Here is a 41,953-nt window from a genome sequence, read left to right as displayed (position 1 = left end):
TCGCGCGTCTCAGCGCGCACGTTATGCGTTACGTTAGGTCCTTGACCGCATGAAGAAGGCTGGGATCACACCGCCCATTGCAGAAGGAGGCGACATGGGCAAGCATATTTCTGTCGCGCAGATCGTTGGACAATATCGGGCTCGATTGGAGGCGATCTTGGGTGACGACTTGGAATCCGTCGTTCTGTATGGCTCCCAGGCGCGCGGCGAGGCCGAGGAAGGCTCTGATATTGACGTGCTCTGCGTGGTGAAGACCCCCTTCGACTACGGCGATCTGATCGAGCGGACTTCGAAGGCCGCCGCGCAACTCAGCCTCGAGTATGATGTAGTCATCTCCACTGCGTTCGTTCGGTCCGAGGATTATCGGACACGGAGTACCCCATTTCTTATGAACGTCCGCAGGGAAGGCGTGGCGGTATGAGCGAGGTCGAGGCCTTGATCCAGAAGGCCAAGGAGAGCCTGGACGCGGCGCGAAGTCTCCTGCGGGATGGTTACCCTGATTTCGCGGCTTCCCGAGCATACTACGCCATGTTCTATGTAGCTGAGGCTTTGCTGGCGATCATGGGCCAATCCTACCGCAAGCATTCCGCCGTGATCACCGCTTTCGGTCTGGAATATGCCAAGCAGGCCAAGCTCGACGCCAAGTTTCATCAGTATCTGATTGCCGCGCAGAACTACCGCAATGTGGGCGATTATGGAATTGAGGCACACGTGTCGAAAGCCGATGCCGAATCAGTATGCGCCTGGGCGGAAGCATTCATCCGGGTTGCCGAGCCCCTTCTTTCCGCGCCGGAAGGTCAATCATGACGGATCTCAAGGGAAAGATGTCAAAAAGATACGGCAACAAGGCAACGGATACGAAACGGGGGCTCACCCGTCTACTCCATTAGCTGATGCTGCCGATGTCGTGAATTCGAGTCACGAGCAGCTTCTCTCTCAAGGGCCGCCAACGAAAACCGGCCCACCTTTACACCGCTTGGCGCTGCCGAAGAGATCGCTTGGGACTACCGGCGCACGGATCACAGCCCCAGGGGTCACCCCCTCGCGCCGTTGCGGAAGGCGCTGAAAGCCCAAGGGCTCTTGGATGCTCGCACGATCACTTCGATGCGCCATGGCTCGCGCGTCCGCTACGCCGGCCTGGTCATCTGTCGCCAGCGGCCCGGCACCGCAGGGGGAGTCACATTCATGACCCTGGAGGACGAGACCGGCTTCGTCAACATCGTCCTCTGGCCCAAGGTCTTCGCACGGTACGCTACCCTGGCCAAGACGGCTACCTTCCTGGGCGTCACCGGGATCCTCCAAGCTGACCAGGGTATCGTCCATCTCATCGCCGAGCGCCTCTGGCAGCCGCAACTCCAGCATGACCTCGCCACCGCCCCCAGCCGCGACTTTCACTAACCAATCCCGCATGCCTCGGAGGCACGGCTTATGAGTATGACAGCCCCCCCAGTTCCCCTCGCCCCCCGGGTACCCTCTGGGTGCGGGAGAGGGTGCGGGTGAGGGGGAAGCTTCAAGACAATGCAAACGAAAAGGAGGTCTACATGCAAACTTCCAACGTAAGACGCCTGATTGATTACACGCCCAACGCAACACGTCGGAATCTACAACCACCCCGTCGGCGCCACCCTCACTCCCGAAGCACCAAAACCCAGGTTGCTCGACCAAGTCCGCTTGGCAATTCGCACGCGGCACTACAGCGTCAAAACCGAGGAGGCGTATGTCGGCTGGATCAAGCGGTTCATCTTCTTCCATAACAAGCGCCATCCCGCAGAGATGGCAGAAGCCGAGATCGGTCAGTTTCTCTCTACCCTCGCCCGCGACGCTCACGTGAGCGCCTCTACGCAGAACCAAGCCCTGAATGCGCTCCTGTTCCTCTACCGCGACGTCTTGCACAAGGAGATCGGCTACGTGAACGGCGTTGTCCGAGCCAAACGGCCACGAAAGTTACCTGTGGTACTTACAAGAGAGGAGGTGAAAAGAGTCCTTCGCAATTTAAAGGGTACGCCGTGGTTAATGGCGGATGCTCCTGTACGGAGCCGGCCTGCGTGTGATGGAGTGCTGCCGTCTAAGATTCCACCCGCGCCGACTTTCTCCTTGACAGCCCTCTCCTCTGCTCCTACCCTTGGCGTACAGGTACTTTTCCGACGCTCCGTCCCTGTGTCGTGGGCTCCCCGATTGGGGAGACGGGGGGGCCGCTTAGGGCTTCTATGATTCCCATGCTCAAAGGAGGGTGCCATGAAACGAAGGATTAGCACGAGGAACGGTGTAGCGGTACTCCTTTTCCTTACCTTGGTCGGCTTCCTATGGAGCTCGTCCGCCTTCGCCCCCACCGCGGTGGAGTACGCCGCGGGCCCATTCCCCGTCAAGGCTGGGCAGACGGTTCGCGTCAGCCTCTTTAACGCCACGAATGCTTCAGAACTCGTGGTCATCGCCCTTGTGGACATCACTGACGGCCCCCTTGCGGGGGCCAGCAAGAGTCTGACCGTTGAGCCGCACAAGGGGGCGACGGTGGATTTCCTGATGGAGGAAGAGGGGATTTTCATCGGGATCCTGCGCGCGGTCCAGCCGCCTCAGCGGGGTGGCCGCGAACTGTATCCCGGGGCGATGCTGCACGTGATCGACGGTGATAGCATCTTCCCGGACAAATATGGATTCTTGAAGATTGAGTAAGTAACGTAACGCACCTATACGCGCACGGGCCTGATTTTCTGGGAGATTCCAAGAAGGGCCGCGTTGCATTCATTTTGCAAGGGTCAATCATCCGCACGAACGTCACAGGGTAATGCTCGGCGACCATACCCCTGGAGGACGAGACCGGCTTCGTGAACCTCGTCCTCTGGCCCAAGGTCTTCGCACGGTACGCGACCCTGGCCAAGACGGCTACCTTCCTGGGCGTCACCGGAACTTTGCAAGCTGACCAGGGTATCGTCCATCTCATCGCCGAGCGCCTCTGGCAGCCACACCTGCACGCCGACTTCGTCACCGCCCCCAGCCGCGACTTTCACTAACCTGTCGTAGGGAACTGGTACACCCATGGAAACCCAAGTGTGCTATCGGGCACCGGCCGTCATTGCGAGCGACCAACGGGAGCGCGGCAATGTCGTCTCGGTCGACCCAATCTACGAGTTCGGTACCGCGCAGATTCGGAAGCGCATTTCCGAAACCTATGAAACCGTGATGGATCAGATGCGCAAGAACCAGACCGACTACGTTTGGAAGGCCATCCCTTCCATTGAAGATCTCGGTCATGTGCGCATGTCCGCGATGAACTCATTCCTATCGGATTTCGAGACAGGAAAGCGCGAGGAAAGATATGTCGCCGGAGAGCTCCCGTCGCTTCCCTTCAATGACGGAGAATTCGAGATCGCCTTATCGTCGCATTTTCTGTTTCTGTATAGCGCCCACCTGTCGGCAGAATTCCATCTTCGCGCTATTCAGGAAATGCTGCGCGTGGCCCGCGAGGTACGGATATTCCCCTTGCTCACTCTCGACGGCAAACCTTCTCCGCATCACGACTTCGTTGCGAGGCGCTTGGCCGATCACGGTTTCAACATTGTAACTAAGCACGTTGCATATGAATTTCAGCGGGGTGGCAACGAAATGCTGCTCATCGGGAAAAGCCCGGCGGCTGGAGCGACATGATGCCCAACCCTGCGGTCAACCGGACCTTGCGCATAAAGCCGCGCAAGGCCGGTTACCTTGAACGTTAGCCAGTGACCGAATCCATTCACACCCGTAAGGAGATTTTCTGCATTGGATATTCCGTGGATCTTCAACATCACCGAAAGTGCTCATCGGATCCATAACCCGTTCACACCCGAGAAGCTCGCCACTCTCGGCGCGGCGCTGAGTCTGGAAACGGGAACCCGAATACTCGACCTCGGCAGCGGTTCGGGGGAGATGCTGTGCACCTGGGCACGCGATTACGGAGTCATCGGCACCGGCATCGACATGAGCCAGTTGTTCACCGAACAAGCGAAACTCCGCGCTGACGAACTCGGTGTCGCCGATCAAGTCGAGTTCATCCATGGCGACGCTGCCGGCTACGTCTCTGACGAGAAGGCCGGTGTGGCAGCCTGCCTTGGTGCTACGTGGATCGGTGGGGGAGTCGTCGGCACCATCGAGCTTCTGGCGCAGAGCCTCCGCCCGGGAGGGATCATCCTCATCGGCGAACCCTACTGGCGGCAGTTACCGCCGACGGAAGATGTTGCCCGGGGGTGTCTTGCCGGCTCAATCTCCGACTTTCTCCTGCTTCCAGAACTTCTCGCGTCGTTCGGCCACCTCGGCTACGACGTCGTCGAAATGGTTTTGGCAGACCAAGACAGTTGGGACAGATACGAGGCGGCCAAGTGGCTCACCATGCGCCGATGGCTTGAAGCCAATCCCGACGACGAGTTCGCGAAAGATGTTCGAGCCAAACTAACCTCGGAACCCGAGCGCTACGCCGCTTACACGCGTGAATACCTGGGCTGGGGCGTGTTCGCGCTGATGACGCGGTGATGAGGGGATTACCGGGCGACTCAGAAAGTGGGGACAATCCAATCATGGCTAATAAGCGCATCGAGCCCGGCCTTCGCAAGCGGGCTTTGCCCGCCTGCTCGGCGGCTCATGCGCGGCGTTAGCTTGCCAAATATGAATATCTTGGGGCTTGCCGCCATCTCGTCCAACTCAGAGCGTGACATACGAGATTAGCATAGATATAGTGTGTGTATAACGTATAATGAATCGATAGGTGATCCGTGGGACAAGTGACGATCTCGCCACAGTTCCAAGTGGTGATTCCAAAAGAAATACGCGAAAAGCTCGGACTTGAACCGGGGCAGAAGGTTGAGGCGTTGATGTACGACGACCGGATCGAGCTCATCCCCGTTCGGCCTACGCGTCAGATGCGGGGCTTTCTCAAGGGCATTGACACCACCGTGGAGCGTGAGGCCGATCGGGTATGAACGTCGTCGACTCGAGCGCCTGGCTTGAATACTTTGCCAACGGACCGAATGCGAGCGTCTTCGCGAAACCCATCGAGGACGCGCAGTGGCTCGTCGTCCCCACTTTGGCGATTGTCGAGGTATTGAAGCGGGTGTTGCAGCAGCGCACGGAAGGAGATGCTCTGCAGGTCGTTGCTGTCATGAGGCAAGGAATCGTGATCGACTTGGACACATCAATCGCGCTGCGGGCCGCGAAGCTGAGTGTAGACCACCGCCTGCCGATGGCAGATAGCGTGATTCTGGCGACGGCCCGCGCCTACGACGCGACGTTATGGACCCAGGATGCCGACTTCAAGGACCTGCCGGGGGTGCAGTACCGTGTCCAGCGATCGTAACCGATGGCCGCGAACGACCTGGTTCGCAACGGTCAGGTCCCTCAGGTCGTCCACACACCCCTTTTGAAAACCTTCTCAGTCGAGTCCGGGCGCCGTCGACCTCGCCACCGCCCCCAGCCGCGACTTTCATTGCTGTTTGACAGCCCTTTGCTGCGCATCTTCTCACACATGGTGCTCGGCAGGTCTAGAGGCGGCCATTGACACGTTTGGGAAGTGCAGGACAATTCCGCACACCGCAAGGATCCTTGGGTTGATGGTATTATGGACCTGTAGAATCGTCAGGCGGACAAGGGTCATCGATGACCGAGACTGAACGATCCCATGCGCCGATCCGTATCGGCATTTCCGCGTGCCTGTTGGGGGAACCGGTGCGCCACGACGGCGGCCACAAACATGATCGGTTCCTCACCGATACGCTCGGCCGGTTTTTCGAGTGGGTCTCGATCTGCCCCGAGGTCGAGGTGGGCATGGGTACGCCGCGCGAGGCGATCCATTTATTGCGGAATGGCAGTCAGATCCGGCTGGTCGGTACGCGGACCCGGACGGATCATACGGATACGATGCGGAAGTACGCGCGCCATCGGATCAGACAACTCTCCGCCCTCGATCTCAGCGGATTCATTCTCAAGAAGAATTCACCGAGTTGCGGGCTTGAGCGGGTCCGAGTTCATGATGACAAAGGGCCGGTGACGCAAACGGGCCGCGGCCTGTTCGCCGCGGAGCTCGCCGATCAGCTTCCGAACCTGCCGATCGAAGAGGAGGGTCGTCTCTGCGAGCCGCGACTGCGGGAGAATTGGATCGAGCGAGTCTTCGCATATCACCGCTTGCAGGCGCTGTGGGCGGCGCGATGGCGGATCGGCGACCTGATCGCATTGCACACATCGCATAAGCTCCTGTTGCTCGCACACTCGCCCCGCGCCTACCAGGAACTCGGCCGGCTTGTCGCTGCCGCAAAACCGCCACCGCGCCGCGACCTGCGCGAGCAGTACGAACGCGAGTTCATGGCAGCGCTGACGACACCGGCTACGCGCGGGCGACATGCCAACGTCCTGCAACACATGGTCGGCCATTTCCGCCGGCAACTCGACGACGCGTCACGCCGTGAGTTGGCCAACGCCATCGACGATTACCGTCGCGGCCTCATGCCGCTGATCGTCCCGATCACGCTCATCGCCCATTACGCTCGCCTGTATGATGTGACGTACCTCAAGGGGCAAGCGTATCTGAACCCGCATCCGAAGGAGCTGGCACTGCGACACCACGTGTGACGCGGCTCGCCGCCATAGTGCTGAAATACCCCTTACCGTGCCATACCAGCTTCTTGCTGATATCATCCTCCTCGTGCACTTCGGCGTTGTGGTATTCGTCGTCGGCGGGCTCGTAGTGATATTGGTCGGAAACCGGCTGTCCTGGCGGTGGGTTAATGATCGGCGGTTCAGACTGGCGCACGTGGCAGCTATCGCGTTTGTCGTCCTGCAGACGTGGCTGGGGCAGCTCTGCCCGCTTACAACGTTGGAATCCTGGCTGCGGGTCCAGGCCGGCTCACCCGCCTACACCAAGAGCTTTGTCGAGCATTGGGTCCAACGGCTCATCTTCTACGAGGCTCCCTTCTGGGTGTTCACGCTGGTGTACACTATATTCGGGGTGCTGGTTCTGGCCGCTTGGTGGTACTGTCCGCCGCACCACAGCCATCACAACCATCGCTCCGACTGACCGATCGCTGGAGCGCGCACAGCCTCAGCCAGGTATTCTGTCCGAAATCGTCCGGCTACACTCAACTCATAGCCGAGATCTTCACAATATCGCTCTTGTCACATCCATTTCAGTAATGCATACTAGTGCGCATCGATCAAAGAGGGAACCGCTTAAGGACAATGTTGACCGCTGAGGATGAATCGGTCGACGGGCGTGAAGGCTTACGGGGATCAAGGACACGTCTTCACGAGATGATAGCCACCGTAGATTTCGATCGCTGAAGTATGCGAATTCACAACCTCTTTACCAACACAGAGCCTCCTTATGAGGGAGAGTGCTTCGATACGCTCCTCCGTCATAAGAACCTGGTCGTTGAGCGAATCGTCAGCTCTTCGATCATCACGCCCCGTGAGTACGTTCAGCCGCAAGATGAATGGGTACTCCTCGTCAAGGGTGAAGCCGCCCTTCGCGTCGCCGACGAGTCGCTCACACTCACACCCGGCGATCACCTGTTCCTGCCGGCCGGTGTCCCGCATACGGTGGAGCGTACCTCCCACGGCGCGATCTGGCTGGCCATTCACCTGTATCCTGAGCACCTGGCAACGCCCGATATGACATCACATGTGGAAACCCCTGGCGCGCATCGGCGACGGTGAGCGGTGACATACGGCGAGACGGATAGGCGAGGCTTTCGGACGTGCACTACACTTGGACAAAAAACAGCATCCTTTATTGCTGAGATAGGGATGGTATTGTCGGTCTGATGGAACAGTCATTCGATCGTCCTCAAGGCAACTCACCGGAAGAATACCGGGTATTTCCCGAGCCGCCTGATCCGGCTGCTCTGGTCCAAGGGCCACTAAGTTGGAGGAACGTTGGGGCATGGGGATGCCTCGCATGGATGATTATTTACTTTTTTTTCGGCTTCCTCTTTGTCACCGTCTTGCTGGGCACAGGTCTCACCGACAGCCCAACGGGCCGCCGTATGCTCGATTGGTGGATTGTGCCTTCGGGGATCCTTGCCTTTACCGCAACTATCGTAGTGAAGCTATGGAGACGCAGGGGCGAACGACGCGAACTGCAACAGCAAGCGCTTGAAGCTCGCCAATCCGCAGAAAAGGAGGCCAAGGCGCTTACAGCAGATTTGTTGCAGATCAGGGAGACCTCCCAGCAACTGATTGGACAAATCCCTCACGACTTGGACACCGCCGGTACGTGGCTGCGATCTGCCGAAGACCACCTTTCCAATAACGCCCCGGCGCCGTTTTGGGATGCGGTGCAGACCAGTGCGGCGTACCTGGCGCGATGTTGCAACACCTCACAAGAACTCACACGTCGCGTCGATCGCTACGCCAGCGCCCTAAGAGGTCGCCAACACACATTTCCACCGCTGCCGTTTCAGCCAACAGAACTCCCTCAACCAGGATCGTTGATAGCAAAGCTGCAATCTATTGTGGGTCGTGGGCAGACAAATACGTCGTGTGCAACGCTGTGGGAGGAATACAAAACTCACAAAATGACGCCGTACGGGTTCTCGACGCTGGAACAGGCCATCACCGACCTCCCGAAGGCGGTCAAGGCGGCGACGACCGACCTGGAGAAAGCGACTTCGATCGATACGGACACAGGCTGACTGATCGGTCCTCCACCACCAGCGAGCTGTCGTCATTCACAAGCAGGCGCGCTCGGCCGCGTGAGGGAATGAGCGATGCCACAGATAGAGTCGCCAGTTGAACCCACCTCGTCTATATCGGAAGCCCGTATCTCCGCCGGCGAGCAGCTATTCGAAACCTGGCGAAAACGGCTGGGCGCAATCCTTGCCCTCCCCGCGTTTGTCCTGACCTATCTTCTGTGCAGCGGCCTCAGGCCGGAAGGCCGGACGCTGGCAGCGATTCTTACGACCGTGACAGTGTTGTGGATCAGCGAGACCATCCCGCTCCCGGTAACGGCATTACTCGGTACGGTGCTGTGTGTCGTGCTAGGGGCGGTGCCGGCGGAGTCCGGCAAGTCGCCCGCCACCATGGTGTTGGCCCACTTCGGCGATCCGATCATCTTCGTATTCATCGGCGGGTTCATGATCGCGCGGGCAATGACGGTCCACGGACTTGACCGCCGTATCGCGTTGGGTGTCCTGTCGATCCCATCGGTCGGATCGTCTCCGATGAAAACCATGGTGGGCCTCGGATTAGTGACGGCCGTCATCTCTATGTGGGTCAGCAACAGCGCCACCACCGCCATGATGCTTCCGATTGCCTTGGGCATCCTGCGCGCGCTGCACGACGTACGCGTCGCCCGAGGGTTGGCGCAGGGTTCGATGGAGACGAGTCACTGGCCGTTCGCCACGGGCATGATGCTGATGGTGGCGTTCGGCGCGTCGATCGGCGGCATCGGAACCCCTGTCGGGTCGCCACCCAATCTGATCGGCATCGGGCTCATCCGTTCGGCACTAGGCATCGACATCGGTTTTTTCCGATGGATGACGTTAGCCGTCCCATTGCTCCTGGTGATGGGCGTGACGTTGTTTACGGTACTGTATCTGCTCCACCCTCCGGATCAGGACGCCGATCGGACAGCGTCCAATCGAGAAGGTCGCACAGCGTCCATCACCCAAGGCATCTCAACTACCGATCCTGGCACTCATTTGCTGGATTACATCAGTTCCGAACGTCGCAAACTCGGATCGTGGACGCGTGGGCAGGTCAACACGGTTATCGGATTCAGCGTGGCGGTGACACTGTGGGTCATGCCGGGCATCCTGCAACTACCCTGGTTTGCAGGAATCGGATGGGGCCGTTGGATGGGCGCGCACCTGCCGGAGTCGGTCGTCGCGCTCGGTGCTGCAATCCTCCTGTTCCTGCTTCCAGTCAATCTGTCGCGCTGGGAGTTCACGTTAAGCTGGCCTGAGGCGGTCAAGATCGACTGGGGTACCATCCTGCTGTTCGGCGGAGGGCTGGCGCTCGGCTCATTAATGTTTAAAACCGGCGTGGCCGAGGCGTTGGGCAATACCCTTACCGGATTACTCGGCGTGACGTCGCTCTGGGGGCTGACCGGTTTATCGATCGCGCTGGCGATTGTGATCTCCGAGGCCGCCAGCAACACCGCATCGGCGAATATGATTATCCCCGTCGTCATCGCGATCGCGCAGGCCGCCGGCATCAATCCGCTGCCGCCCGCTCTGGGGGCATGCCTCGGCGCCAGCTTTGGGTTCATGCTCCCCGTCTCGACCCCCCCCAACGCCATCGTATACGGCTCGGGTCTCGTCGCCCTGCCGAAGATGGTGCGCGCCGGTGTCCTGTTCGATATCGCAGGCTTCTTCATTATCTGGGGCAGCCTGTACCTGCTGCATGGCGTGCTGGGACTGCTGTGACCGTGCAGGTGCGCCTTGTCGACGCGATCGACGCTTCCCAAATAAACATACCCCGCGGCCGTCACCGCGAGGCACCAATCACCCTTCCCCTCTTTTCGTCTCGTCAGTCGGTCACAGCGCCCTCCTCCGGACACTCGAAGACGGGAGACTTCGGCGTCGACGGTCGAAGCGCGCCGATCATCCGCCCGCCTCGACGCATCAGCGCTTGCCACAGGAATCCACGCATCGCCGAACTGCGCCAGAGCGCCACAATGATCTGTTTATGCCAGTTAAAGGAGGCGTAGTCGCGGATCAGGCGAGCCAGCGGCTCTCCCGCCACCAAGTGAAACGCCTCGTCGATCTGCGCGTCGGAAAGCTGCGAGGCAAAGCTCCGGAATAGCGTACCCGTCCGAATCTCCGAGCCGATAACGGTCCGCCAGGCCCTCTGATACCGACTCAGGCATCGGGCGGAGCCGTCGCCCGAGTCCAGCGCCTCGCCAAGGGTCGCTGCCGCCAACTCGGCACTCAATAAGCTGTAATAGACCCCGCCGCCGGTGGTCGGTTTAGCCAGGCCGGCGGCATCGCCGATCGCCAGAACACGGTCGGTAAAGGTCGCCGACAGCGGCCAGACCGGGATCGGGCGGCGCAGGTACGGCCTGCTGCGACCCGGTCGGACCCTGGACGCTACCGGGGGCGACTGCAGAAAACGGGTTAGATATCGGGGAGCCTCCCTGGACGCCAGGACCCCGATCTTGGCCATCGCCGTCCCGTTTCGCGTGAACGGGACGATCCAGGCAAACGATTGCGGCGCGACCTCATTGCCGAAGCACACGTCCACCTCGGCCGCCTCCTCGAACGCCACCTCGACCTGCGCGCCATAGACAAACCGAGTGGGCACCGGCAACCCGAGCCCGCGATGCAGGCCATACGAGGCCCCGGTCGCCAGGATCCCCAGCCGCCCGCTGACCAGCCGTCCTCCTCCGTTGTGGGTTGAGGTCCGGACGACCAGGCTGCGTCGTAGACGACGCAGCCCTTCCACCCGGTGGCCAGGAAAAAGATCCGCGCCGGAAGCGAGGGCCTGCTCCGCCAGTGCCCGGTCGAATGTCGATCGGTCCAGGACAACGGTTTCGTCCTTGTCCGAGGCGACGGCCAGGACGAGCCCGCCCGGCGAATGAAACCGTGCGCGTCGAAGCGACGCCTGGTTCGCCTGCGTGGGCAGGTCGAACCGCGAGAAACACTCCGAGGCCACCAGCCCCGTACAATGCATGGGGCTACCGATCTCCGGATGCTCCTCGAAGAGCGCCACGCGGCGTCCGGCCTTGGCCAGACAATAGGCCGCATACAGCCCCGCCGGCCCACCCCCAACGATTAATACGTCATACATTGAACGTTGAACCTTGAACGTCTCTAAAACTTCGTCCCCCGCATTTCCCAACGCCCCCGAAACGTGACCCAGAACGAGATCGCCACCAGCCGGAGGTCCAGCCAGAAGCTTTGTCGCCGGATGTAGAGGAGGTCATAGCGGAACTTCTGACGGCTGGGGATGTCCCGATCGGCAAAGATCTGCGCGATCCCCGTCAGCCCCGGCGGCACCAGATGTCGCTGCCAATACCCCGGTACCTGTTCCAGCGCCGTCACCTCCCTCGTTGAACGTTGAACGGTACACATTGGACTTTTTACCTCTATCTCCTCCGGTCGCAGCGCCCGCGGTCCAACGACACTCATCTCGCCCAGGAAAATATTCCAGAGCTGGGGTAACTCATCCATCGCCGTGGCCCGCAGTATCCGGCCCACCCGCGTCACGCGCGGATCATCCTCAGTTGCCTGACGGGGCCCGAACAGACGATCGGCCTCCGATACCATAGTCCGGAATTTCAGCGCTGTAAAGCACTGGCCACCCTGTCCCACCCGGCGATCCCGAAAAAAGACCGGCCCGCGATCCTCCCATTTGATGGCTGCGGCGACCACCCCCCACAGCGGCAGTGAGGCCAATAGTCCAACGCCGGACACCGTCAGATCGAACAGGCGCTTGACCCCGTTTCCGCTCAGGACCTGCCCCGGCCCCGTTCCCACGGCATCGATCTCGATGTCCAGCAGTCGTCCGGATCGACCGGGAATGAAGGTCTGTCGCCATCGTTTCATCTGCTCTTCCTTACCCGCCAGCCTCTCCTGTACCCCACGTCTCCCCGCGTCGAACCATTACAATCCGCTACCCTCGTACGCCTCCCGAAACAGATCGTAGTACGCTCGTATCTGATCCGGACGATCGAACTCCAGCGCCGCCCGCCTCGCATGAGCCCCAAGTCGGCTCGCCAAATCACGGTCATGATACAGGGTCAGGATCTTCTCGGTCAGATCGTCGGGGTCGCCCGGCCTGGCCAGCATGCCGCACTCGTACTTTCTGGTAATCGCCGCGACCTCACACGCCTCTTCCACAGCGGCCACGTACGGCCGACCGGCCGCCAGGATGCCGTAGAGCTTGCTCGGTACGATACAGCCTGCCAGCCCTTCCTTTAGCGAGATAATGAAGACATCGGCCGTGGCGAACGACTCCGTCAATCGCGCCTTCGGTTGATACGGCAGGAACCGGACATTGGTAAGCCCTTGACTTCGCGCGCAAGCCTCCAGCGCTTTCCGTTTCGCTCCGTCTCCCACCATCGCCATCACAATGTCCGTGTAGCTGTGCAAACGGCCGGCGGCCTCCAGCAACGCATCCAAATTCTGTGACAGCCCCATATTCCCCGAATGCATGACGACGAATCGGTCAGCCAGCTTCGTGGCCCTTGACCAAGGATTCTGTTTATCCCCAGGCGTGATCGCGGAACAATCGGCCCAGTTATGGATCACCCTGACCTTCCCTGGATCGGCACCCTTCTTTGTGATCAGGCGTGCTTTCATGGTCTCACCGAGGACTATGACCCGGTCGGCGTTGCGGATCAGCAACCGGTTGATGCGCTCCAGGAGCCGATTGACCGTTGGACTCTGAAAGTCCTCCAGGAGAACTGCGACCTCGGGGAAGATGTCCTGACAGAGAAAGACAAATTTCGCGTGAGCGCGTCCGGCGGTCATGAGCGCCGCCAGGCCAATGACCGGCGGATCCGTCAACGAGACGACGATATCAGGGCGTGAAATCATTAATCCGGCAACGCAGGCCGACAGAAAGTATGTAACGTAATTGGCAGCTCGCCCTGCGAAGGTTCGGGGTCGAAAAGTCGTACCTCCCGTCCGAATGATCTCTACCCCGTTGTGATGCTCCCACTGAACCGGCCTCCACCACCTTGCGCCGGATCGAGACTCTCTGCTCGGAAGGAGGGGGCGCCCAGCCACGACCGATACTCGGCAGCCATAGTCGCGGACAAGGCTCTCCGCCAACTCCGTCAAGAGCTGCCCAGTGGCGCCCTGGTCGGGATAGTAAGAACGGTTGAAGAAGGCGATGTGCATTGTCGGTGAGACACTGAAAGTCAGGAGTGAGGAGTCAGGGGTAAACAGTAAGGAGTAAGGGGTCAGGAGAACTCCTTACTACTCACTCCTGACTCCTAACTCTTTGTTATTTACTCCTTACCCCCTGCCGCCACCCTTGACCGTTTCAAAGACTTGATCAGTCCCGTGAGCATCTTATCGACAACCTCTATAAGCTTCTGGACGGATTCCAGAGATTCGTTGCTGACGTAGCCCAATCCGACACTCAATTCCAGTTGCGTATCCAACTCGCTCAGAGACCCTTGCGCGGTATGGAGGAAGTTTACAAATTCTCGTTGCGTATGACGGGCTGCGCCTTCCGCGATGTTGCTCGGGATGCTGACTGCCGCTCGGCGAATCTGAGGGATTAATCCGCACTTCTCTTCGGCTGGGAACCTCTTTGTAATCCGGTAGACGTCCAGAACGATCTCCATTCCCTTCTTCCAGACCTCCAACCTTTTATGCGGCTTCTCCACCCCTCACCCCTCACTCTTTACCCCTTACTGCTTACTCCTTACTCCTCACTTTCTCTACGGCATACCGGCCCATCACTAACACATCCATGTCCGTCCGCAAGAAGCAGTCCATGGCTTCCTCGGGCTTATGGACGATCGGCTCGTTCTCGTTGAAAGAGGTGTTGAGGAGCACTGGAACGCCTGTCAGCTTTTCAAACGTCGTGAGGAGCTGCCAGTACAGCGAATTCGTGCTTCGGTTTACCGTCTGGAGCCGTCCCGAGCCGTCCACGTGGGTCACCGCCGGGATCACATCTCGTTTATCCGTCCGGACCGGATAGACTTGAATCATAAAGGAATCCGGAACCGCCCCGACAAAGTAGTCGTCCACGGCCTCTTCAACCACCGACGGCGCGAACGGCCGGAACTTCTCCCGACACTTGATCTTCGTATTGATGATCGCGCGCATATTACGGCGACGCGGGTCGGCCAGGATGCTTCGGTTGCCGAGGGCGCGGGCGCCCCACTCCATCCGCCCCTGGAACCAGCCGACGATCTTCCCTTCCGCAATCCGCTCCGCTGTCCATCGGCACAGCTCCTCCTCGTCCTCCATCCTCTTTGTTCGGTATCCCCGTCTTCTTAACTCCTCACTCCTCACTCCTAACACCTTACTTACCTCGGCTTCCCCAAACTCCGGCCCCCAATACCCATGCTCCATCACAAAGCGCCGCCGCTGCCCAAGCAGATGGTGCTGGACGTACAGCGCGGCCCCAAGGGCGGTGCCGTTGTCACCGGACGCCGGCTGGATATAGACCTCTTTAAATGGCGTACGTTCGCGGATCTTTCCGTTGGCAACGCTGTTCATGGCGCAGCCACCGGCGAGGCAGAGCCGCGGAAGCTGCGTCTTCTCGTAAAGCGCGCTCAGCACGTGGAGGGCCGCCTCCTCAAAGACGACCTGAAGCGATGCCGCAATTGCCTCGTGTCGGGACGTAATCGGCTCTTTGGGCTTTCGGGCCGGTCCCAGGAGCCGCTCGATCTTCGGCGTATACACCACCCCCATCGTCGGCTCGCCGTCCTCCCAGGTCATGCTCACGCTGTCGGACCAATGCCGGAAATAGGGCAGGTCCAGTTCGAAGCCGCCCCCGGGTGTGAGGTGGAGGAGTCGACGGACGGCATCGACGTACTCGGGTTGCCCGTACGGGGCCAGTCCCATGACCTTAAACTCATCACCGTACTTCAGGAAGCCAAGGTACTGAGTGAGTGCGAGGTACAAGAGACCCAGCGAGTGCGGGAAGTAGACTTTCTCGATAACGTCAAGTCTGATCCCGCGGCCGACTGCCAGCGAGGTACTGACGAAGTCGCCGAATCCGTCGATGGCGCAGACCGCGGCATCTTCGAATGGCGACGCGAAGAAGCTACTCGCTAAGTGTGCGGGGTGATGCTCCACCCAGTGTATTGTTGCCTTAATCTCCTCAGTCCCGACGCCTAACTCCTTACCTAAAGTCCCAGCCACATCCTGAATCCGCCCGGCATTCTTCACCCGATCCGCCACCAACCCAAGGCTCGGCCGCTTCCGCACCGCGAACATCGTTTTCTGCAGCAGATTCGCTCGCGGATCGCGCGAGATGGCAATATGATCGATAGCTGGGACTGTGATGCCTGCCATGTCGAGGCAAGCACGGATCGCCTCACGCGGGAATCCGGCCCAGTGCTTGATGCGTCGGAACCGCTCCTCCTCTACCGCCGCGACCAGCTCTCCATCGCGCAGCAGCACCGCCGACGCATCCCCATGGTAGGCGTTGATCCCGAGAATCATCATCGATCGCTCACAACTCGTTTCTACTCATCACCATTCGTGCCTCTCGTCTCCACACTCCTCACTCCTTACCCGCCCTCCCTACCACCCTTGCCAACCCGCTCCTCCCCTTTTCCCTGTATTCATGCGAGACATCACCCTAGGAATCACCATGAGACCCTCCCGGGTAACGGCCAGTAGTCGACCCCAGAAGAGCACGCAGATGGAGAGCCGATACTAACCTATTCGTGGGAATTCGGTAATGGACGGTTAGCTGATGAGCGGGTTAGGATCGTTGTACGAAGAAGCGAAGCGTAGTAAGTGGATCTGACGCTGACGGAGGACGGCGGCCGCGGGAGGCGTCACGCCCAACAGGACCATCTTGCCTGTCAGCGCCGCAGCTTTCGTCTCAACTTGCTGGTGGTCTAACTCCCCAGCACCTCATTGACCGCCAGCGGGAGATCACACACGGTGAGAGGCACCACTACTTCGCCACGTCGGAGCATCCGAACGTCCTGGTACCCCTGAGGGGACGGTTGTCGGTAGACCTCAACCCGCCCCTCTGTGAGATCGACTAGCCAGACCTCTGCAATACCGGACCTGGCATAGAGCGGGAGCTTCACCTCTCGATCATACCCCGCCGAGGTTTCAGCGACCTCCACGACGAACAGAACATCCTTCGCTGTTGGGTGGGCCTGGGCATAGAAATCTGCATGCAGCCTCAGGATGGCCAGGTCTGGCTGCGGCTCGGAGTGCTCTCCAAGACGGATCGGGCTCTGGACACGAACGATGCACTGGCGCCCTATTCGCTGCGAGAACAGATGATTCAGTCGATCGACGCATGCCGCGTGTCTACTCCCAATCGGCGTCATCGTGATGAGCTCTCCCTCGATGAGTTCCACGCGGTCGTCTTCGCGCAGGATGCCGGCTTCGCCCATCCGATGGTACTCGTCTACCGTAAACGAACGCCTGAGAACTTCAACGGCCATACCGTCCCTCCTGGGGTATACGATAGCCGGAGCCCACGACTCACGCAAGCATTCTTTTCACTCTTTATGCCCTACCAGCCATTACCACCCGTTCCTCTTACCCCTCACTCCTCACTCCTCACTGCCTTTACACTCCTCACTCCTGACCCCTTACTCCTTACTCTCTACCCCCTCCCCGCCAACTGCTTCGCCAACCGGTAATGCATCGGCTCCTCAGCATCCTGTCTTTGAAGTCTCCTTGACGGGTTGCCGAAAGCGTCTTACAATATTATAAAATCACACCACAAAAGGAGGTAAGATGAATCTCGTCAAGCTCTCGTCCAAGGGGCAGTTGGTGCTTCCTAAGCAGATCCGGGCCGCCTTGGGAATCGAACCCGGCACCATCCTCAAGATCGCCCGCAGGGGCCACAGAATCCTCATCGAGCCAGTGACGACGTCGATGATCGATCGTCTCTATGGCAAGTACTCCGGCGAAGGATTCCTGAAAGATCTCGAAACTGAGCATCGTCAGGAACTACTCCGTGAAGACCGTTCTTGATGCGTGGGCCATCCTCGCGTATCTGCAACGCGAGGAACCAGCCGCATCCCGAGTCAGAGTCGTCCTGAAAGAAGCCGCAACCCACCATGTTACCCTTTTCGCGTCCCTTATCAATGTGGGTGAGGTGTTTTACAGAATAGGAAGACGCAAAGGTGAGCAAGCCGCCGAGGAGACCCTTCAAGAACTGCAACACCTTCCCCTCACCATCGTATCGCCAAAGCCGCAGACGGTGATGCAGGCCGCACGACTGAAGATTCACTATTCCCTTTCCTACGCAGATGCGTTTGCCGTCGTGACGGCACAAGATGTCCATGGCACGTTACTGACCGGAGACCCAGAATTGCTCCAACTCAAAGGGATCGTTGCCATCGAAAAGCTCAGGCGCCATTAATCCTCTTCATCTTCCCGCCCGCCCATCCCTGCCAACCCGTTACCCCTCGTTCCTCTCCTCTCCTTACTCCTGACTCCTTACTTCCCTCCCAGCCAACTGCCTCGCCAACCGATAATGCATCGGCTCCTCGAACAGATGACCAAGTGGCGGCAGACATTACATCGTCCTCTCATTTTGGGCCGATCAACTCATCGATAGCCTGCCCGACGAGCGTTGCCATGCGCGACGGCGACCGTGGCCCATTCCGTCTCCCGCACTCACGTGCTTTAGCGATCGCGACCGGGAGGTCTTCCGGCTCGTAGGCCGGTACGATCCATCCATCCGAGGCAAAAGCCTCTACGAGTTGCACCTGGTGATCGTTGACATGCTCTCCGTACTTCTTCCTGCGCGGCATGACTACCGGCACCTTACCAAGTCGGAGTGCATGGAGAAGCGTTCCCGCACCCCCATGGGTGATGATCAGATCTGACTGCGCCATTCGTCGCTGGAACTCTTCCGCCAACAGGAAACTTGTCCACTCGCAGTACACCGGCCGAAAATCGACGTTGTGTCCAGCCTGAACGAAGACTGGCACCGGGACTGATACGCCTTTCCCGGCAAGGTCTTCAACCGCATCGAGGAGCCTGCCGAAACCCTGCTTAGGGTTACCGACCGTCACGAATGTCACGTCACACCAGCCCCCCATAGACTCCGCGCGGAAAATGACGCGCTAACGTCTTCCACTGATAGAAAAACCTATCGGCCAGGTGATACATCACTCGGCCGGTGAGGGATGGCTCCGTCACCTGCGCGGCAGTTTCGATGAACAGGGTGCGGACGCCAAGGAGTTTGCCCACGAGCGCGAACGGGACGATCGGTCCAGCCCCCGTGCTTAGGATTAACCGTGGGCGCTCTCGTCGTAGAATCTGCCACGCCTCCCACAGATTGACCATGAATAGCCAGTCGCGCTCGGAATGGCGGATGAAGTACGTCCTGCCCTTCATGTCCTCCGGTAGTAGAATCCGGTTGTTCAGGACATAAAAGTGGTCATACTGTTCGTAAGCCGGTCTCAATGCTCGTACCTCCGCGAGGTGGCCACCACACGATGACACGATACAGATCTTCATTTCTCTGCCATCATCATCATCGACTTCCAGCGGCGTCGCGCAACCGTAACACGGCAGCATAGGGCTCACGTAGGGCCATTGATGAGCCTCGAGTAAATATCGGTCATCTCGGTTGCTCGCTGCTCCCAGGAGAATTCTCGCTGCATCCAACTCCGCCCTCTTACCCCCATTTCGCAAAGAGACATCCGACCGATCGACTCGATGGCAGCAGCCAGCGAGTCTGGGGTATTGTCGACCCAGAGGCCAGATCTGGTCTCCTCCAGGCGCCGCCAAGGGGTACCCCGGCTCGCGATGACTGGTACACCGTGAGCGAGGGCCTCTCCGACCACCATCCCGAAGTTCTCCGTGTAAGACGGAACCACAACGACGTCTGCCCGCTCAAAGAGACGCGTCTTGGACTCGCCAGTGACTTCGCCGATCATCATGGCCCGCGGTGAGAGTTCCAGTTCACCAATGAGCCGATTCAGGCTTGCCACGTAATCGGTCTCCCCGCCCCCCGCAATCGTCAGTGACCAGTCAAGGTGTGTTTCCAGTGAAAGACGGTGGCAGGCCGCAAGGAGGTTTTCAATACCTTTTTTTGAATGCAGACGGCCAAGATACGCGAGCCGAAGGGTCCCGTCTCTATCGACACGCCTTATCTTCTCTGGGATCTCAACTCCGTTGGGAAGAACGAACGCCTCAATACCACGAACTCTCTCCACACTTTCTTTCGCTTCCTCGTTCGAGGTCGTGTGAAGTATCACGCGCCCTGGCGCCGTTAACCTGCACGCCCATTCCCACACGGCCTTAGCTCGGAGCCGACTTGAACCCCGCCAGCGTTGTAGTGCTCCGCGTGGCGACCAGACGACCGGTTTGCCATAGAGCCTAGCAGCCAAAAGAGTTGGAATCGTCGGAAATGAGTAGACAGCCGTGAGATGTACAACATCGGCCCAGCGAAGATATGAAGGCAGAAGCCGCACAAGCATTGGCGACACCGAATGTCGCGCCAGTCTGCGGCAATAGCGGACGTACAGGCCATCAACTAATTCAACCTCTCGTTCCTTCTCGACCTCCAGAGACCTATGCGCCCCGTTTGCATCGGTTGTTAGTACACGCACTTTGCATCCATTATGAGCCAGGTGCCGACAGAGCTGATACAGCGACTCGATAGGCCCGCCGTAGACGTGGGCAGGGTAGAAAGACGGCGACAGGTGAAGGGCCTTCATCATACATCCCCACTTACCGCTGTATGTGATATTCCTACGGAACCAGGACGACCCAGCGACGTCGATTCAAAGCTACCCATGTTGATCTATTGATCCTTGCATAAGTAATGCACGGTGTTGATTTCTCATTTCCGTTCGTGGTGAGCCAGTCGAACCATGAACGGAACGGCCTTCGACAAGTTCAGGCTGAACGGATAGGTGTCCGGTTCGTTTTCCATTACTTATGCAAGCTTCAATAATCCGGCCTATTGCCTTTAAAGCATCGGCTGGCCCGCTCAACTATTTATGGTCTCGATCTGCAATCGATGGTGAAGGAAATTCGCCTCCCCGAGTCCCCATCGGTCGAAAAAGAAGGAAAAATATCAGCGCCACAATCGCTACGTTCTGAACCAGTGCTACATAACCAACGATCAGCGAGGAATCAAAGTTGCTCATAGTGAAAAATAGATAGATATACGCGGCGAGTACGAATGGTCTCCCCTCCCTAGGCTTATAAAAGCTACTGTAATACCACCGCTGAAGACATCCGAGAATGGCCATTAACACTATGATCCCCACCAATCCGCCGTTAAGATATCCTTCGCCAATCGGATATGGGCTCACAGCCGCACCGCCCTGATAGATTCGAGACGAAAAGACCTCACCTCCTTGTGATTCCGGCTTCCAAGGAAAAATGGCACGTGGAATCAATGCAAAAGGTAAGAGTAAAGCGTCGCGCCCATATAGATAATCAATCTGATCCGGTACCTCAGCCACAATCACCGCGAGCGACTGAAAGCCGTGCCATCGCCCAATGGTGGACTCTACAACATCTTGCGTCGCTGACTCGTGCAAATGATCGATAGTGTTTTTCGCTGCCTGCCACGCTACCTCGACCTGGCCCGCAAGGTTACCGCTCTCAGGTTTCCAATCGCCGTGCAGGAGGCGGATGTTGGCGATAAACGGGAATACAAAGAAGACGAGCGTCACAGCAAATGCGAGAATGGCAACAGAGGAGATCCTACGTCTGACGAGTGAAAAGGCCATGATCGGAAACAGGAACAGATAGGCGAGGAAGGTTTTGCTCGCCGAAATAACAAGATGATACCCTCCCTCTGCCAGCGTCAAAGCGAGAACCAGTACAAGCACGGTCCGACGTGTCGGCGTCTGAAGCCAGGTGACCCACGCGAGGATATAGGCGAACCATATGAGATGCGATAGGATCCACAAGAGCGTAGCGGTATTCGGATCATACCCGGACCATGTATAGAACGTTCCGAAGTTCCCGGTGACAATCATTACGACCCGGAATAACCAGCCGATAAGGAACACCGCTATGATCCGCCATTCGGAGATGTGCACATCGCTATTGGGCGACGGGTGACTCCAGATCTGAAGGATAACCCGAGGTGTCCGATAATACGCAAGAAAGTAAATGCCGAACCCGATCGCGCAATACAAGAGTCCTCGGCGCAGGAGTTCTGGATCCTCCAAGTACCTAAGGACCGACGGCACTGAATAGTTAGAGAAGGCGAGGCCGTACAGCACTTGAAACGGGTAAGCGAGTAAGAACACAATGGCGGTAACGTTCACAGGCTCAAAAAGGCAGAAGTCGCCGCGCGCGTATCCTTGTACGAAAGGAATCGACAACATCACCAACATGGATGCCAGGATGAATACAGAGACGACGTCGTCCAGAAGATTTGTCATCACCAATACCGCGACCAGACCGACAAGTAAGAAAGTCAAGATAGCCAGAAATCGCCAAGGCGACCTAGCCAACCGAACGCGATTGTATGACGCTGCCCTCACTGGCCGCTCCGCTGATTCAACCGAGGCAGAAGGCGCGGAAGGCGAAGCGTCCAGAACAGCTTGCCAATCTCCTCCACCGTCAGCACCCCAGTGGGCCAGAAAGTTGCCAAGCCGCCCGCCAAGAACACCGCAAACAACCAACACCACGCCCATAACGATCGCCATGCGGGATCGAATAGTGTGATTCGATAGACAAGGAGCAGAAGTCCGATCGGGGGTATGAGAGCGAGCGTGATTCGACATGTGGTGCGCATAATGAACTGCAGAGCCGCGAACCCGGTCATACCCCTGAACATCCACAGGAATATAATGGCCGGTACGGCGGCGGCAAGGCTTTCACCAATCAGGAATCCGGACAGTCCAAGCATAACGGCCAGTACGGTTGGTACGGACAGCCCCAATACACACCCAATAATGATTTTTTTGACGCAGAGCGATGGACGTCCTAAGCCGAGTAGCATCTGAGCAAAGGGGCCGGTCATAAGATTTATAAACGCCCCCACGAGCAAGATACGCGTAGCCAGTGCGATGTCTGGGGACGGCCAGCTAATCCATGCTGTTACAATTGGATCGGCGAAGACGAGGAGGAACACACAAATCGGCAGACTCATCAGACCCATGTACCGTGTGGCTCGACGGAGCAGATTATCGATGCCGACCGCGTCCTTGTCCCGTCCCAAGCGAGAAAAGGCGGGCAAAAGCGTTGGCAGCATGACGGCAGGAATCAGAGCTATCGCGGATACAAGTCTGCTTCCCAGGTCATACGCTGTAAGAACTGAACTACCCAGGATGCTATAAAGCACAATGCGATTTGTCGGCGAGATGACAACGACCCAGACGCGCGTAATCTGGTCGGTCGCTCCCAACTTCAGCATCTCGCGGAGAATTCCTAAGTTCGGCCTGTGGAACAGTCGTCCACCAGGTATAGCTTGCCGAAGCAGGACAGCGAGGCTGACTAGACGCAGGCCTGACGATGCAACCAGCGCCAGCGCTAATGCTTCTAATCCCCAGCCCACAAGCAGGAGCCAAACGATCAGTCCGGCATTAAAGATAGTTGACGCGGTGCCCGTTAGGTTGACCCAGTGTGGCCGATCCAGGCCTCGTAGGATGCCAGCTATCGGCTCACCCCAGAGCATCAATATCGTACCGACAGTAAAATACGGTAGGAGAGTAAGTGTATCCGGCCATCTTCGAGCTGCAACGAACGTCATAGTGACAGCCAGGGCGCCAATCACCGTGAGGAGCGTGATTGCAGACGTTGCGCCCGACTTCAGTCGTGGCAGGTCCGGCGTCGACCTGTACTCACCCCAGAGTTTTGCCAGGGCCGTACTCAGCCCGAGTTCAAAAAGATTTAGGTAACTTGTGAGGGATGTGAGGAAGACCCACGTCCCATACCCTGCCACACCCAATCGACTGATGAGGATTGGAGAAAGAACAACGCCGATTAATGCCAGACAGCCGGAGTGAACAAGCCCCGTTAACGTGCCCAAAGCGATTTGGGAGTACATCTGTTTGCGAGCCGGTAGGGTGATAATGGACTCCGTGTTGGTTTGTGCAGAGGGATTACTCAGCATGCTGAATGAAATATGTCACGCTCGATGGCCGGCCTAAAGCGCGTTCCAGCGCCATGAATGGGGACAACCCAATCATGAATGGCGGCAGCGAAAGGACCCGCGTAAGCAATTTCCGTACTCGCTCCCGGAAGATCCCATGCAGGGCAAAGCTAACCGAGGTTATGAAGTCGCTGTAGGCCCCGTAGAGATACCTACCTCGAACGATCCTCAGACCTCGCTTTTGGACAAATGCCTCAAACACATTCGGCGGCCAGGTAAAGTAATGCTGTGGGACGCCCCACCCAGACCAGCATGCGCCAAAAAGACTTGCGCCGAGCGACTCCGGATTGGGCATCTTAATAATAAGAAGGCCGTCCCGACTCAGACTTTCCTTTAGACGACCAAGAGCATCGTCTGGATCGCTCAGGTGCTCGAACACGTCCCACAGGGTTATCACATCGTACGTCACGCTTCCCGGCAACACCTGATCCAGCCGTCCGGTGAGAACGGGGACATAAAACATCTCTGTCACGAACTGCGCGAGACTGGGATTCATCTCTAGACCGCGCAATGTCCATTGTCTGTATTTACTCATGCCGAAGAGGAACTCACCACGGCCACAACCGACATCGAGCAGCGTACCCCCGCTAACAAACTCAGAGATTTCCCCGTTGATTCGGCGCATCCGCCTCTTGAAGGGTGTGCTTTCGAGCCAGCGGGTCCACCCCGAGGTAAGACGGCACGATACGGTATCACCGGCGCCATGATAGTAGGCTAATACAGCGTCGATGGGCGCTCGAGGTGTCAAATACATCACATGACAAGCGCCACATTGCTGGATCGCAAATGCTCCCGAATTGCCGAATGACCGGTCTCGCCCCATCGTTACTAGGGCCGCTGTCGTACTAGCGCAGAGCGGACACGCTGCGCTCCCTCTTGCCGTCACGGTCGCACCTCTCTCGATGCCGCTCGATAGTATCTTACCGCCGCTACCAGCGCCTGAAACGTAATCGGCTGACCTCGCAAATACTTAATACCGCCACGGACAGCCAAGCCCAATAGACAGAAAGAGCGGCGAAGCCCCCTGTTGTACTGCAGATGTACGAGGACCCCATCCCTCCGAGCTTCGTAGTCGATAAGGCGGGTTACTTTATTCGACGACCGCGCCCCTTTATGATAGATTTCAATATTTGGCGTGTAGAGGATCTTCCATCCACAGTTTTTGAGTCGCAGGCATAACTCGAGCTCGTTAGCAAGAAAGCGTGACGAATCGAAGAAGAACGAAAGGTTCGCCAATGCCGCTCGTCGAATGAGCATGGCGCATCCAGCCACTCCATCACACACAAGGTCATCCTGGGGATAGACAACGGCAGTCCGACCTCGCCACCAGTCAACAATCATGGCCCCAAAGTGGTGCTCCATACGGTGCGACCGATCATCGGAAATGATGCGGCACCCTACGGCTGCCACATCCATGTTGGTATCAAGTCTGGCCAAGAGACAACTGATCGCATTTGGCGGCAATACGACATCGTTATCCAGTCGAAGTATTGCGGAGCAGTCTGCTGATACGGCGTCATAGGCGGCGTTGTAGGCACCAGCCGGGCCCAGGTTCTCTTTGAGGGGGATGAGAACTGCCCGCCTGAAGCATCGGTGCAACGCCGCTAACTTCTCGCGCAGTAGCTCGATCGAGCCATCAACCGACCCGTTGTCGACGACAAGAACCTCCATCGCATTCGGTCCACAATCCTGCCGCGCCAGAGACTCGAGGCACTCTATGGTATCGGCAGCGCCGTTCCAGTTCGGAATGAGTACAGAAACACGCGACACCACAGTCCTCGTCTCTGACTTACCGTACGGTCGAGGTTAGCACTTCACGGTATACCGCTGTCATTGACTCAGCGTACTTCGACCACGGAAACTCGCCGGCCCTCTCAAAGGCTGCCTGACCCATCGATTCGCGCACCTCTCCGTGAAGATACAGGAACTCCAATTTTTCCATGAGAGCGCTCACATCACCAACCGGCACTACAAAACCGTCAACGCCGCGACGAACCAGGTCTCTAGCCCCAACATTTTCCGTTATGATAACCGGAAGGCCATAGGCCATTGCCTCGAGAACCGCCATCCCAAAACCGTCATCGACAGACGGCAGACAAAAGAAGACGGCGCTACGATACAGTTCCCAAAGCTCGGTTTTCGAAAGCTTTGGTACGATCCGAATAGTACTATGAGTCGCGAGCCCCCGTAGCTCCGGAGGGACGGTACCGCGGATGAGCAACTCGGCCCCGGGTAGGCGTAAACGATGCCATGCCTCAAGGAGATCTCGTAGTCCTTTCCGGAGAGGGTTTCCACCCACAAAAAGAACTCGCACCTTTTCAGCTTGGTCCCGACGCCTTCGCTGAAACTCGGTCTGCTCGACTCCCAGCGGTACAATGCGAAGCTTGCGAGGGTCAACACCATGCGCAATAAAGCTGTCATAAGAGTATCGCGAGGGTACGACAATAAAGTGTGCCAATTCGTACTCCTCCAGCATTCGATCAGCGACAGCGAATCCATCCTCTGGGAAGCCGAGACCTTGTCGGTCCGCCTCCTCTCGAAGCAGCTCCTGTTGAAAGCGGATATGCGGACAAGCGCGATCGACAATGGTCTTGTAGCCGCGCCGGTTTGCGACGGCAAAGCTCTGAGCGCAGAAGCTCGCCCACCCGTGAAATACGTCGTCCTGAGCGATATCGCCAATATGTAGCATTTTGGCAACCACGAAGTCGAACATCTGCGACGCCCTCAGCGACAGGTCTAGTCCTGCTACTCTTGAGGCCGCATAATGCGCACCCATAATGGGCCAGAAATTCCAGACCTTACTACGAGGTACTCTATCTGTCACCCTAGCGTTTGACGTATAAAGCCGGCGCAATACGCCAAGTTTCTCGATCTGATTAGCGAGCTGATACGCCTGGAAAGCGCCGAGAACCGAGATTGTCACTTTCATCGAGATCTCCAGGGCACCACATCTGGTACCACGGCCTCTTTGACGGCCACCGCCAGGATATCCGAGACAAATAGACGAGGATTGAGATATTGCAAAAGGCGCTTGACAACGCTGCGTATGGACCGTGACCACCGTCCCACATGGGCGACAGGCTCGAGAACGACCGGACGAAAACCTGTCGTCTTCAAGAGATCAAGAAATGTTTCGTATGTGAGTAGGGTTTTATGATGGAGATTGTATCGGCGTCCGGACAGCACTCGATTTTCACCGAAATCCGGAAGCTCGCCGCATAGCAAGGTGATTCTGTAGCGGAGAAATCCGCAGTTGATGGTAGATACAACAAGTTGGCCACCATCCTTAAGCAGCTGCCGTACAGGTCCGTTTAGCACTTTTATCGGATCAATCAGATGCTCAAGGAACTCGGTCATGATGACCACGTCAAATGGGGGCAACACTGGGAGTTCATCGGACTCGATATTCACGTCATAGACATCGATCCCTCTTTGGCGAGCGATCTCAAGATATGGCCCAGCAATATCAAAGCCGACTACCTCATTTCCGAGATCTCTTAAGTAAACAGCGTTGTTGCCGACGGAGCAGCCAAGATCAAGAACGCGCTTATCACTACCCACAAGTCTTCCCAACTGTACCTGTCTTGGTGTCGGCTCCACGGAAAAGTCCTCACGCCGCGCAGAAGCCGCGTATTCGTTATAAACCGTTCTTATGATGTCGGCCATCAGCTCTTGCCATCAAGCAGCCATTTATCCGTTCTCAATTCTGGCCATTTCCGATACCGAAACACGTCGATGATGCCGGCCCATTCTCCGATTGTCATTGCGACCGTCTCGATTCCGTCTACGATTAGGAACGGCACACAATCCATGAGCCCCCTATTGGAATAGCTCGCCGTGCGGTACGCTCGAATCGATGCCGGCAGGCCTAAACCGATACGAAGCACATTGATGGCCGTCTTGCCCACGGCAACGATTACAATCCAGAGAAGCCCTTGCCGCAAGCAAAAGTACTTGAAGACCGGGCTCCCCCAGCCTCGCTGCCGCCGGTTCGCCCAGAATTCTGTGAACCTCGCCGGACTGTGGTGTGGAACGACAATGGAACCGTCTACCGCTCGTCGAAAGTTTTCTCGCAACTTTTGGCCAAATATGACATCCTCACCGCCACAATACGGCAATGGCGTATCGACTGGGAAAAGACCAACAGTCAGGGCAGCCTCGCGCTTGCACGAAAATCCCTCCGTCCATTCGTATCGGCTGAGATCTACATCTCTGTTGTGGACCGCATCGAGATATCTGGGAAATAGATACTCTATGTTCGCGACCCGATTGCCGACTATGAGATATTCCGCACCGGATCGGTAGTGCGCCAGAACACGGTCCAGGAAATCCGGCTCCGGGCATACGTCGGCGTTGAGAATGACTACAACATCGCCTCTTGCCATCCGTATACCGAGATTTCTCGCGCCACATCGGCCACCGGCATGTTTCTCGCGGTAGATCTGTACCCCACGCGTCCGATACCGCTCGAGAATTGTTGGTGTTGCATCCGTCGAGTCGTCAACAATGATGATCTCTTTATGCGGATACTTTAGCGCGAGTAAGGACTCAACCGTACGCGTGATGTCTTCTTGCTCGTTATAGGTCGGAACGACGATACTGACTACCGTTGGTGACGTAACAGACATCGTTTATTTGCGAGGCACGACTCGTTCTAGCGCTCTCACAATTCCCTTCGCTGCCGCCTCGACATCCCACTGACCGATTATCATCAGAGACCGTTCGCCGAGCGTGACCAATCGATCCGAATCAGCAAGAAGACGTACCAATACATCCCGGAGAGCCGCCACGTTACCGCACGGATATGTGTACCCGTTTTCTCCATTTCGCACGTAATCAACAGCGGATGGAACAGCGTCACTGATAACCACCGGCAATCCAGAACACATAGCTTCATTAATAACGAGAGGCGCGACCTCATCCGTAGATGACGGAAGCACAAAAAGATCAGCCATGGCGTAAAATTGCGGTAATTCCGACTGGTTCCTGAAGCCCGCAAAGCAGACACGCGCCAACCCTCGGTCCGTAGCGTACCGTTCCAAAGACAAACGAAGCGGCCCGTCACCGACAAACATAAGTCCTGCTTGTTCATGAATGGTCTCATAGGCTTGCAGCAGATCGAGTGGCCGCTTTCGGTCAACGAGCTTCCCAACGAAGAGTACGATTGGGCGGTCATCAAAGCCGAAAGCACTCCTTAGTTCGCTTCTTTTGTGCCGCCATGCGACACTAGTCTTTGTAAAAAAGGCATTATCGACACAGTACGGTGAAAAAAAGATCTTCTCATCACCTATATCGAAATCTCTATAAAACTCTTTACTTGGGCTACCGATCGGGAGGAAGGCGGCCGTTCCACGAAACAGAAGCGACAGCAAACCACGTTTAAATGCCTTTACCCACCATGGTCGATTGTGACGCAAGACAGTCTCGCCACGGAAGAGCACCGGCGTTCTACTGATCCATGCTCCGAAATAAGCCAGCCAATAACTGGCCAAGGCATAGCCAGGAATCATAATTCCGTCAAACTGCCGTATGCATAGCTCCTTTATGATGCCAGGATTAATCGCTCCGGTGAAACGGCCAGTGGTTGGTGACCACGCCCAATTCCGCAGAAACCGGTGATAGTAGCCAGTGAGAAGCGGAAGGTCCCATTTGAATCGCGTTTCAAAGCCAGGATCGAAATATTCGTTGGCGCCCCAATCCAGGCAAAAGTAGACTGTGAGATCGATCTGATTGGTCGCCGCGAGCGCTCGAAACAACGGTGCGTGGTACTGAATCGGATGTGAGGCGAGCACAGCTAACCGATAAGGCCCTTGCTTCCCCATGCCAGGTTCTTCTGCTGAACTTCCAGACGGACCAAGCAATTTCCTCACCCTGACTTCTGGCCTCAACATCGAGAGTTGGAACAGGCTCGTTGGGTGGTTGGGCGAATCCCCGCCGCAACTTCGAAAGGTCAACAGCATCTCATGCTTTTACAGACGGTTGAAGGAGCACCGACTTCATGGGCTGTCGAGTCTCTCTTGTCAGTACCCGTTGACAGGCGCGCCACATATCCTCTACGCTGATTTCCGTCATACAAGCCATCCCATAGTCTGTACAGACACTGCGCATACATCCCTCACATGATACCGGACGGCGCAACACCATCTGTTGGTCCCCATAGGGATACCAGCGACCAGGCCAATCCAGTGCAGCGAATGCTACAACGCAGGTCGTACCCACGGCGGTAGCCAAGTGCATAGTACCTGTATCATTTCCCACATAGAGTTGAGACAGTCCTATAACAGGCGCCGCCTGACGTACGCTCAACTCTCCAGCCGCGTTTACACCACATTTCCACTGCGTAAGCAAGTATTCTCCCAGCGACCGATCTCGAGGACCACCGAACACCATGGGAAAAGCGTTGTATTCTTTTATCAGTCGCCGCCCCAACATCGCATACCGTTCTATGGGCCAGGTTTTGGCGGGAGATTTACTGCCGGGGCCAAAGGCAATCACGGGACCTGGGCACCCATCGTCTCTGTGTGCATCTAGCCACTTTTCCGCTTTCAATAATTCCCCCCGAGTTAATCCCAGGTCCATGTATCCGCGATCACTGGTCTTCACCTGGATACCACTTATCGCCAGCCTATCCAGGAGATGATCCGCTTCATGGTTGACTCGCGCCAGCTCAGTACCCGGCGCACGTGCAGGTAGCGAATCGAACCCTTTATGTCCAATAAAGCGCTGAATACCGGCTAAGCGAAAGAAAAGCAGATCTCGGCAGACTTGCCAATGGCGGCGCAGACGGGGCGCTAAATAAACCAACGTATCGAATCGACGTTGACGCAATACTGGAAGAACGGTCAACGGGTTTCGCGGGTCGGTCCCATTTATCCCAGCGTCGTATGAAAGGTACTCGTCAAACAGCCCCTTTGAGGGCAGCACCTCCTCTGCGCATACATACCCCGACTCGGAGTGTCGATCGCTCAGGAGCGCCAAGTAAGCGTTCGGAAACGTCCTGCGTACTACCCACATCGCAGGCAGCGCAACGATCGTATCGCCCAACTGGCCGATCCGGTAGACCAGAATCCGCCGTACCTGATTCAGGTCCATGGCATGGGCCTCGATATTACGAGTTTCCACCGCCCATCACTCAGCCGCATCGAATCAATCGATAGCAGCAGCAGCAGCAGCAGCACGCGTTTCATATCTTCGCGCTTGCGGTGCGGCCCGACTCACACCGATCCAGCACAGCGAGCGCCCACGGCCTCGACCAGTTTATGGTCCGAATCGGATGAGGCCTGCATGCTCTGCACAAGTTCGCTTTTCACGAGGGCTCTGACCTCGGATGCGAAGATCATGGCATCGCCATCCTGGTAATAGTACAGAGGCTTGACCCCAACGCGGTCCCGGGCGAGCAGTAGACAGGGCAACTCCCGGGTATCCAGTACGGCAAAGGCAAACATCCCACGGAGGCGTGAGAGCACCTCTTCGCCCCACTCTTCGTAGCCGTGGAGGATAATCTCGGTGTCGGCGTCAGACTGGAACGAATACCCCAGGCGCTGAAGTTCGGTTGTAGTTCGCGAGTGTTGCAGATCTCACCGTTATAGGTGATCCACACTCGCCCGTCGGCGTTTCCCATCGGCATTCGCCCCCAACGAGACAGATCGATGATGGAAAGACGGCGAGAGCCCAGAACGACTGCTGGGGCTGACGCGACATACGTCCGGACGTGGTCCATGCCCCGGCGTTCGAGCACTGCACGATTCTCTGTGTTTCGAAGCGCGGCTTCAGGCAACAGAAGTCCCCAGTCATCCGGTCCTCGATGTACCTGAGCGTCCATCATCCGCAGGACACCCGTTACATCTCTTGATGTAACCTGCCCGTCGAATCTCGCAATGCCGGCAATGCCGCACATCAGTACGGGCCCGTAGCCGAATTGCGAACTCTCCGCCCGCCGATTACGACCATCGGTTTGGGGCGCGTATCGGTCTCGTCGCTGAGGCCGGCGCCGAGACCCCCGGCGAGGATGACGATTTTCATGCGTCGATTGCGTCTATGGCGTTGGTTGCATGGATTGCATTCGGTATGACGAGGAGACGGAGGAGGTCCGGGTCTGGGTGGGCTTTCGCCCTGTCACTTACAGGGCCGGTTTCCCAAAGGCCGGCGTCGAACCCTGAAGCGCACAGGGGCGAATTCGTTTCGCTATGGCCTACTGCGATTCTACGGAGTAAGGTATAGGGTGATAGTATTTAATAGCATGGGGATCGTTGTGTCAATAACAAAGTGGTGTTACGGTACACCGATCGCCTCCGGCAGCCCCAACGCACTGCCGACCTCGCCACGATCCCCAGCCAGATCAGCCGGTCTACGTGGTCCGATCCGGCAACATTGTGGTCACCAAAGCCCCCGGACGAGCTGAAAGAAAAGCTGCGCCATCGGCAACCCAAGCCGCCCGAGATCTCGGCATCCACCATACGCTGCTGACGCGCTGGAAGCGGGAGCAGAAGAGCTGAGACGAGGCCTACGCCTTCCCGGGCAAGGGGCGGCAGAAACCGCTGGAGAGTGGCGTAATCCGCTCGCTAAGGAAGGAACGGCCTTCAGTCTACATGAAATTCCGAGTGTGAAGAGCGGACATCTCGTCCGCATCCGCGTCGCTGAATCCGAGCTTCAGGAGCCGACTCTTGCGGCCGTTGTGCATCTCCTGAACGAGAGCGGACACGGCATCGTGACCCCTGCCGATATCCCCACAGTCCCATGATCCCGCGGCGAGCAGAACCATGGCGTCGAATACCTCGGTGTTCAGGCCCGCGGTATGACGGAGGCTTTCATGCCGCCGCCGGACAGAGTTCATCAGCGTGGCTCCCAGCGAGGGAACGGCCTGCAGATGCTCGAGGAGGTGCGACATCCCGAAGGCGACGTGGCGGGCTTCATCCTGCGCTGCGACGGTCTATCCAACACGGCTCCGCTTTCTTGAGGATCGGCCCGGCCGGCCCGCTCCGCGGCGCACCACCGTTGGTCCGCCGCAGGGCCTCGGACGATCCGGGCATGGCCGGTTCCACAGTCCTCCCCCGATCGGAACTCATGTCCCTCAACCCGGCACCAGGCCCGCAGATGAACCCCGAGATCGGGGTGGCGTCCCGCCACGGTAACCGCTTCCCCAACGGCCGCCCTCATCCAGGCTCTCATTCCCATCGGGCTGGAGGCCGTAGCCAAGGAACTGGAAGCGGGGATGCTCCGTGCCTGACGGGTCCCAAGCATAAACGTACAGGAGGTCTGCCGGAGGCCGTCCGCTGGGGTCGCCAACGCGGGTCGACCGATCTCGTGACGGTGAGTCGCTGAGCACACGGCCTACCGCCATCGCAATCAGGGATTTCCTGTCCCCTATTCAAGGTTTTACCTGATAGCTGCGATCTGTGCCGCGGGTCTAACCTGTCATCACGTCATCGCTTGTCAGCGTGGATACGGACTACCCCAGTCCGGTGTGGAACAGTTGAATCGAGGTCGGGGAGATGATCAGGCACTGCCGGGCGGAGGAACTGCGCCTGGTCAGCGATTCTCGGAGAAGCCGGGCCGCGGGGGCGAGCCTCGCGTCTGGTGCAGAAGATGCTACCCCCGCCGCACAGTCTGAGGCCGGCACGACGGCGCCCGTCGTGATCCGGACGGTATCTGGGACCGTATCTGCCGTCACTCCGGACGCCAAGACGGTCGAGGTCAAGGTGGGGTAACGCTGCACTGCCCCAGGGCCAAGGCGGAGGTAAGCCGGCCTCCGTTTCACGGAGTGCGACATTGCGCTAAAATGTGAAGGGAGGAAGAACCGATGAGAGCACAACGAGCATTGCGGGACCGAGCGTTGGAACGGGCAATTGAATGGCTGAGTGAACGCATAGAAGAGCAGCCGGAGAGCAATCGCGGGAAACTGATCGATGAGGCCAGCAAGGAGTTCAATCTTACCCCGCTGCAGGAGGAGTTTCTGTATCGACAGTTCTGTAAGGCTGCGTGACGAGCGCTCCCGATATGGTGGGCGTACGAAAAGGTAGTGGGGAATCCAGATGACGATGGCCGAACGGTTGGCGGCACTCGTTCTGAGATCTTCCTATTCCGATCTCTCCCGTGCGGCGCGACAACAGCTCAAGATCAGGATCCTGGACGCACTTGGTTGCGCAATCGGGGCGCTTGATGGAGAGCCCATCCGGTCGCTCCGAGCGCAGACTGAGGAGTTCGGGGGCGCTCAACACTGTACCCTGATCGGCGGAGGGCAGACGGCCCCTGACCGTACGGCACTCTATAACGGCGCGCTGGTGCGCTATCTCGATTTCAACGACAGTTATCTGGCCAAGGGGGAAACCTGCCATCCGAGCGATAACCTCGGTGCGGTCCTGGCCGCCGCTGAGTATGCGAACCAGGACGGCCGAGGGCTTCTCACCGCCCTCGCGGTCGCCTACCAGGTTCAGTGCCGCCTGAGCGATGTGGCGCCTGTGCGAGGCAGAGGCTTTGACCACACAACCCAGGGGGCGTACGCCGCTGCGGCCGGCGTGTCGAAGGCCCTGGGGTTGAGCCGCTCGCAAACTGCGAATGCGATCGCCATCAGCGGGACCGCGTTCCCTGCGCTGCGAGTCACACGCACTGGGGCGTTATCACACTGGAAAGGTTTGGCCTACCCCAACACTGCGTTTGGCGCTACTCACTCGGCCTTCCTGGCCATGCGCGGCATCACCGGTCCACTGGAGGTCTTCGAGGGTAAAAACGGATTCATGGATACCATCGCCGGACCCTTCGAGATCGACTGGTCCAAAGAGGATCTCGAACGCGTGACGCACACCATCCTCAAGAAATATAATGCCGAGATCCACTCCCAGTCGGCCCTCGAGGGAATCCTCGAACTGACGCGCGAGCACACTCTTCGCGTGGAAGAGGTGTCGCTCGTTGAGATCGAGATTTTTGACGTGGCGTACCATATTATCGGCGGCGGCAAGGAAGGGAATAAGACCATCGTTCGCTCGAAGGAAGAGGCCGACCACAGTTTGCCGTACCTGGTGGCCGTCGCCATGCTGGATGGCCAAGTCATGCCGGAACAGTATCGGTCGGAGCGGATCCGTCGGGAGGACGTTCAGGCGTTGCTCCGAAAGGTCTCGGTGAGGCCGTCGGATGTGTATAGCCAGTACTTTCCGGATCGGATGCCATGTCGCCTCACGGTGTTGCTGGCTGACGGCCGGACCCTGGTCAAAGAGAAACTGGACTACGAGGGGTTTCACACTCGGCCGACAACATGGGAGACAGTCGTTCAGAAGTTCGAGCGGCTCAGCGCCCCATACAGCGATGTCTCGCTCCGTCGCGCAATCGTGGATGCCGTCGCCGACATCGAATCACTTCGCATCTCAGATCTGATGCGGCTGCTCGGCCAGGTGCGCCGGAGCGGATGAACGGCCCACAAAAGGAGGATAGACAATGGCCCGATTACAATCCACGCACGATGAGCGGGCGTTTGACTTTCTCAGGCTCAATGAGCGGCCGGCAAAGCCGCGCAGAAGCGGCGTCACCGAGATCCGCGGGCCCTACTACACTCCGATTGGCAAGCGATACCTGGAGGACCTGCTGGAGACGATGGGAACCTACGTTGATGCCTTGAAGTTCGCCGGCGGATCGTTCAGCCTGATGCCACGGACAGCCGTCAAGGAGCTCATCGACCTCTGCCACCGGTATAATGTCCTGGTCTCTACCGGAGGATTCATCGAACGAGTCGTGGCGCAGGGGCCGCAGGCCGTCAAACGGTACATCGACACCTGCCGGGAGCTGGAATTCGACATCATCGAAATCTCCGCCGGTTTCATCACGATTCCCACCGATGATTGGCTTCGGCTGGTGGAGGCCGTGCATAAGGCAGGGATGAAGGCCAAGCCAGAGATCGGTATTCAGTTCGGCGCCGGCGGCGCGACGGCCTCCGCAGAGTTGGAAGCCGAGGGCACGCGAGATCCCGAGTGGGCCATCCTGCAGGCCAAGCGTTTCCTGGAGGTCGGGGCCTATCTGATTATGATCGAATCGGAGGGGATCACGGAAAACGTCACGATCTGGCGCACCGATGCAGTAGCCAAGATCATCAATGCGCTGGGGCTGGAAAGGGTGATGTTCGAGGCTGCTGATCCGGAGGTCTTCGCGTGGTATATCAAGAATTACGGCCCCGAGGTGAACCTGTTCGTAGATCACAGCCAGATCGTTCAGCTCGAATGTCTCCGGTCGGGCATCTGGGGGACGAAAAGCCTCTGGGGTCGAGTCGTCACCTACAAGGGTTGAAGGTCCTGTTTTCTGAAGTCACAAGAGGCTCTGGGCCGTTTGCTGGATCATACGGAGCATGAAGCCAGGAAAGACCCCCAGCCAGATCAGCAAGAGCATGAGGACGGCCAGGACCATCGCCCCTCCATGAGTATAGGCCGGAAGCGGCGCTGGAGTCGTCGCGAGATGCCCCGCCGAAGGCTGAGAGAACATCGTCACAATAATCCGCAGATAGTAAAACATCCCGATCGCGCTGTTGAGTACGAGGACGAGTACCAGCCCCCACAAAGCCGATCCGATCCCGGCGGTCACGATAAAGAACTTACCGACAAACCCGGCCGTCAGTGGGATACCGGCTAGCGAGACGAGCATCGCCGTAAAGACACAGGCGATGCCCGGCCGCTGCCAGAACAGAGCCCGGTAATCAGCCATTGCGTCCGCATCGCCCTCCCTCCCAGACAAGACAGCGACAATACCGAAGGCGCCCAGCGTTGTCACGAAGTAGGCAACCAGATAGAAGGTGACGGCCTCCACCGCCAAAGAACCGGCAGCCAGCAACGCCACCAGCAGGTAGCCCAGGTGGGCAATCGATGAGTAGGCGAGGATCCGCTTAACGTTGTCCTGCATGAGCGCCAGCAGATTGCCAGCGAACATCGACGCGATGGCCATCAGACTGAAGACTAGGGTCAGCGAACGATAGCCGTGTCCCTCTGTCTGGTTGAAGAAGCGAAGCGCGAAGGCAAACATCGCGCCCTTAGAGACTGTCGCCACAAAGGCTGTGACCGGCGCAGGGGCCCCCTCGTAGATATCAGGCGTCCACATGTGGAACGGGACAACCGCCAACTTAAATCCGATTCCTGTGATCATCAAGGCGAGACCAGTCATCAGGTAGAGGCTGGGCGCGTCTGTCCCGGCGCGAACCCACGATGCCGCGCCTCCGAACGCCAGCGTCCCGGCCTGTGCGTAGATTAGTGCCATCCCGAACAGCAGAAATGCGGAGGAGGCCGCAGCCAGGATCAGATATTTCAGGCCTGCCTCGAGCGGCCGCCCTTCGGTCCGGACGTAGGCAATCAGGACATAGAGGGACACGCTCAACAGCTCCAATCCCAGGAAAAACGAGACAAAGTGACTGCTGGTCACCAGCACCATGGCGCCCAGTGTCGCCAGGAGCAATAAGGCATAAAACTCTTCGTACTCGCCCGTTCGTATCTTGAGATAACCGTACGAAAGGAGCGTCACGCCAATGCACGCGGCCAGGATCAACCCCACATAAAAGAGCGCGAAGCGATCGAGTACCAGGAGAGGCGTCACAGGGCGTGGCAGATAGCGTGATGCGGGCAGGAGTGATGCGAGGCTCAGCGCAAGCCCCAACAACGTCAGGACGACCGCTGCAAGGTGATGGCGATAGAATGCCGCCTGCAGCATGATCGTCACGGCAGCCGCACCGATCACCATCAGCGGCAACAGGGTGACGACGTCTGCACCGCTCACGGTATATCCTCTCGCAGATGGAGGCCCTGGACCGCATATTGTTGGAGGCCGGTCAGTGTCGGACGAGCCGTAGCGAGCACCGGCTGAGGGTAAAGCCCTAGCCAGACGATCGCAGCGATCATCGCCGCCATGACGGCCATCTCCCGAATCGAGAAGTCAGGGGGCGCCCACCCTGCCGTGTTGGGACCGTGAAATGTCCTCTGAACCAGGCTGAGTGAATAGATGGTGGCGGTGACGAGACCGACCGTAGCAATCGCCGCCAAGATGATGTTGGCTCGATAGGCGCCCAAGAGGACCAGGAATTCGGCCACGAAGTTGCCCAGACCCGGCAATCCCAACGAGGCGAGGGCAAAGATCATCCCGACCCCGGCCATTCGAGGCACGACGGACCAGAGACCGCCCATGCGCCGGATGTCGCGGGTATGGATCCGCTCGGCAAGCGCGCCGACAAGGATGAATAGCGCCCCCGTGCTGATGCCGTGGCAGATCATCTGCATGATGGCGCCTTGCAGCGCAAGCTCATTCCAGGCGAAGACCCCGATGAGGACGAAGCCAAGATGACTGACGCTGGTGTAGGCCACGAGCCGCTTGAGATCGGTCTGGGCGAAGGCCATGACGGCGCCGTACAGAATCCCGATGACGCCCAGCGCCATTCCCATTGGCGCAAAGGCGTGCGCCGCCTCTGGAAACAGTGGGACCACAAAGCGCATAAGACCGTATGCGCCGGTCTTCAACAGCAGGCCCGCGAGGATCACACTGCCGGCGGTCGGGGCCTCGGTGTGAGCGTCAGGGAGCCAGGTGTGGAACGGCACGGCCGGCAGCTTGACGGCAAAGGCGATGAAGAAGCCCAGCATCATCCACATCCCGGTCGATGACTGCAGCGGCGTGCCGAGCAGCCGAAAATAGTCGAAGGTATAGACGCCGGTACTGGCATGATGAACGAAGTACAGGCTGACGATAGCCACCAGCATCAGGAGGCCGCTGGCCTGTGTGAAGAGGAAGAATTTGATCGCCGCATAGACCCGATTCTCATGGCCCCAGATGCCGATGAGGAAATACATCGGGACCAGCATCATCTCCCAGAAGAAATAGAAGAGGAACAGGTCCAGGGCCAGAAAGACGCCAAGCACCCCCCCCAGGACCCACATCAGGTTGAAGTGGAAGAAGCCCACTCGTTCCTTCACCTCGGTCCACGACGCGCCGACGGACGCGATACCCAGGAAAAGCGTCAGCAGGACTAGCAGCAGACTCAGACCATCTGCCGCCAGGTGGAAGCGGATGCCGAACCGTGGGATCCAGTCCCAATCCGCCTCTGCCAGCCACCCTCCGCTATGCTCCATTTTGGTAAGGCCAACATACCCCATCCACCACATGGTCAGCGCCAGCACCAGGTCGATCACGAGGGCGGCCACTGAGATCCATCGCGGCCAGTGGGGACCCATCCGTTCAAGGGACCATGCCAGAAGCCCGCCGGAAAGTACAATAGCAATCACCCAAGCGAGGATCATGTCAGCAACACAATGGCCACGATGAGCACTGAGCCGGCCACGATCACCGCCGCGTATGATCGTACCCGTCCGGTCTGCGAGAGACGGAGCACGCGGTGGGACCGCTGACTGACCACAGCGGTACCCTGGTAGATCGTGTCGATGACGTCGTCTTTGTTCGCGAGGGCGGCCCATACGAATGGTCGCACCACCAACCGATCGTACAGCCAATCACACCCCCAGCCAGCGAACCAGAAGCGGTGCAACGCTGCACCTGCAGCGGATTGGGCGATCCGCTCGCCCAGATGTGGGCTTCGATGCCACAACAGGTAGGCCAGGTAGATCCCGAGCAGCGAAGCCGTCATAGCCAGAATCAACAGCCGCATTTCAGCCCCCGCGCCTGCATGCGGGGTCCCCATCCGCGGCAAGGCGGACTCAATGAAACTTGAGAAAAGGGATACGCCGCCTAGCGAATGCGGCACCTCCAGGAAACCTGCTCCTGCCGACAGGATGGCCAGGATGACCAGGGGGATGGTGATCCTGAGGCCGGGCTTGACGCTCGCTCGTGAGACGGGCGCGCCGAAAAATACGACAAAGACTACCCGAAAGATGTAGAGCGAGGTGAGTAAGGCGCCAAGCCATCCCGCCGCCCACAACCAGTGGCTGCCGATGCTGGAGGACCAGCTCTCCCACAAGATCCAATCTTTGCTGTAGAAGCCCGCCGTGACGAGGGGGAACCCCGCCAGCGAGGCGCTGCCGATAAGAAAGGTCCAAAAGGTCAGGGGAAGCTCTTTCCGCAAGCCTCCCATCCTGAAGATGTCATGTTCGTGATGCAGGCTCTGAATCACGGCGCCGGCCGCCAGGAAGAGCAGCGCCTTGAAGAAGGCATGGGTCACGAAGTGGAACATGGCGGCAGACCAAGCTCCCACCCCAAGCGCCAGGAACATGTACCCGATCTGACTGATCGTCGAGTAGGCCAGGACGCGCTTGATGTCCCGCTGGACCAGCGCGCTGCAGCCCGCCACCAGCAGTGTCAGCGCGCCGATGACGGCGACCGCGAACTGAACGTGAGGCGTCAGGGTGTAGAGCGGATGAACCCGCGCGATCAGATAGACCCCGGCGGTTACCATCGTCGCCGCGTGGATGAGCGCGCTCACCGGCGTCGGGCCTGCCATGGCATCGGGCAGCCAGGTCTGCAATGGAAGCTGGGCCGACTTGCCGAGCGCGCCTGCCAGGAGTAGAGCCGCCGCGGCGGTGGCCAGGCCCGATCCGACGGGCCACTGCCGGGAGGCCCGGACCATCATCTCCTGAAGGTCCAGGGTGCCCAGATGCCAGAAGAGGAGGAACAGGCCGATCGCCATCGCGCTGTCGCCGATCCGTGTGACAATGAAGGCCTTCTGGGCGGCCCGCCCGTTGGCCGGGTCCGTATACCAGAACCCGATAAGGAGATAGCTGCACAGGCCGACCCCTTCCCAGCCGAGGTACAGGAGCAGCAGGTTGTCGGCCAGCACCAGCGTCAGCATCGAGCCCACGAACAGATTCATGTAGGCGAAGAAGCGGCTGTATCCTTCGTCGTCGATCATGAACTCTGAGGAGTAGAGGTGAATGAGAACACTGACGAAGGTGATCACCAGCGTCATGACCAGTGACAGCGGATCGAGGTAAAGCCCGATCCGGGACGCGAACCCGCCGACGTCCATCCAGATCCAGAGCGACTGGGCAAAGGCCCCGCCGGGAGGAGGCAACAGAAGAAACCGGATCGCTACCAGGAACGCCACCAGCGCCGAGAGGCCCACCGACCCAACCCCAACCACAGCCGCACGCCTTCGCGAGAGCCGACCTCCTGCCACGGCCAGCACAAGGAAACCGCCGTACGGCAACGCTGGAATCAGCCAGAGCGATTGGAGCATCTCATCCCCGCATACCGCTGGCGGCGTCTACGTCAAGCGTCTTGAGGCGGGAATACATCTGCAGAACCAGCGCCAGCCCAACCGAGACCTCCGCAGCCGCCATCGTCAGGATGAAGATGAACATGACCTGTCCGTCGGCCTGTCCCCACCGCGCGCCGGCCACGACAAAGGCGAGGCCGGCTGCGTTCAGCATAATTTCGATCGACATCAGGATGAAGATGATATTGCGGCGGACAAGCAGACCGATCAGCCCCACTCCAAAGAGGATCCCGGCCAGCAGCAATCCGTGTTCTACAGGGATCGAGACCATGAGATTATCCGCGCTCCCTCTGGCTAGGCCGGCCAAGGTGGTAGGCGCCGATCAGACCCGCCAGCAGCAGCATCGAGGCCAGCTCGACGCCGATCAGGTACGGTCCCAACAGGACGACGCTCACCTGTTTTGGACCGACGACGGTCGCGCTGGATCCATGGCTCTCACCGCGGGACAGGATGTAGATCAGTTCCCCCAGCAGCACGACACACAGGATCGACGGACCCGCCCACATCCGGGGGTTCAACCACTGCCGCTCCTGCGCCGCCTCTGCCGAACCGAGGTTGAGGAGCATGATCGCGAAGACGAACAGGACCATGATGGCCCCGGCGTATACGATCGCCTCCAGGGCCGCGATAAATGGAGCGCCAAGCATAAAGAAGATCACTGCCACGGAGAGCAGCGAGACGATCAGATAGAGCAAGGCGTGCACCGCTCTCAAGGCTGTGACCACCATGACGGTGGAGCCGATGGCTACACTCGCCGCGATATAGAACGCCACGTCCATCGACGTTACGCCGGCGCGAGATTCCCATTACGGCATGAGACTTCGAACATCGACCGGCGTCTCCTCATTCTCATTCTCGCCCTTGCCTTTCCCACCGATGGCCACTCCGGCAACCCGGTAGAAGTTGTACTCGGGATACTTGCCGGGGCCGCTGATCAACAGGTCTGCCTTCTCGTAGACCAGGTTGCGTCGATTGTATTCGCCCATCTCAATGTCGGGGGTGAGTTGGATCGCGTAGGTGGGACACGCCTCTTCGCAAAACCCGCAAAAGATGCAGCGCGAGAAGTTGATGCGGAAA

Annotated in this window: 43 protein-coding genes and 5 pseudogenes (1 of these 48 cut by a window edge); 21 read left to right on the top strand and 27 right to left on the bottom strand. The window is 58.4% G+C overall.

Features of this window, described 5'->3' with window-relative positions:
- Positions 1-49 precede the first annotated feature (49 nt).
- The 15 genes and pseudogenes from C3F12_10170 (at position 50) to C3F12_10100 (ending at position 10,382) form a co-directional block, all read left to right on the top strand.
- Positions 50-421: a hypothetical protein gene (locus C3F12_10170; GenBank protein ID PWB46381.1), complete on the top strand. Its 372-nt coding sequence runs from the start codon at positions 50-52 to the stop codon at positions 419-421.
- A complete protein-coding gene (locus tag C3F12_10165; protein ID PWB46380.1) occupies positions 418-807 on the top strand; it encodes a DNA-binding protein in 390 nt (129 codons plus the stop codon). The genes C3F12_10170 and C3F12_10165 overlap by 4 nt, the downstream gene beginning before the upstream one ends.
- 162 nt (positions 808-969) lie before the next feature.
- Positions 970-1,398 (top strand): annotated as a pseudogene (gene dnaE2 / locus C3F12_10160) (error-prone DNA polymerase).
- 201 nt (positions 1,399-1,599) lie between these two features.
- Positions 1,600-2,098, top strand: a pseudogene (locus tag C3F12_10155) (hypothetical protein).
- A 137-nt stretch (positions 2,099-2,235) separates the two neighbouring features.
- Positions 2,236-2,670, top strand: a complete 435-nt coding sequence (locus tag C3F12_10150) for a hypothetical protein (protein ID PWB46379.1) — start codon at positions 2,236-2,238, stop codon at positions 2,668-2,670.
- Positions 2,671-2,801: 131 nt separating this feature from the next.
- Positions 2,802-3,008, top strand: a pseudogene (locus tag C3F12_10145) (hypothetical protein).
- A gap of 37 nt (positions 3,009-3,045) precedes the next feature.
- The gene (locus C3F12_10140) at positions 3,046-3,642 is read left to right on the top strand and encodes an SAM-dependent methyltransferase (GenBank protein ID PWB46378.1); all 597 of its coding nucleotides are present in this window, start codon (positions 3,046-3,048) and stop codon (positions 3,640-3,642) included.
- Positions 3,643-3,753: 111 nt separating this feature from the next.
- Positions 3,754-4,500: an SAM-dependent methyltransferase gene (locus C3F12_10135; GenBank protein PWB46377.1), complete on the top strand. Its 747-nt coding sequence runs from the start codon at positions 3,754-3,756 to the stop codon at positions 4,498-4,500.
- 239 nt (positions 4,501-4,739) lie between these two features.
- Entirely contained in the window at positions 4,740-4,946 is a 207-nt protein-coding gene (locus C3F12_10130; GenBank protein ID PWB46376.1) for an AbrB family transcriptional regulator, read from the top strand.
- On the top strand, positions 4,943-5,320 hold the full coding sequence (locus C3F12_10125) for a VapC toxin family PIN domain ribonuclease (GenBank protein ID PWB46375.1): 378 nt from the start codon (positions 4,943-4,945) through the stop codon (positions 5,318-5,320). The genes C3F12_10130 and C3F12_10125 overlap by 4 nt, the downstream gene beginning before the upstream one ends.
- 299 nt (positions 5,321-5,619) lie before the next feature.
- Complete coding sequence (locus C3F12_10120) at positions 5,620-6,588, top strand: DUF1722 domain-containing protein (GenBank protein ID PWB46374.1); 969 nt, start codon at positions 5,620-5,622, stop codon at positions 6,586-6,588.
- A 25-nt stretch (positions 6,589-6,613) separates the two neighbouring features.
- Positions 6,614-7,033 carry a DUF2784 domain-containing protein gene (locus C3F12_10115; GenBank protein ID PWB46373.1) on the top strand — a complete coding sequence of 140 codons (420 nt, stop codon included), beginning with the start codon at positions 6,614-6,616 and terminating at the stop codon, positions 7,031-7,033.
- A 266-nt stretch (positions 7,034-7,299) separates the two neighbouring features.
- Positions 7,300-7,671, top strand: a complete 372-nt coding sequence (locus C3F12_10110; protein PWB46372.1) for a cupin — start codon at positions 7,300-7,302, stop codon at positions 7,669-7,671.
- Positions 7,672-7,916: 245 nt separating this feature from the next.
- Complete coding sequence (locus C3F12_10105) at positions 7,917-8,648, top strand: hypothetical protein (protein PWB46371.1); 732 nt, start codon at positions 7,917-7,919, stop codon at positions 8,646-8,648.
- A gap of 75 nt (positions 8,649-8,723) precedes the next feature.
- On the top strand, positions 8,724-10,382 hold the full coding sequence (locus C3F12_10100) for an anion transporter (protein ID PWB46370.1): 1,659 nt from the start codon (positions 8,724-8,726) through the stop codon (positions 10,380-10,382).
- Positions 10,383-10,485: 103 nt separating this feature from the next.
- On the opposite strand, the gene C3F12_10095 is transcribed toward C3F12_10100, so the two are convergent.
- From C3F12_10095 to C3F12_10070, 6 genes are all read right to left on the bottom strand, one after another.
- Positions 10,486-11,745: a hypothetical protein gene (locus C3F12_10095; GenBank protein ID PWB46369.1), complete on the bottom strand. Its 1,260-nt coding sequence runs from the start codon at positions 11,743-11,745 to the stop codon at positions 10,486-10,488.
- A 23-nt stretch (positions 11,746-11,768) separates the two neighbouring features.
- The gene (locus C3F12_10090) at positions 11,769-12,503 is read right to left on the bottom strand and encodes a sugar transferase (GenBank protein PWB46368.1); all 735 of its coding nucleotides are present in this window, start codon (positions 12,501-12,503) and stop codon (positions 11,769-11,771) included.
- 57 nt (positions 12,504-12,560) lie between these two features.
- Positions 12,561-13,802, bottom strand: coding sequence for a hypothetical protein (locus C3F12_10085; GenBank protein ID PWB46367.1), 1,242 nt, complete (start codon positions 13,800-13,802; stop codon positions 12,561-12,563).
- Positions 13,803-13,912: 110 nt separating this feature from the next.
- Positions 13,913-14,254, bottom strand: a complete 342-nt coding sequence (locus tag C3F12_10080) for a four helix bundle protein (protein PWB46430.1) — start codon at positions 14,252-14,254, stop codon at positions 13,913-13,915.
- A 73-nt stretch (positions 14,255-14,327) separates the two neighbouring features.
- Positions 14,328-16,091, bottom strand: coding sequence for a carbamoyltransferase (locus C3F12_10075; GenBank protein PWB46366.1), 1,764 nt, complete (start codon positions 16,089-16,091; stop codon positions 14,328-14,330).
- Between the two features lie 401 nt (positions 16,092-16,492).
- Positions 16,493-17,056, bottom strand: coding sequence for a Uma2 family endonuclease (locus C3F12_10070; protein PWB46365.1), 564 nt, complete (start codon positions 17,054-17,056; stop codon positions 16,493-16,495).
- Positions 17,057-17,354: 298 nt separating this feature from the next.
- Between C3F12_10070 and C3F12_10065 the strand changes: the two genes are divergently transcribed.
- Complete coding sequence (locus C3F12_10065; GenBank protein ID PWB46364.1) at positions 17,355-17,594, top strand: AbrB/MazE/SpoVT family DNA-binding domain-containing protein; 240 nt, start codon at positions 17,355-17,357, stop codon at positions 17,592-17,594.
- Positions 17,545-17,985 carry a hypothetical protein gene (locus tag C3F12_10060; protein ID PWB46363.1) on the top strand — a complete coding sequence of 147 codons (441 nt, stop codon included), beginning with the start codon at positions 17,545-17,547 and terminating at the stop codon, positions 17,983-17,985. Before C3F12_10065 ends, C3F12_10060 begins: the two co-directional genes overlap by 50 nt.
- Before the next feature lie 169 nt (positions 17,986-18,154).
- Here C3F12_10060 and C3F12_10055 read toward each other — a convergent pair whose 3' ends face one another.
- The 15 genes and pseudogenes from C3F12_10055 to C3F12_09985 all read right to left on the bottom strand — a co-directional run bounded on the left by C3F12_10055 (position 18,155) and on the right by C3F12_09985 (position 32,587).
- The gene (locus tag C3F12_10055) at positions 18,155-18,670 is read right to left on the bottom strand and encodes a beta(1,3)galactosyltransferase EpsH (GenBank protein PWB46362.1); all 516 of its coding nucleotides are present in this window, start codon (positions 18,668-18,670) and stop codon (positions 18,155-18,157) included.
- Positions 18,654-19,151 (bottom strand): polysaccharide biosynthesis protein, encoded by a 498-nt coding sequence (locus tag C3F12_10050; protein ID PWB46361.1) that lies wholly within the window; start codon positions 19,149-19,151, stop codon positions 18,654-18,656. Before C3F12_10050 ends, C3F12_10055 begins: the two co-directional genes overlap by 17 nt.
- Positions 19,152-19,156: 5 nt before the next feature.
- A complete protein-coding gene (locus C3F12_10045; GenBank protein ID PWB46360.1) occupies positions 19,157-20,299 on the bottom strand; it encodes a glycosyl transferase family 1 in 1,143 nt (380 codons plus the stop codon).
- A gap of 276 nt (positions 20,300-20,575) precedes the next feature.
- On the bottom strand, positions 20,576-22,087 hold the full coding sequence (locus C3F12_10040; GenBank protein PWB46359.1) for a hypothetical protein: 1,512 nt from the start codon (positions 22,085-22,087) through the stop codon (positions 20,576-20,578).
- Positions 22,084-23,661 carry a hypothetical protein gene (locus tag C3F12_10035; protein PWB46358.1) on the bottom strand — a complete coding sequence of 526 codons (1,578 nt, stop codon included), beginning with the start codon at positions 23,659-23,661 and terminating at the stop codon, positions 22,084-22,086. The genes C3F12_10040 and C3F12_10035 overlap by 4 nt, the downstream gene beginning before the upstream one ends.
- Positions 23,651-24,586, bottom strand: a complete 936-nt coding sequence (locus C3F12_10030) for a hypothetical protein (protein ID PWB46357.1) — start codon at positions 24,584-24,586, stop codon at positions 23,651-23,653. Before C3F12_10030 ends, C3F12_10035 begins: the two co-directional genes overlap by 11 nt.
- Positions 24,583-25,473: a hypothetical protein gene (locus C3F12_10025; protein PWB46356.1), complete on the bottom strand. Its 891-nt coding sequence runs from the start codon at positions 25,471-25,473 to the stop codon at positions 24,583-24,585. Before C3F12_10025 ends, C3F12_10030 begins: the two co-directional genes overlap by 4 nt.
- Positions 25,474-25,489: 16 nt before the next feature.
- Positions 25,490-26,629, bottom strand: a complete 1,140-nt coding sequence (locus tag C3F12_10020; GenBank protein PWB46355.1) for a hypothetical protein — start codon at positions 26,627-26,629, stop codon at positions 25,490-25,492.
- Positions 26,626-27,366: a hypothetical protein gene (locus tag C3F12_10015; GenBank protein ID PWB46354.1), complete on the bottom strand. Its 741-nt coding sequence runs from the start codon at positions 27,364-27,366 to the stop codon at positions 26,626-26,628. The genes C3F12_10020 and C3F12_10015 overlap by 4 nt, the downstream gene beginning before the upstream one ends.
- A complete protein-coding gene (locus C3F12_10010) occupies positions 27,366-28,328 on the bottom strand; it encodes a hypothetical protein (protein ID PWB46353.1) in 963 nt (320 codons plus the stop codon). The genes C3F12_10015 and C3F12_10010 overlap by 1 nt, the downstream gene beginning before the upstream one ends.
- A gap of 3 nt (positions 28,329-28,331) precedes the next feature.
- On the bottom strand, positions 28,332-29,660 hold the full coding sequence (locus C3F12_10005) for a glycosyl transferase family 1 (protein PWB46352.1): 1,329 nt from the start codon (positions 29,658-29,660) through the stop codon (positions 28,332-28,334).
- Position 29,661: 1 nt separating this feature from the next.
- The gene (locus tag C3F12_10000; GenBank protein ID PWB46351.1) at positions 29,662-30,822 is read right to left on the bottom strand and encodes a hypothetical protein; all 1,161 of its coding nucleotides are present in this window, start codon (positions 30,820-30,822) and stop codon (positions 29,662-29,664) included.
- A 92-nt stretch (positions 30,823-30,914) separates the two neighbouring features.
- Positions 30,915-31,597: pseudogene (locus tag C3F12_09995) on the bottom strand (hypothetical protein).
- A 32-nt stretch (positions 31,598-31,629) separates the two neighbouring features.
- A pseudogene (locus tag C3F12_09990) lies at positions 31,630-31,722 on the bottom strand (glucose-1-phosphate cytidylyltransferase).
- Positions 31,723-32,284: 562 nt separating this feature from the next.
- Positions 32,285-32,587, bottom strand: a complete 303-nt coding sequence (locus tag C3F12_09985; protein ID PWB46350.1) for a hypothetical protein — start codon at positions 32,585-32,587, stop codon at positions 32,285-32,287.
- Positions 32,588-33,191: 604 nt separating this feature from the next.
- Here C3F12_09985 and C3F12_09980 point away from each other — a divergent pair.
- From C3F12_09980 to C3F12_09965, 4 genes are all read left to right on the top strand, one after another.
- Positions 33,192-33,407: a hypothetical protein gene (locus tag C3F12_09980; protein ID PWB46349.1), complete on the top strand. Its 216-nt coding sequence runs from the start codon at positions 33,192-33,194 to the stop codon at positions 33,405-33,407.
- A 92-nt stretch (positions 33,408-33,499) separates the two neighbouring features.
- Complete coding sequence (locus tag C3F12_09975) at positions 33,500-33,682, top strand: hypothetical protein (GenBank protein PWB46348.1); 183 nt, start codon at positions 33,500-33,502, stop codon at positions 33,680-33,682.
- Positions 33,683-33,731: 49 nt separating this feature from the next.
- On the top strand, positions 33,732-35,102 hold the full coding sequence (locus C3F12_09970) for a 2-methylcitrate dehydratase (GenBank protein PWB46347.1): 1,371 nt from the start codon (positions 33,732-33,734) through the stop codon (positions 35,100-35,102).
- Between the two features lie 25 nt (positions 35,103-35,127).
- Positions 35,128-35,970 carry a phosphosulfolactate synthase gene (locus C3F12_09965; protein ID PWB46346.1) on the top strand — a complete coding sequence of 281 codons (843 nt, stop codon included), beginning with the start codon at positions 35,128-35,130 and terminating at the stop codon, positions 35,968-35,970.
- Between the two features lie 18 nt (positions 35,971-35,988).
- Here the strand turns inward: C3F12_09965 and C3F12_09960 are convergent, their stop codons facing one another.
- The 6 genes in view from C3F12_09960 to C3F12_09935 are tightly spaced (at most 32 nt apart) and all read right to left on the bottom strand, a layout consistent with a single transcriptional unit that may run on beyond the window.
- Positions 35,989-37,404: an NADH-quinone oxidoreductase subunit N gene (locus C3F12_09960; protein ID PWB46429.1), complete on the bottom strand. Its 1,416-nt coding sequence runs from the start codon at positions 37,402-37,404 to the stop codon at positions 35,989-35,991.
- Between the two features lie 32 nt (positions 37,405-37,436).
- Positions 37,437-38,948, bottom strand: coding sequence for an NADH-quinone oxidoreductase subunit M (locus tag C3F12_09955; GenBank protein ID PWB46345.1), 1,512 nt, complete (start codon positions 38,946-38,948; stop codon positions 37,437-37,439).
- Positions 38,945-40,837, bottom strand: coding sequence for an NADH-quinone oxidoreductase subunit L (locus C3F12_09950; protein PWB46344.1), 1,893 nt, complete (start codon positions 40,835-40,837; stop codon positions 38,945-38,947). Before C3F12_09950 ends, C3F12_09955 begins: the two co-directional genes overlap by 4 nt.
- 1 nt (position 40,838) lies before the next feature.
- Complete coding sequence (locus tag C3F12_09945) at positions 40,839-41,147, bottom strand: NADH-quinone oxidoreductase subunit NuoK (GenBank protein PWB46343.1); 309 nt, start codon at positions 41,145-41,147, stop codon at positions 40,839-40,841.
- Positions 41,148-41,151: 4 nt separating this feature from the next.
- The gene (locus C3F12_09940) at positions 41,152-41,655 is read right to left on the bottom strand and encodes an NADH-quinone oxidoreductase subunit J (GenBank protein ID PWB46342.1); all 504 of its coding nucleotides are present in this window, start codon (positions 41,653-41,655) and stop codon (positions 41,152-41,154) included.
- Positions 41,656-41,682: 27 nt separating this feature from the next.
- A protein-coding gene (locus tag C3F12_09935) for an NADH-quinone oxidoreductase subunit NuoI (protein PWB46341.1) crosses the window boundary here: on the bottom strand, positions 41,683-41,953 show its 3' portion. 245 nt of this gene lie beyond the right edge of the window; the window shows 271 of its 516 coding nt (coding positions 246-516); its start codon lies beyond the right edge, outside the window; the stop codon is at positions 41,683-41,685.

This window comes from Candidatus Methylomirabilota bacterium, from assembly GCA_003104975.1.
GTDB lineage: Bacteria > Methylomirabilota > Methylomirabilia > Methylomirabilales > Methylomirabilaceae > Methylomirabilis.
Note: the sequence above shows the minus strand (reverse complement) of the source record. Positions and strands in the feature narration are given on the sequence as shown.

Coding starts and splice junctions, on each gene's coding strand:
- C3F12_10170 (PWB46381.1), top strand. CDS start 50: ATGAAGAAGGCTGGGATCACACCGCCCATTGCAGAAGGAGGCGACATG.
- C3F12_10165 (PWB46380.1), top strand. CDS start 418: ATGAGCGAGGTCGAGGCCTTGATCCAGAAGGCCAAGGAGAGCCTGGAC.
- C3F12_10150 (PWB46379.1), top strand. CDS start 2,236: ATGAAACGAAGGATTAGCACGAGGAACGGTGTAGCGGTACTCCTTTTC.
- C3F12_10125 (PWB46375.1), top strand. CDS start 4,943: ATGAACGTCGTCGACTCGAGCGCCTGGCTTGAATACTTTGCCAACGGA.
- C3F12_10120 (PWB46374.1), top strand. CDS start 5,620: ATGACCGAGACTGAACGATCCCATGCGCCGATCCGTATCGGCATTTCC.
- C3F12_10110 (PWB46372.1), top strand. CDS start 7,300: ATGCGAATTCACAACCTCTTTACCAACACAGAGCCTCCTTATGAGGGA.
- C3F12_10105 (PWB46371.1), top strand. CDS start 7,917: ATGATTATTTACTTTTTTTTCGGCTTCCTCTTTGTCACCGTCTTGCTG.
- C3F12_10100 (PWB46370.1), top strand. CDS start 8,724: ATGCCACAGATAGAGTCGCCAGTTGAACCCACCTCGTCTATATCGGAA.
- C3F12_10095 (PWB46369.1), bottom strand. CDS start 11,745: ATGTATGACGTATTAATCGTTGGGGGTGGGCCGGCGGGGCTGTATGCG.
- C3F12_10090 (PWB46368.1), bottom strand. CDS start 12,503: ATGAAACGATGGCGACAGACCTTCATTCCCGGTCGATCCGGACGACTG.
- C3F12_10085 (PWB46367.1), bottom strand. CDS start 13,802: ATGCACATCGCCTTCTTCAACCGTTCTTACTATCCCGACCAGGGCGCC.
- C3F12_10080 (PWB46430.1), bottom strand. CDS start 14,254: ATGGAGATCGTTCTGGACGTCTACCGGATTACAAAGAGGTTCCCAGCC.
- C3F12_10075 (PWB46366.1), bottom strand. CDS start 16,091: ATGATGATTCTCGGGATCAACGCCTACCATGGGGATGCGTCGGCGGTG.
- C3F12_10070 (PWB46365.1), bottom strand. CDS start 17,056: ATGGCCGTTGAAGTTCTCAGGCGTTCGTTTACGGTAGACGAGTACCAT.
- C3F12_10065 (PWB46364.1), top strand. CDS start 17,355: ATGAATCTCGTCAAGCTCTCGTCCAAGGGGCAGTTGGTGCTTCCTAAG.
- C3F12_10055 (PWB46362.1), bottom strand. CDS start 18,670: ATGGGGGGCTGGTGTGACGTGACATTCGTGACGGTCGGTAACCCTAAG.
- C3F12_10050 (PWB46361.1), bottom strand. CDS start 19,151: ATGCTGCCGTGTTACGGTTGCGCGACGCCGCTGGAAGTCGATGATGAT.
- C3F12_10045 (PWB46360.1), bottom strand. CDS start 20,299: ATGATGAAGGCCCTTCACCTGTCGCCGTCTTTCTACCCTGCCCACGTC.
- C3F12_10035 (PWB46358.1), bottom strand. CDS start 23,661: ATGCTGAGTAATCCCTCTGCACAAACCAACACGGAGTCCATTATCACC.
- C3F12_10020 (PWB46355.1), bottom strand. CDS start 26,629: ATGAAAGTGACAATCTCGGTTCTCGGCGCTTTCCAGGCGTATCAGCTC.
- C3F12_10015 (PWB46354.1), bottom strand. CDS start 27,366: ATGGCCGACATCATAAGAACGGTTTATAACGAATACGCGGCTTCTGCG.
- C3F12_10010 (PWB46353.1), bottom strand. CDS start 28,328: ATGTCTGTTACGTCACCAACGGTAGTCAGTATCGTCGTTCCGACCTAT.
- C3F12_10005 (PWB46352.1), bottom strand. CDS start 29,660: ATGCTGTTGACCTTTCGAAGTTGCGGCGGGGATTCGCCCAACCACCCA.
- C3F12_09985 (PWB46350.1), bottom strand. CDS start 32,587: ATGTCGCACCTCCTCGAGCATCTGCAGGCCGTTCCCTCGCTGGGAGCC.
- C3F12_09980 (PWB46349.1), top strand. CDS start 33,192: ATGATCAGGCACTGCCGGGCGGAGGAACTGCGCCTGGTCAGCGATTCT.
- C3F12_09975 (PWB46348.1), top strand. CDS start 33,500: ATGAGAGCACAACGAGCATTGCGGGACCGAGCGTTGGAACGGGCAATT.
- C3F12_09970 (PWB46347.1), top strand. CDS start 33,732: ATGACGATGGCCGAACGGTTGGCGGCACTCGTTCTGAGATCTTCCTAT.
- C3F12_09965 (PWB46346.1), top strand. CDS start 35,128: ATGGCCCGATTACAATCCACGCACGATGAGCGGGCGTTTGACTTTCTC.
- C3F12_09960 (PWB46429.1), bottom strand. CDS start 37,404: ATGGTGATCGGTGCGGCTGCCGTGACGATCATGCTGCAGGCGGCATTC.
- C3F12_09955 (PWB46345.1), bottom strand. CDS start 38,948: ATGATCCTCGCTTGGGTGATTGCTATTGTACTTTCCGGCGGGCTTCTG.
- C3F12_09950 (PWB46344.1), bottom strand. CDS start 40,837: ATGCTCCAATCGCTCTGGCTGATTCCAGCGTTGCCGTACGGCGGTTTC.
- C3F12_09945 (PWB46343.1), bottom strand. CDS start 41,147: ATGGTCTCGATCCCTGTAGAACACGGATTGCTGCTGGCCGGGATCCTC.
- C3F12_09940 (PWB46342.1), bottom strand. CDS start 41,655: ATGGACGTGGCGTTCTATATCGCGGCGAGTGTAGCCATCGGCTCCACC.